This window comes from Marixanthomonas spongiae (assembly GCF_003095375.1).
Classification (GTDB): Bacteria; Bacteroidota; Bacteroidia; order Flavobacteriales; family Flavobacteriaceae; genus Marixanthomonas; species Marixanthomonas spongiae.
On the sequence record NZ_QEHR01000004.1, the window covers coordinates 1 to 57314 of the forward strand.

55 protein-coding genes, 1 tRNA gene and 1 pseudogene (1 of these 57 running past the window's edge) are annotated in these 57314 nt (G+C 42.2%); 21 read left to right on the top strand and 36 right to left on the bottom strand.

Annotated features, from left to right (window positions below; all coding sequences use genetic code 11):
• Window positions 1–184: 184 nt before the first annotated feature.
• Together DDV96_RS06395 and rseP are read right to left on the bottom strand one after the other, a co-directional pair.
• Window positions 185–258 (bottom strand) — tRNA-Asn (locus tag DDV96_RS06395).
• A 174-nt stretch (window positions 259–432) separates the two neighbouring features.
• Window positions 433–1758: an RIP metalloprotease RseP gene (gene rseP, locus DDV96_RS06400; protein ID WP_116693938.1), complete on the bottom strand. Its 1326-nt coding sequence runs from the start codon at window positions 1756–1758 to the stop codon at window positions 433–435.
• Window positions 1759–1911: 153 nt separating this feature from the next.
• Here rseP and DDV96_RS06405 point away from each other — a divergent pair, with 153 nt between their 5' ends.
• From DDV96_RS06405 to DDV96_RS15820, 4 genes are all read left to right on the top strand, one after another.
• Window positions 1912–2583 carry an SCO family protein gene (locus DDV96_RS06405; protein ID WP_116693939.1) on the top strand — a complete coding sequence of 224 codons (672 nt, stop codon included), beginning with the start codon at window positions 1912–1914 and terminating at the stop codon, window positions 2581–2583.
• A gap of 124 nt (window positions 2584–2707) precedes the next feature.
• A complete protein-coding gene (locus DDV96_RS06410; RefSeq protein ID WP_394340126.1) occupies window positions 2708–2932 on the top strand; it encodes a FeoA family protein in 225 nt (74 codons plus the stop codon).
• Window positions 2933–2935: 3 nt separating this feature from the next.
• Window positions 2936–5035 carry a ferrous iron transport protein B gene (gene feoB, locus DDV96_RS06415; protein WP_116693941.1) on the top strand — a complete coding sequence of 700 codons (2100 nt, stop codon included), beginning with the start codon at window positions 2936–2938 and terminating at the stop codon, window positions 5033–5035.
• A 71-nt stretch (window positions 5036–5106) separates the two neighbouring features.
• A complete protein-coding gene (locus DDV96_RS15820) occupies window positions 5107–5271 on the top strand; it encodes an ATP synthase F0 subunit B (RefSeq protein WP_165805976.1) in 165 nt (54 codons plus the stop codon).
• Here DDV96_RS15820 and DDV96_RS06420 read toward each other — a convergent pair whose 3' ends face one another.
• Window positions 5272–5694 (bottom strand): hypothetical protein, encoded by a 423-nt coding sequence (locus DDV96_RS06420; protein WP_116693942.1) that lies wholly within the window; start codon window positions 5692–5694, stop codon window positions 5272–5274.
• Window positions 5695–5797: 103 nt separating this feature from the next.
• On the bottom strand, window positions 5798–6457 hold the full coding sequence (locus tag DDV96_RS06425; RefSeq protein ID WP_116693943.1) for a metal-dependent transcriptional regulator: 660 nt from the start codon (window positions 6455–6457) through the stop codon (window positions 5798–5800).
• A 101-nt stretch (window positions 6458–6558) separates the two neighbouring features.
• Between DDV96_RS06425 and DDV96_RS15825 the strand changes: the two genes are divergently transcribed.
• Window positions 6559–6732 carry a hypothetical protein gene (locus tag DDV96_RS15825; protein ID WP_165805977.1) on the top strand — a complete coding sequence of 58 codons (174 nt, stop codon included), beginning with the start codon at window positions 6559–6561 and terminating at the stop codon, window positions 6730–6732.
• A 12-nt stretch (window positions 6733–6744) separates the two neighbouring features.
• Entirely contained in the window at window positions 6745–7059 is a 315-nt protein-coding gene (locus tag DDV96_RS06430; RefSeq protein ID WP_116693944.1) for a hypothetical protein, read from the top strand.
• 3 nt (window positions 7060–7062) lie between these two features.
• Here DDV96_RS06430 and DDV96_RS06435 read toward each other — a convergent pair whose 3' ends face one another.
• The 5 genes from DDV96_RS06435 to DDV96_RS06455 form a co-directional block, all read right to left on the bottom strand.
• Entirely contained in the window at window positions 7063–8223 is a 1161-nt protein-coding gene (locus tag DDV96_RS06435; RefSeq protein ID WP_116694256.1) for a metal ABC transporter permease, read from the bottom strand.
• Window positions 8216–9331, bottom strand: a complete 1116-nt coding sequence (locus tag DDV96_RS06440) for a metal ABC transporter permease (RefSeq protein ID WP_116693945.1) — start codon at window positions 9329–9331, stop codon at window positions 8216–8218. The genes DDV96_RS06435 and DDV96_RS06440 overlap by 8 nt, the downstream gene beginning before the upstream one ends.
• A gap of 35 nt (window positions 9332–9366) precedes the next feature.
• Window positions 9367–10107, bottom strand: coding sequence for a metal ABC transporter ATP-binding protein (locus tag DDV96_RS06445; protein ID WP_116694257.1), 741 nt, complete (start codon window positions 10105–10107; stop codon window positions 9367–9369).
• Between the two features lie 28 nt (window positions 10108–10135).
• Window positions 10136–11047, bottom strand: a complete 912-nt coding sequence (locus DDV96_RS06450) for a metal ABC transporter solute-binding protein, Zn/Mn family (protein WP_116693946.1) — start codon at window positions 11045–11047, stop codon at window positions 10136–10138.
• 68 nt (window positions 11048–11115) lie between these two features.
• Window positions 11116–11769: a metal-dependent transcriptional regulator gene (locus DDV96_RS06455; protein WP_116693947.1), complete on the bottom strand. Its 654-nt coding sequence runs from the start codon at window positions 11767–11769 to the stop codon at window positions 11116–11118.
• Between the two features lie 103 nt (window positions 11770–11872).
• On the opposite strand from DDV96_RS06455, the gene DDV96_RS06460 reads away from it, so the two are divergent.
• Entirely contained in the window at window positions 11873–14227 is a 2355-nt protein-coding gene (locus DDV96_RS06460) for a TonB-dependent receptor (protein ID WP_116693948.1), read from the top strand.
• A 12-nt stretch (window positions 14228–14239) separates the two neighbouring features.
• Window positions 14240–14710 carry a thioredoxin family protein gene (locus DDV96_RS06465; RefSeq protein WP_116693949.1) on the top strand — a complete coding sequence of 157 codons (471 nt, stop codon included), beginning with the start codon at window positions 14240–14242 and terminating at the stop codon, window positions 14708–14710.
• A 16-nt stretch (window positions 14711–14726) separates the two neighbouring features.
• On the opposite strand, the gene DDV96_RS06470 is transcribed toward DDV96_RS06465, so the two are convergent.
• Complete coding sequence (locus DDV96_RS06470) at window positions 14727–15473, bottom strand: TerB family tellurite resistance protein (RefSeq protein WP_116693950.1); 747 nt, start codon at window positions 15471–15473, stop codon at window positions 14727–14729.
• Between the two features lie 231 nt (window positions 15474–15704).
• Between DDV96_RS06470 and DDV96_RS06475 the strand changes: the two genes are divergently transcribed.
• The 3 genes from DDV96_RS06475 (at window position 15705) to DDV96_RS06485 (ending at window position 18000) form a co-directional block, all read left to right on the top strand.
• Window positions 15705–16115: a BrxA/BrxB family bacilliredoxin gene (locus DDV96_RS06475; protein WP_116693951.1), complete on the top strand. Its 411-nt coding sequence runs from the start codon at window positions 15705–15707 to the stop codon at window positions 16113–16115.
• A 257-nt stretch (window positions 16116–16372) separates the two neighbouring features.
• Window positions 16373–17125, top strand: coding sequence for a lysophospholipid acyltransferase family protein (locus DDV96_RS06480; protein WP_116693952.1), 753 nt, complete (start codon window positions 16373–16375; stop codon window positions 17123–17125).
• Between the two features lie 212 nt (window positions 17126–17337).
• Entirely contained in the window at window positions 17338–18000 is a 663-nt protein-coding gene (locus DDV96_RS06485; protein WP_116693953.1) for an HD domain-containing protein, read from the top strand.
• Window positions 18001–18112: 112 nt separating this feature from the next.
• On the opposite strand, the gene DDV96_RS06490 is transcribed toward DDV96_RS06485, so the two are convergent.
• From DDV96_RS06490 to DDV96_RS15830, 6 genes are all read right to left on the bottom strand, one after another.
• Window positions 18113–20410, bottom strand: coding sequence for an alpha/beta hydrolase family protein (locus DDV96_RS06490; protein ID WP_116693954.1), 2298 nt, complete (start codon window positions 20408–20410; stop codon window positions 18113–18115).
• Between the two features lie 125 nt (window positions 20411–20535).
• The gene (locus DDV96_RS06495; RefSeq protein WP_116693955.1) at window positions 20536–21612 is read right to left on the bottom strand and encodes a PA0069 family radical SAM protein; all 1077 of its coding nucleotides are present in this window, start codon (window positions 21610–21612) and stop codon (window positions 20536–20538) included.
• Between the two features lie 72 nt (window positions 21613–21684).
• Entirely contained in the window at window positions 21685–23514 is a 1830-nt protein-coding gene (locus DDV96_RS06500) for a Xaa-Pro dipeptidyl-peptidase (protein ID WP_116693956.1), read from the bottom strand.
• Between the two features lie 216 nt (window positions 23515–23730).
• Window positions 23731–24513 carry an enoyl-CoA hydratase/isomerase family protein gene (locus DDV96_RS06505; protein ID WP_116693957.1) on the bottom strand — a complete coding sequence of 261 codons (783 nt, stop codon included), beginning with the start codon at window positions 24511–24513 and terminating at the stop codon, window positions 23731–23733.
• Between the two features lie 52 nt (window positions 24514–24565).
• On the bottom strand, window positions 24566–26026 hold the full coding sequence (locus DDV96_RS06510) for a sensor histidine kinase (protein ID WP_116693958.1): 1461 nt from the start codon (window positions 26024–26026) through the stop codon (window positions 24566–24568).
• An 87-nt stretch (window positions 26027–26113) separates the two neighbouring features.
• Entirely contained in the window at window positions 26114–26281 is a 168-nt protein-coding gene (locus tag DDV96_RS15830) for a hypothetical protein (RefSeq protein WP_165805978.1), read from the bottom strand.
• Between the two features lie 112 nt (window positions 26282–26393).
• On the opposite strand from DDV96_RS15830, the gene DDV96_RS06515 reads away from it, so the two are divergent.
• Window positions 26394–28079, top strand: a complete 1686-nt coding sequence (locus tag DDV96_RS06515) for an ABC transporter ATP-binding protein (protein ID WP_116693959.1) — start codon at window positions 26394–26396, stop codon at window positions 28077–28079.
• Between the two features lie 615 nt (window positions 28080–28694).
• Here DDV96_RS06515 and DDV96_RS06520 read toward each other — a convergent pair.
• The 6 genes from DDV96_RS06520 to trhO form a co-directional block, all read right to left on the bottom strand.
• Entirely contained in the window at window positions 28695–29351 is a 657-nt protein-coding gene (locus DDV96_RS06520; RefSeq protein ID WP_116693960.1) for a CoA transferase subunit B, read from the bottom strand.
• A complete protein-coding gene (locus DDV96_RS06525) occupies window positions 29351–30052 on the bottom strand; it encodes a CoA transferase subunit A (RefSeq protein WP_116693961.1) in 702 nt (233 codons plus the stop codon). Before DDV96_RS06525 ends, DDV96_RS06520 begins: the two co-directional genes overlap by 1 nt.
• 117 nt (window positions 30053–30169) lie before the next feature.
• Window positions 30170–32503, bottom strand: coding sequence for a penicillin-binding protein 1A (locus DDV96_RS06530; protein ID WP_116693962.1), 2334 nt, complete (start codon window positions 32501–32503; stop codon window positions 30170–30172).
• A 1-nt stretch (window position 32504) separates the two neighbouring features.
• Entirely contained in the window at window positions 32505–32990 is a 486-nt protein-coding gene (locus DDV96_RS06535) for a gliding motility lipoprotein GldH (RefSeq protein WP_116693963.1), read from the bottom strand.
• Window positions 32983–34161 carry a PSP1 domain-containing protein gene (locus DDV96_RS06540; RefSeq protein ID WP_116693964.1) on the bottom strand — a complete coding sequence of 393 codons (1179 nt, stop codon included), beginning with the start codon at window positions 34159–34161 and terminating at the stop codon, window positions 32983–32985. Before DDV96_RS06540 ends, DDV96_RS06535 begins: the two co-directional genes overlap by 8 nt.
• 307 nt (window positions 34162–34468) lie before the next feature.
• The gene (trhO, locus tag DDV96_RS06545) at window positions 34469–35500 is read right to left on the bottom strand and encodes an oxygen-dependent tRNA uridine(34) hydroxylase TrhO (protein WP_116693965.1); all 1032 of its coding nucleotides are present in this window, start codon (window positions 35498–35500) and stop codon (window positions 34469–34471) included.
• 162 nt (window positions 35501–35662) lie between these two features.
• On the opposite strand from trhO, the gene recA reads away from it, so the two are divergent.
• The 3 genes from recA (at window position 35663) to DDV96_RS06560 (ending at window position 38911) form a co-directional block, all read left to right on the top strand.
• Window positions 35663–36676, top strand: coding sequence for a recombinase RecA (recA, locus tag DDV96_RS06550; protein WP_116693966.1), 1014 nt, complete (start codon window positions 35663–35665; stop codon window positions 36674–36676).
• Window positions 36677–36796: 120 nt separating this feature from the next.
• A complete protein-coding gene (locus DDV96_RS06555; RefSeq protein ID WP_116693967.1) occupies window positions 36797–37324 on the top strand; it encodes an RNA polymerase sigma factor in 528 nt (175 codons plus the stop codon).
• A gap of 27 nt (window positions 37325–37351) precedes the next feature.
• Window positions 37352–38911, top strand: a complete 1560-nt coding sequence (locus DDV96_RS06560) for an outer membrane beta-barrel protein (protein ID WP_116693968.1) — start codon at window positions 37352–37354, stop codon at window positions 38909–38911.
• A 106-nt stretch (window positions 38912–39017) separates the two neighbouring features.
• Here DDV96_RS06560 and DDV96_RS06565 read toward each other — a convergent pair whose 3' ends face one another.
• Window positions 39018–39758 (bottom strand): lysophospholipid acyltransferase family protein, encoded by a 741-nt coding sequence (locus DDV96_RS06565; RefSeq protein ID WP_116693969.1) that lies wholly within the window; start codon window positions 39756–39758, stop codon window positions 39018–39020.
• 110 nt (window positions 39759–39868) lie between these two features.
• On the opposite strand from DDV96_RS06565, the gene trpS reads away from it, so the two are divergent.
• On the top strand, window positions 39869–40837 hold the full coding sequence (trpS, locus tag DDV96_RS06570; RefSeq protein ID WP_116693970.1) for a tryptophan--tRNA ligase: 969 nt from the start codon (window positions 39869–39871) through the stop codon (window positions 40835–40837).
• On the opposite strand, the gene dprA is transcribed toward trpS, so the two are convergent.
• Complete coding sequence (gene dprA / locus DDV96_RS06575; RefSeq protein WP_116694258.1) at window positions 40834–41937, bottom strand: DNA-processing protein DprA; 1104 nt, start codon at window positions 41935–41937, stop codon at window positions 40834–40836. The two genes, trpS and dprA, sit on opposite strands and share 4 nt — an antisense overlap.
• 113 nt (window positions 41938–42050) lie before the next feature.
• On the opposite strand from dprA, the gene DDV96_RS06580 reads away from it, so the two are divergent.
• From DDV96_RS06580 to DDV96_RS06595, 4 genes and pseudogenes are all read left to right on the top strand, one after another.
• Entirely contained in the window at window positions 42051–42998 is a 948-nt protein-coding gene (locus tag DDV96_RS06580) for an HU domain-containing protein (protein WP_116694259.1), read from the top strand.
• A gap of 68 nt (window positions 42999–43066) precedes the next feature.
• Window positions 43067–43576, top strand: coding sequence for an acyl-CoA thioesterase (locus DDV96_RS06585; protein ID WP_116693971.1), 510 nt, complete (start codon window positions 43067–43069; stop codon window positions 43574–43576).
• 184 nt (window positions 43577–43760) lie between these two features.
• Window positions 43761–44120: pseudogene (locus DDV96_RS06590) on the top strand (sulfite exporter TauE/SafE family protein); the annotation flags it as partial.
• A gap of 19 nt (window positions 44121–44139) precedes the next feature.
• Window positions 44140–44718, top strand: a complete 579-nt coding sequence (locus DDV96_RS06595) for a methyltransferase domain-containing protein (protein ID WP_116693972.1) — start codon at window positions 44140–44142, stop codon at window positions 44716–44718.
• Between the two features lie 290 nt (window positions 44719–45008).
• On the opposite strand, the gene DDV96_RS06605 is transcribed toward DDV96_RS06595, so the two are convergent.
• The 12 genes from DDV96_RS06605 to hemA form a co-directional block, all read right to left on the bottom strand.
• Window positions 45009–46244, bottom strand: a complete 1236-nt coding sequence (locus DDV96_RS06605) for a murein hydrolase activator EnvC family protein (protein WP_116693974.1) — start codon at window positions 46242–46244, stop codon at window positions 45009–45011.
• Window positions 46244–47020 carry a DUF4292 domain-containing protein gene (locus DDV96_RS06610; protein WP_116693975.1) on the bottom strand — a complete coding sequence of 259 codons (777 nt, stop codon included), beginning with the start codon at window positions 47018–47020 and terminating at the stop codon, window positions 46244–46246. Before DDV96_RS06610 ends, DDV96_RS06605 begins: the two co-directional genes overlap by 1 nt.
• 3 nt (window positions 47021–47023) lie before the next feature.
• On the bottom strand, window positions 47024–48406 hold the full coding sequence (locus tag DDV96_RS06615) for a tetratricopeptide repeat protein (protein ID WP_116693976.1): 1383 nt from the start codon (window positions 48404–48406) through the stop codon (window positions 47024–47026).
• Window positions 48407–48495: 89 nt separating this feature from the next.
• Window positions 48496–49512, bottom strand: a complete 1017-nt coding sequence (locus DDV96_RS06620) for a sugar phosphate nucleotidyltransferase (RefSeq protein WP_116693977.1) — start codon at window positions 49510–49512, stop codon at window positions 48496–48498.
• 133 nt (window positions 49513–49645) lie between these two features.
• Window positions 49646–50080 (bottom strand): dUTP diphosphatase, encoded by a 435-nt coding sequence (gene dut, locus DDV96_RS06625; RefSeq protein ID WP_116693978.1) that lies wholly within the window; start codon window positions 50078–50080, stop codon window positions 49646–49648.
• Window positions 50081–50253: 173 nt separating this feature from the next.
• Entirely contained in the window at window positions 50254–51156 is a 903-nt protein-coding gene (hemF, locus tag DDV96_RS06630; RefSeq protein ID WP_116693979.1) for an oxygen-dependent coproporphyrinogen oxidase, read from the bottom strand.
• Window positions 51153–51914 carry an EI24 domain-containing protein gene (locus tag DDV96_RS06635; protein WP_116694260.1) on the bottom strand — a complete coding sequence of 254 codons (762 nt, stop codon included), beginning with the start codon at window positions 51912–51914 and terminating at the stop codon, window positions 51153–51155. The genes hemF and DDV96_RS06635 overlap by 4 nt, the downstream gene beginning before the upstream one ends.
• Window positions 51915–51921: 7 nt before the next feature.
• A complete protein-coding gene (locus DDV96_RS06640) occupies window positions 51922–52416 on the bottom strand; it encodes a DUF6973 domain-containing protein (protein WP_116693980.1) in 495 nt (164 codons plus the stop codon).
• A complete protein-coding gene (gene hemE, locus DDV96_RS06645; RefSeq protein ID WP_116693981.1) occupies window positions 52413–53486 on the bottom strand; it encodes a uroporphyrinogen decarboxylase in 1074 nt (357 codons plus the stop codon). Before hemE ends, DDV96_RS06640 begins: the two co-directional genes overlap by 4 nt.
• A gap of 55 nt (window positions 53487–53541) precedes the next feature.
• Window positions 53542–54198, bottom strand: a complete 657-nt coding sequence (locus tag DDV96_RS06650) for a uroporphyrinogen-III synthase (protein ID WP_116693982.1) — start codon at window positions 54196–54198, stop codon at window positions 53542–53544.
• Between the two features lie 7 nt (window positions 54199–54205).
• Complete coding sequence (gene hemC, locus DDV96_RS06655) at window positions 54206–55120, bottom strand: hydroxymethylbilane synthase (protein WP_116693983.1); 915 nt, start codon at window positions 55118–55120, stop codon at window positions 54206–54208.
• Window positions 55113–56384, bottom strand: a complete 1272-nt coding sequence (hemA, locus tag DDV96_RS06660; RefSeq protein ID WP_116693984.1) for a glutamyl-tRNA reductase — start codon at window positions 56382–56384, stop codon at window positions 55113–55115. Before hemA ends, hemC begins: the two co-directional genes overlap by 8 nt.
• A 189-nt stretch (window positions 56385–56573) precedes the next feature.
• Here hemA and DDV96_RS06665 point away from each other — a divergent pair, with 189 nt between their 5' ends.
• Window positions 56574–57314, top strand: the 5' portion of a protein-coding gene (locus DDV96_RS06665) for an AraC family transcriptional regulator (RefSeq protein WP_116693985.1). Its footprint extends 171 nt past the window's final position; 741 of the gene's 912 nt are visible here — the first part of the coding sequence; its start codon is at window positions 56574–56576; the stop codon falls past the right edge of the window.

Genomic DNA, 57314 nt, shown 5'->3' on the forward strand with positions numbered 1-57314 from the left:
CTTTTAATGCAAAAATTAAAGCATTTAGAGCACAATTAAGAGGCGTAAGAAGAACTGAATTCTTCCTGTACAGACTTGAAAAATTATTTGCTTAAAAACTCAAAAACCCAGAAAATGTTCTTGATCCTATAAAGGTAGTACCCCATATTAAAAAAGCCACCTTTTATATGGGTGGCTTCATTAGCTCCTCCAGCTGGACTCGAACCAGCGACACCCTGATTAACAGTCAGGTGCTCTAACCAACTGAGCTATGGAGGAATTTAATTTTTATATCTTTTTGAACGTTTCGCCTAACACATACTGTGATAAATATCGTTAGGCGGGTGCAAATATACCTAATTTTTATATTCATCAAAATAAAACTGAAAACTTTTTCGATGAAATTTCAACTTTAAAATTAAACAGGAATAAGCCCCAGGTTAATTTTGACTGTTATTCAAACAGCCAACGGTAAATATCGTTTCCGTTGGCGAACAGCACCAAGGCGATCAATAGGAAAAAACCGACCATTTGGGCGTACTCCATAAATTTGTCGCCCGGTTTGCGGCCGCTTACTATTTCATATAACAAAAACATCACGTGGCCACCGTCTAATGCTGGAATGGGAAGGATGTTCATAAATGCCAGAATAATAGAAATCAACGCTGTGGTTTCCCAAAAACTCAACCAGTTCCACGTATCGGGGAAGAGGCTGCCTATCGCTCCAAAACCACCTACTTGCGTGGCGCCTTTTGCGGTGAACACATATTTAAATTGGGTAACGTAATCTTTAAGCACATTGTACCCGTAGCCTATACCGCCCGTAATACTTTCAGCTAAGCCATATGTGATTTTGGTACCCTTGCCCAAATATTCTTTTCCGTAGTTGTTAACACCAATTTGACCTTTTTCATTTGGCGTGACGGTTAAGGTGTCATATTCGTTATTTCGGGAAACAACAATGGTATTTTCGTTGTCTTTGTTTGCCGTGACCAAGGCCGTAAATTCGTGCCAATGTGCCACATTTTGGCCATTTACCGAAACAATGCTATCGCCGTTTTTGAATCCCGCCGCCATGGCTGGATAGTCGGCTACCACGGTGTCAATCACCGCATTGCGCATCGGGCTGAAAGGACGCAATACATCTTTTTGAAACATTTTGGTGCCAATATCTTCAGGAAGTGCGATAGTTTCGGTTGTGCCGTCGCTGTGTTTAACAGTAATGCTTTGGACATCACGCAAAAACAGGTACTTGTTTATCAAGCCAACGTCTTCAAATTGCTCTCCGTTCACTTGTAAAATATGATCGCCGTCCTGAAAGCCCATTTCCTTGAAGGTTTCAGCTACGGCATAGCCTTTTGGCAAATCGTCGTTGGTGGTAATGGTGGTCCCGTTAAAATACAGAATACCCATATAAATAACGAATCCAACAATAATGTTAACCGTAACGCCGCCCAACATAATAATCAATCGCTGCCAAGCCGGTTTGCTCCTAAACTCCCAAGGCTCTGGCGGTTTGGCCATTTGTTCCTTGTCCATGCTTTCGTCGATCATTCCGGATATTTTTACATATCCTCCCAGTGGCAACCATCCTATGCCATAAACGGTTTCGCCTATTTTCTTTTTGAAAAGGGCAAATTTCACATCGAAAAAGAGGAAAAACTTCTCAACCCGGGTCTTAAACAACTTTGCTGGGATAAAGTGCCCCAGTTCGTGCAACACGATCAATAGAGATAAGCTTAATAAAAGCTGGATTGCTTTAACGGCAAATGGACTCATAAACTTTAAAAATTAGCGTACAAAAGTAATCTTTTATACTTGCTTATAAAAATTAATGCCGAACAACCGAAAAACATCTTGTAAAACATTTAACGCTTCCTGCTTTACCGTTTGTATTATAGGCAGTAATTTTGCGGAAATCAGTATAACAATATGCTCCGGTTTTTTGCAAAGTATAAGTTTTTTGGGATCGTTATGCTCGTTCTTTCTGCAATTATCATTACCATCATTTATAATGTGTACACCATAGACGACGAAAAAACCCTACCCATTTACCAACCCCACGATGTTACCGCCCAACTAGTTGATACTACCGTGCAGCACGTGAAAAAATACCATAAAATTGCCAATTTTTCATTGACAAACCAAAATGGCGAGACCATCACACAGGACGACTATAAAGATAAAATCTATGTGGCCGATTTCTTTTTTACCACCTGCCAGACCATCTGCCCAATTATGACGGACCATATGGTGAATATTCAGGAAAAAGTGAAAAACGACCCTGAAATCATGCTCCTCTCCCACACGGTCACCCCAGAAATAGACACCGTAGCCCAACTTAAAAAATATGCCCAAGAGAAAGGCGTGGACGACACCAAATGGAACCTGGTCACCGGCAATAAAAAACAAATTTACGACCTCGCCCGAAAATCGTACCTCGCAGCCAAAGACACCCCTTATACTGAGTATGATCTAATCCATACCGAAAATTTTGTGCTGGTCGATAAAAAGAAACGCATCCGTGGCTTTTATGACGGCACAGACCCCAAGGCGATAGAAGAACTAATGACCGATATCAAAGTCTTGAAAAAGGAGCGCTAACGAAGAACTGAAACGCCTGTAGCAGCCCAACCATTACAAAAATTACTTTATCATCTTAAAACCTTGCAAGGCAAACCTAATTCCCTTATTTTTGCGTTGTTTAAAATCAATCTAAATTAATATAATGATTACGATCGCCACACTTAAAAAGGGACAACGCGCCATTATCAAAGAGTTTTCGGTAGAGCACGTTCCTTTAAAATTATTGGAAATGGGCTGCCTCCCAGGCAACGAAGTGGCATTGGTACAACTGGCCCCTTTTCACGATCCACTTTACCTCAACATCAACGGCAGCCACTTGGCCATACGAAAAGAAACCGCCGAACGTATTGAAATTGAATTGGTTTAAGCTATGGCAAGGCAGATAAACGTTGCGCTTATTGGCAACCCAAATACCGGAAAAACCTCGGTGTTCAACCGCTTAACGGGCTTGAACCAAAAAGTGGGCAACTATCCCGGCATTACCGTTGAAAAAAAGCAAGGGGTTTGCAAATTAGACCGCGGATTAAAAGCCCACATAATCGATCTTCCCGGCACGTACAGCCTTAATGCCTCTTCAATAGATGAAAATGTAGTGATTGAGTTGTTGCTCAACAAAAACGACAAAGATTTCCCCGATGTTGCCGTGGTTGTGGCCGATGTGGAAAACCTAAAGCGCAACCTGTTGCTGTTCACACAAATAAAAGATTTGGGCATCCCCACCATTCTGGCAGTGAACATGGCAGACCGCATGAAACGCAAAGCCATTTCACTGGATATCGAAAAGCTGGAAGCACAACTGGAAACCAAAATAGCCTTGGTAAGCTCCCGTAAAAACGAAGGCTTTGACCATCTTAAAGAATTGATCAGCAACTACAGCTTGCTTTCCACAAAACCTTGCGTCAACGCTTCCCGAATGTCTCCAGATTATTTTGATAGACTTCGCAAAGCATTTCCCAATCAAGATCTCTACAAACTCTGGTTGGTCATTACACAAGACGTGAACTTCGGAAAACTGAACCGAAAAGAGCTAAAAGAAGTAAACGGGTTCCAGACCGAATCCAAAAGCAACCTGAAACGGCTTCAGCAAAAAGAAACCATTGCCCGGTATCAATTTATCAACAATGTTTTAAAAGACACCCTTACCATAGACACCGCTAATGCCAAAGACTTCAGGAGCCGGGTGGACCGGGTCTTGACGCATAAAGTGTGGGGATACGTTATTTTCTTTGCCATCCTATTGCTCATATTCCAAGCGATTTTCGACTGGAGCAGCTATCCCATGGATTTTATCGATACCACTTTCGCCTCCTTGAGCGAATGGGTTAACGAAACCTTGCCACCAGGGGATTTTACCAGTTTAATTGCCGAAGGGATCATCCCAGGTATTGGCGGTGTGGTCATTTTCATTCCGCAGATTGCTTTTCTGTTCCTTTTTATTTCCATTTTGGAAGAAACCGGCTATATGAGCCGCGTGGTCTTCTTGATGGACCGCGTTATGCGCCGGTTTGGCCTGAGCGGGAAAAGTGTGGTACCGTTGGTTTCGGGTACTGCCTGTGCCATCCCAGCGATTATGGCCACGCGAAACATTGAAAATTGGAAAGAACGATTAATCACCATCTTGGTGACACCCTTCACCACCTGTTCGGCACGGTTGCCGGTGTACCTCATCATCATTGCTTTGGTTATCCCCGATGAGCGTGTTTTGGGGATATTCAGCCTACAAGGGATTACATTAATGATTATGTATTTAATAGGTTTTGGTGCTGCCATAGGTTCGGCTTGGCTCTTGGATAAGTTTATGAACATTCCGGGACGTTCCTTTTTTGTCATCGAAATGCCCAATTATAAAATGCCGCTTCCCAAAAACGTGTTGATTACCGTAGTGGAAAAAACAAAAGCCTTTGTATTGGGCGCTGGTAAGATTATCTTGGCCATTTCCATCATTCTTTGGGTGCTGGCCTCGTACGGTCCAGGGAGATTTGATCAAGCCGAAGAAATAGTTGCTGCCGAAAACAGCGGTCAAAACCTCACCGAAGACGAATTGGACACCAAAATCGCTTCTTTTAAGCTGGAACACTCGTATATTGGCATTATGGGAAAAGCCATTGAGCCTGCGGTACGGCCCCTGGGCTACGATTGGAAAATCGGGATCGCCATTGTGAGCTCGTTCGCTGCCCGTGAAGTATTCGTGGGGACGCTTGCCACCATTTACAGCGTGGGGAGCGATGAAGAAAAAACCATTAAAAACCGAATGGCCGCCGAAACAAACCCCGTTTTGGGAACCCCATTGTTCAATTTCGCCAGCGGCGTGTCGTTATTGCTCTTTTATGCTTTTGCCATGCAATGTATGAGCACCTTGGCCATTGTGAAGAAAGAAACCAACAGTTGGAAATGGCCCCTGTACCAATTAGTTATTATGAGCGGAATTGCGTATATTTTAGCCTTGGCAGCTTATCAATTGCTTAAATAATCAAAATAAAAACCTTATGTTAGGTTGCAACAGTATATTCGACCTAAAAGAAAGAAAATAAAAAAAATTAGATGATGCAGACGATATTGGTAATCATAACATTTTTAATCGCAGCGGGTTACCTGCTAAAGAAATTTATATGGAACCCCTTGACCGAAAAAAGTAGGCAAACCCCTTCGGGCACACTTGACGGCGGCAACACCAAATGTGGCAAAAACAATTGCGGCTGTCATTGATTAGTTATAGGCACAAACCAAAAAGGTATAGCCGTTCTCTTTTATATCGTTTTCGGATTCTGGATAGGGCGTTACCTTCATTCCTTCTAATTTGATATCTTCGGAAATGTAAAATACGTGGTTTTTATCTTCCCCAGACCTTACCGCTCCAAAAATCAATTCTTCGGCAACGGTTGCTTTACCCTTTTTTTCAACTTTCACTTTTATCTTGACCCTTCCTTGCCACACACAGGTAACACTGGTGGGACAACGGGAATCTTCCACTACTTCTGAAAACGTTACGGAATGACCGTCTATTTCCACTGTTTCCCCCAAGGGAACTTTTATGGCTATTTTTGGCGTTTTCAAGGGTTCGTCTGGTTTATTTTGGGCAAAAGCAGTAGTTGAAACTGTTAGCAACAACAATATAAATACACGTTTCATGGAAATCTTTTTTTCGTTTTTTAAAGGTAAAAGAAAAAACAAAGCTTAACAAACCAATAAATCGAGCCCACGTCTGTAATTTTCACAGCATCATTCCCAAACCTTATAACGTTTGAACATACAGGTTCTCGGCTGTCTTTTTTGAAATGAACGATTGATCCTTTCCTACCAAAATAACCATGGAGCCATCGAAAAACTCCTTGCCCAGCACTTTAATTTTAGTGCCAATGGTGATGTTCTTCTTGTCTAAATACTGCAGGAATTCTGGGCTGGATTCTTTCACGCCAACGCAAACCCCGCCTTGGTTTTTCTTTAGTTCGGCCAATAGTTTTTTCGCTGTTTGCTTGATGGTTCCATCCTTACTGGGAATGGGTTCGCCGTGGGGATCAAAATCGGGCTCCCCTAAAAACCGTTCCAGCCGGGCAATAAGTTCTTCGGAATGCACATGCTCCAACTGTTCGGCTATTTCGGCAACTTGGTCCCAGTGAAAGTGCAGCTTTTCCACCAAAAAAACTTGCCACAAGCGATGTTTTCGTATAATTTGTAAGGCCGATTTGGTTCCTTCATTCGTAAGGGTAACGCCGCGGTACCTTACGTAATGCAGCAGCTCTTTTTCAGCCAAACGTTTTACCATGTCGGTGGCCGAAGAAGGTTTGGTCTCCATCCGTTGCGCCAAGGCATTAGTGGTAACGCCTGTATCGGAAGCTTGTTCTAAGTGATAGATTGCTTTTAAGTAATTTTCTTCGGAAGGGGACAATTTCATCTGCAACTATTTTACAACATCAATATTTAGGTTGTGCTAAATAATTTTTTTAATGATTATGAATTTTTTATCTTTGAAACTGTACCAATGCTTGACAAGATATGGATTTCGCAATCGGATTGCTTCAATTTTATAAAAAGAAAATAGACCGAACCATTAAAAGTACAAATTTAATGCAGAAAGATAGAACAAAAGCAGCCCGTGAACTGGAAAAAGTGAGCGAGCTTAAAAAAGCGATCCGGGTTTTAAAAACAAAAAACAGAAATTTATCTTAAAATCAATATGTTATGAATGACCAAAACCGATTAAAAGCGTTACTCTGGAGCCGCCAATTGGTTGACTTAGGTGGCTCTTCAGAACAAAAAAGCAGCAGTTACAAACAACTGAAAGCAGAATTGGCCGCGCATCTCGACCGGTTAGTAGCAACAGATTTTAACAAACTCGTCGCCATATTATACCGCATCGATATTTCTGAAGAGAAGGCAAAAACAGCCTTGGCGGCAAAGGACGCTCATGAAACTGCAGGCGAAATTTTGGCCCAGTTGATTGTGGAACGGCAAGTGCAAAAAATACAGTTTAGGCAATCTTACGGCCAACACTGACTTTCATCCCCTAAAAAGGAAAAACCGGTCTTTCAATTCTTCGATAGCCGTTTCTTTATTGGTGGTAATGTATTTTAAGGCTTCGTCTGTAAATTCCTGTCCTTTTTCGGTAAGGGAAACGATATTTTCTGAAATATGAATCAGGTTGTTTTTTGTAGCCAGTTCCAACACCGTTTTGGCCTTAACCTTTTCCCAGTTAATGTGTTCCTGTAAATGGTTCACGTGGCGTTCTTCTTTTTCTTGATGATTTTGCAAATGCAATAGAAACACCAATAAAGACACTTCTATACGTTGTTGCCTTTCTTTGTAAAATACTGAAAACACGCCTTGTTTAGGCGCAAAAAGGTACACCAAAAGAAATACAACCCCCAGCATCGTGGTCATAGAACCGGCAATGGAGGCATCAAGCGCATTCGCAACCCAATACCCTGAAATGGCAGCAAAAATCCCGAAGAAACAACTTAACAATAACATTTTCTTTAGGTCGTCGGTCAATAAATAGGCGGTTGCGGGCGGGGCAATGATAAGTGCAACCACCAAAACCGCCCCTACGGCATCGAAAGCGCCCACAATGGTAACCGAGGAGACCGTCATTAACCCGTAATGCAGCAACAAAGGCGAAAAACCAAGGGTAGCGGCAAGACCTTTATCGAAGGTGCTCAATTTAAGTTCTTTGAAAAACAAAATCAGCAGCGTGAGGTTGATCACCAAGATGGTACCTATCACCCAAAGTGATTTTGGGCCTATATCGGTATCGCCTACAATAAGGTGGTCAAAAGGGGCAAAAGCCAGTTCGCCCAGCAACACCGCGTCTATATCCAAATGAACGTCATTGGCGTGTTTTGCAATCAATATCACACCTATGCTAAAAAGAGCGGGGAATACCAAGCCTATCGCGGTATCTTCTTTTACCAAGCCGGTTTTTTGAATGAATTCGACCAAAATCACGGTGACCACACCAGTTACGGCAGCCAATAAAATTAAAAGGGGCGAATTGAGGTCTTGGGTGATAAAAAAGCCTACCACAATCCCCACCAAGATGGAGTGGCTAATGGCATCACTAATCATGGCCATTTTCCGAAGTACCAAAAACACGCCTGGAATGGCACAGGCAACGGCGACCAAAGCGGCGATAAGTTGTATTTCCAATTGTGCGTTAGTCATGATCGGTTCCCATTTTAACATACATAGATTCGGCTTCTTGAAAGCCTTTTTCGGTTAAAGCCCATTGATTGCCTTCCACACGGATTAAGTGTTGCTCTTCCAGTTTCGTCAACGTTTTTCGGGTAAACCCTTGAAAGTTGTTCAAAATACGGATAGCATGAGGGTGCGAAATGTTATCGTGCTCCTTGGCAATACGGTACATAAAGGTGAGCGTTTTCTTTAAATGAAGTTCCCTTCGGTTTTTACGGAAACGAAGCTCCCGGAACAACAGTCCACGCCTAGGCGAAAAAATAAAGGAAAGCAACACAAAAGCCGCGGCCACCAAAACAATAACCGGTCCTGTTGAAAGGTTGTCCTGGCTCGCACTGATGGCGGTTCCGAAAACCCCTGAAAAAGCCCCGAATATCGATGCCAAAACAATCATCACCCCCAAATTATTGGTCCATTGCCTGGCCGCAGCTGCTGGAGCCAACAACATAGCGCTCATAAGTACTACCCCAACGGTTTGCAGGCCAAGCACAATGGCGACTACAATAAAACTGGTAATCAAAATATCGAGAAAACGGGTGTTGAACCCCAAGGTTTTGGTGTAATCGGGATCAAAGAGCAATAGTTTCAGTTCTTTCCAGAAAAGAAGCAAAACGATAAGACTAACCCCAGTAACAGCGGCCATAACCCAAACATCCTCTTCTACCAGTGTGGCGGCTTGCCCAAACAAGTATTTGTCCAGCCCGGCTTGATTGGCATTCGGCATTTTCTGGATAAAGGTCAATAACAGCATCCCCAGACCAAAAAAGAGCGAAAGGATCAATCCCAAGGCCGTATCGTTTTTCAAGCGGGTGCGTTTTACGATGCTTTTAATCCAAAACGTACCGATCAAGCCACTTATTAAAGCCCCAACTAAAAACAAATGTTCGTTCTTTACACCAGTAATAATAAAGGCAATGGCAATCCCGGGCAGGGAAGCGTGCGAAATGGCATCGCCCAAGAGACTCTGTTTGCGCAATACCGCAAAACTGCCCAACATACCGCAAATAGCTCCAAGCACGGCAGTGCCCAAGGTTATCGTGCGCAAGGTATAATTGGTAAAAAAGTCTGTTAGTTCCATTTTTTTTATATCAGGCGTTGGGATAATAATTCAATTTATTTATTCACCGCCACCTTGTAATTAATACCATAGGTTTTGGTAAGGTTATCGTCGTTAAAAATATCCTTTACAGGGCCCGAGGCAATTCCTTTTACATTTAAAAAAGTTACCCAATCAAAATATTCCGGTACGGTTTGCAGGTCGTGATGCACGACAATCAAGGTTTTGCCGGCTTTACGCAGTTCTTTTAAGATATTGATGATTGCTTTTTCGGTAGTAGCATCGACTCCCTGAAAGGGTTCGTCCATCAAATAAATAGATGCGTTTTGCACCAACGCCCTTGCTAAAAAAATGCGTTGCTGCTGCCCACCGCTCAACTGGCTTATTTGCCTGTCCCTAAATTCCAGCATGCCTACTTTTTCCAAAGCCTCCAAGGCTTGTTTTTTTTCTTTTTGCCCGGGTCGTTTTATCCAACCCAAGCTTCCGTAGGTGCCCATCATCACCACATCGAGTGCGATGGTTGGGAAATCCCAGTCCACACTGCCTTTTTGTGGCACGTACGCCACCTTATCCACTTGCTTTTTATACGGTTTGCCAAAAACTTGTACGCTACCGGCAATGGGTTTTACAATTCCTAAAATTGATTTTATAAGAGTAGATTTACCAGCTCCGTTTGGCCCAACGATTGCCATGAGCACCCCTTCGGGGATGACGAGGTCTATATCCCACAAAACCGGTTTATAATTATAGGCTACGGTAAGGTCGTCAATTTTTATGGCGTAGGGTTCCTCTCTCATTATATGGTTTTTTTTTGTGTGCAACAACCTATTTCAATGCTTCCACGATTGTTTTTACGTTATAAGTGAACATTCCTATATAAGTCCCTTCTTTTGTGCCGGCATTGCCCAAGGCATCAGAATAAAGCGTACCGCCTATTTCCACTTGAAATCCTTCGGCCTTTACTGCTTGTTGTAAGGCTTCGATGGTTCGCCTTGGCACACTGGTTTCCACAAAAATCGCTTTTACCTTTTTCTCAATGATTAATTGGGCCAAATTTTGCACGTCTTGCACGCCCGCCTCGGTTGCTGTGGAAAGACCTTGCAGGCCAACGACTTCAAAACCATATTCCCTTCCGAAGTAATTAAAAGCATCGTGGGCAGTGACCAAAATGCGTTTTTCTTTGGGCAAAGTGGCAATGGTTTCGCGCACCTGTTTATCGAGGGCATCCAGTTTTTTAAGGTAGGCGGTTTTATTTTTTTCGAAATATGCGGCGTGAGCGGGATCCAGTTTGCTGAGTTCTTGGGTTAGGTAGGTGGTGATTTGTTTCCAGTACGCAATGTTGAACCAAATATGCGGGTCGTAACTGGAAGCAAAATATTCAGAACCTATCAGCCCTTTTTTGTCCAACACTTCGGCAAGTGCAATGGTGTTGCTGTTTCGGCCCATTTTTTCGAATACGTCGACTAATTTTCCTTCTAAGTGCAGACCGCTGTAAAACACTACATCGGCACGGGTCAATTTTGAAACGTCCCCTTCGCTGGCTTTATACAGGTGTGGGTCCACCCCGCTGCCCATCAAGCCTTGAACGCTAATGGAATCACCGCCAATATTTTTTACCAGATCGGTAATCATCGTAGTGGTGGTAACTACATTCAACTTCCCATTGGCACTGTTATTGCTGTTTTTGCAGCTTACCAACAATGTGAGGCACAATAAAAGCGGAAGTATTTTTTTCATAACTGAAATTTCAAGTTTTAGTTTAGTATACGTTGAATCAACAGGCGATGGGCAAATTATCACTAACTTCAATCTTCAACATAAATGTTATCGGTCGCGGTTTTTGATAGCAGCACCTGCCGTTTTCCAACTTGTACCGTCATACTTTCATCAAACGATTGTATTTGCATGACTTTCATCTCGGTATGCATCCCTATATCTTGATCGTCCAAAAATTTCAAGAAGGCAGAAGAAGCATCGTTAAACCCTTTGCACACGCCTTTTTGACCTTCTTTTAGCTGTGAAAGTCTTTTTTTAGGTGCCTTGGGCAGGTTTCCACTGGCGTCGGGGATAGGGTCGCCGTGGGGATCATAAGCAGGGCGGCCCAAAAAACGGTCCAGTTCTTCCACCAATTTTGGCGAACGGATATGCTCCAACTGCTCTGCCACTTCGTGCACCTCATCCCAGTTGAAGTTTAAGCGTTCCACTAAAAAAGATTCCCATAGCCGGTGCTTTCGTACCACGGTCAAAGCTTGTTTTCTTCCGGTTTGAGTCAATTGCACGCCATAGTATTTTTTATAGTCAACCAAGTTTTTATTGGCGAGCCTTTTTATCATTTCGGTCACCGATGCGGCTTTGGTTTCCAACAATTCGGCGAGCGCACTGGTGGACACCCCTTCTCCAGCTTCTTCCTGCAGATGGAAAATAGCTTTCAAGTAATTTTCTTCAGATTGGGTAAACATATTTTTCATATACAGCACAAAGATACATTTTATCTTTCAAGAATAAAATATTAGCTTTGCCTAAATTTTAATTCTAAATTAAAAAATAATATAGTTTAATATTATGAAATATATTTTACATATCATGCTCTTCATGCCTGTTTATCTTTTTTCCCAAAACGACAAAGCCACTATTTCGGGCACATTTACTTCAAATGGACGCCCAGTTCCTTTCAGTAGTATTTATATTAAAAACAGTGCTACAGGCACCGATGCCGATATAGACGGGAACTATTCACTTGCGGTTTCCGAAGGCACGTTCACTTTAGTTGTGCAATCGCAAGGTTATAAAACCCAAAGAAGAGAAGTAACCGTGGCAGCCGGCGAGCATATCACCTTGGATTTTTCGTTGACCGAAGACACCTTTGGCCTTGATGAAGTTGTGGTGAGCGCCACCCGAAACCGTATTATAAAACGGGATGCACCCGTGATTGTAAATGTGCTCAGTCCTAAACTGTTCAACGCTACGCAATCTATTTCCCTTGCCGATGGCCTAAATTACCAACCAGGCGTGCGGATTGAGACCAACTGCCAAAACTGTGGGTTTACACAAGTACGTCTTAATGGTTTGGAAGGACAATACACCCAAGTTTTGGTAAACAGCCGTCCGGTGTTCAGTGCGCTCAACGGGGTGTATGGCCTGGAACAGATTCCAGTAAGCATCATTGATCGGGTTGAGGTGGTAAGAAGTGGTGGTTCTGCGCTTTTTGGCTCCAATGCCATTGCCGGAACGGTTAATGTAATAACAAAAGAACCCGTTAACAACAGTTGGGAAATACGTTCCAATTTTGCCGCGATCGATGGTAAAACGGCAGACCGAACGGTAAATGTGAACGGATCGATAGTGAGCGAAGATTTAAGCAGTGGTGTTACTGTTTTTGGCATGTACCGAAACCGCAATCCCTATGATGCCAATGGCGACAGGTTTAGCGAAATCACCAAAATGACCAACAACTCGCTTGGCGCAAAAGTATTTTTAAAGCCTAATGACAATAGTAAGTTTGGAATCGATTTTACGGCAATACGTGAATTCAGACGAGGCGGGGACCGTTTGAATTTAGCTCCTCAGTTTACCGACATCACCGAGCAACTGGACCATAACACCGTATTCGGCGGCACCGATTACGAGTGGCATGACGATGCGCGCAAAAATTCGGTGAGCGCCTATGTTTCTGCCCAACATACGGACCGCGACAGTTATTACGGGGGCTTAGGCGGTGGGCGAACGGCTGCCGACTCTATTGCCGCAAACAACTCCTTTGGTATCACCACCGATTTAGCCGTCGTGGCAGGAACAAAGTATTCGCATCATTTTATCAACGATGATGTAATTACCACTGGTGCTGAATTTCAGCGTAATGACACCGAAGACGCTATTGCCGGCTACAACCGCTTGATCGATCAAAAAGTGAACAGCCTTGGCCTTTACGCACAATACCAATGGAAACCCATTGACGATTTCACTGCGCTTATTGGTGCACGGCTGGACCACATAAACGTCGATGGTTTTTATACCATTGAAGATATTGCACGATCATCGCAGGTGAACGAAACCGAAATAAGCCCCCGATTGACCGTGTTGTACAATATTTCCGAAGCACTGCAATTTAGGGGCGGTTATGCGCGGGGTTTTCGGGCACCGCAAGCTTTCAATGAAGATTTGCACGTATCATCGGTTGGGGGCGAACAGCGATTCGTTATCCTTTCCAATAATTTGGAAAGTGAGTTTTCCAACGCATATACCGCCTCGTTTAATTTTACGAAAAATTTCAACAAGGTACAGACCAATGTTTTGGTTGAAGGGTTTTACACCACCTTAAAGAACCCGTTTACCATTGTGAGCACAGGAACTTCCCTGCCCAACGGTTCCATATTGGAAGAATCCCGAAATGGTGCTGAGGCGCGTGTTGCAGGAGCTAATTTTGAGCTTTCGGTATCGCCAAGTTCCGATTTGTTTTTTCTGCTTGGGGGCACCATTCAAAAATCGAAATACAAGGAAGGTCAAGTACTTTTTGAAGCCGATGGCAGCGTGGCAGGAGAACAAGATGTGGTTTTAGATGAGTTTGTGCGCGCACCAAATTCCTACGGCTTTTTAAACGCCAACTGGCAACTAAACGAAGCTTTTAAAACAGACGTTACTGGAACGTTTACCAGTTCAATGATAGCGCCGCATGTAGTGAGCGACACAGGGTTTATGAATTTGATACGCACAAAGCCCTTTTACGATTTAACCGTAAAGGTAACCTACCATTTCGATTTAAAAGAAACATTTCATGTCGAGCTGAGTGGCGGGGTGCAAAACATTTTTGACAGCTATCAAGACGATTTTGACACCGGAGCCACACGGGATTCAGATTACATCTACGGCCCCAATATGCCCAGAACGGTCTTCGTAGGGTTACGATTTGGTGATTTTTAAAAATATGAAGTTATGAAAAATATATATTGTTTCGTATTCATTGCTTTAGCAGGGCTCTTTATTACAAAAGCCCAAAACCCCGATGAAATACAGTGGAAAACATGGCCCGAGCTGGAACAAGCCCTTAAAAAGGAACCCAAACCGGTGTTTATATTTTTCCATGCCGATTGGTGTGTCTATTGTAAGAAAATTGAGCGGGTTGTATTTAACAAATTGGCCGTAATTCAAAAGATAAACAAGAATTATTATGCCGTTGAAATGAATGTTGAAAGCACTGATACTATAACCTTCGATACTGTCGAATTTAAAAATACACAAGCCCGCACCCAGCGCAATAGCGTTCACGAAATCGCCTTATTGCTCGCCTCACGAAAAGGACAGCCTTTTTCGTTACCGGCAACTCTAATTTTAAATGAAGACTTCACAGTTAAGAAACGTATTTTTGAGTATTACACCGCTCAACAATTGCTGAAAGTGTTGTGAGGTACGATATAAGGTTTTAAAACCCACGTTCCTTTTGAAGCTGTTCATACGCATCCTGCACCTTCCTGAATTTTTCTTCCGCGCCTTTTCTATAGGCTTCATCCATATGCTGCAGTTTATCTGGATGGTATTTTTTGGCCATGGTGCGATACGCTTTTTTAATTTCGGCATCGGTGGCAGTACGGTCAATTTCCAAAATTTTATACGCACTGTCCGGATTTTTGAAGAACATGGCTTTGATGCTTTCAAAATCACGCGGACTCACCCCGAGGTATCCGGAAATTTCATTGATTTTCCGCACTTCAAGCTCGCTCACCCGTCCATCGGCATTGGCAATGCTGAATAAGAAGTGAAGCACTTGCAACCGCGATTCGTAGCGCATGCGTTGCCGAAACATGGTACCGATTTTCGCTGCCGAAATCTCCCGTTTTTTAATCACGTCGTTAAATACCCGAAACGTGGCATTGGCGCGATCCTTTCCGTAGGCTTGCACAAAATACTTGCGTACATAGTCCAACTCTTGCTGGCTCACCCGTCCGTCGGCCTTAATGACCAGGGATGCCAACGAAAGCAAATTGAGCTCAAAATCGGCCGGAGTTACGCGCTGGCTTCGTTGTTGTTGCTGAAAAGTGCCTTGAAACCCCCTTCCAGCACTGGAACCACCAAAGTAATTATCCAACAGGCTTCCTATTAAAAACCCAACGATGGCTCCAGGAAACCGGTACACCATATAACCAATAAAAGCTGCAAACCAACGAATCATAAACTAAACACTAGCAATTTGTAGAATGGTGCAAATATAAAGAAAGCTTAGTAAGCAATGTAGCGTTGGTAAATTTAAAAAAGCACAGATCTCAAATCACTAAACCATATCTTATCAATTTTGAAATTCGGAGTTTGCAGCTTGTTGTTATTTGTGTATGTTACCTCCTTGATACCGTGTCAAATTTCGTATCTTTGCACTAAAATTGTTACACTTTAAAAATAAAGATATATGTATCCACCGGAATTGGTAAAACCTATGCGGGAAGACCTGACCAACATTGGTTTTTCCGAACTGTTCACTGAAGAAGAAGTAACCCAAGCCCTTAACAAAGAAGGCACCACTTTGGTCGTGGTCAATTCGGTTTGTGGTTGTGCGGCAGCCAATGCGCGCCCTGGTGCCCGTATGTCGTTGCAAAATGCCAACACGCCAGACAACTTAGTAACCGTATTTGCAGGTGTGGACCGGGAAGCGGTCGATGCCGCCAGATCGCATATGGTCCCGTTCCCTCCAAGTTCGCCATCTATGGCCTTGTTTAAAGACGGGGAATTAGTGCATATGCTGGAACGCCACCACATTGAAGGTCGTCCGGCCGAAGCTATTGCCGAAAATTTAAAAGGAGCGTACGACGAGTATTGTTAGTCCCCTTTTTATTTAGAGGTTAAAATCTAAAAAATGCTTGTCCGTAAAAAAACCAAGCGCCAAATATGACATCAGAGAAGAACGTATGACGTAATACTTGTTTCATTTTTATGAAATGGAAATTAGTTTCATAATCATTTTGTTCTATGTTTTACGTCATTCAGTTCTAAGTCAAATTTAGGTTTCTATACGGATAATCATAAAATAATTCCGTTTCTGAAAATTTTTGGAAGCGGATTTTTTACTTTTGATACACTATGAAACTACTCTCCAAAATATTGAGCTACCCGCTTTCGGTTATTTTTTACCTTTTTTTTGGATTGAATTTAATTGTTTTCCACCCCATACAGTGGGTTTGTTTCAACGTTTTTGGTTACCAAGCCCATAAGAGAAGTGTAGATGTCTTCAATTGGTTTATATTAAGGTGTTTGAATATTTTGGGGACCTCTTTCAAAGTTACCATTAACAGCAGCATCCCAAACAACGTGCCCATCATCATCGTTTCAAACCACCAAAGCATGTGGGACATCCCGCCCTTGATCTGGTTTTTGCGCAAATACCACCCCAAATTCATCTCCAAGATCGAATTGGGCAAAGGCATCCCTTCGGTTTCCTATAATTTAAAACGTGGAGGCAGTGTTTTAATAGATCGTAAAAACCCAAGACAGGCCACTGGGGAAATTATAAAAATTGCCAAATACGTATCAAAATACAACCGCAGCGTGGTCATTTTCCCTGAAGGAACCCGAAGCAAAGACGGCAACCCGAAACCCTTTCGGAAAACTGGCTTGCTTACCCTATTTAGAAAAGCACCCGATGCCTATGTGCTTCCGGTGAGCATTAGCCATTCTTGGAAACTGCAAAAACACGGCATGTTCCCTATTCCATTGGGCGTACGTTTAGAATTAATAGTACATTCTTCTTTAAAAGTTTCAGAACATGAGCCAGATGCCTTAATCGATCTGGTGGAAACGCAGGTAAAATCGAGTATAACAGTGGATGAGACTTGAGATGTGAGATTTGAGAGGTTAGAGGTTTAGAAATAAATTTTGTATCAAAGGTGTTTGAGCCTGTCTGCTGGTTTTTTAGGCAGATGAATTCGAGAGATTTATAAGGATCACTAATTTACCCGCCTGCCAACATCTGTTAAAATTCGGGCAGGTCGTAAATACCTACGCTGGATGCTGTTAAGGTTGAAAAATGAAATATTTAAGGTAAAACTATGGCTGAAAGATCTTCGGAAATACTCATTAACAACACCATTGCCTTTGTAAAAAAAGAACTGAAAGATGCCGAAGGCGGTCACGATTGGTTTCATATTGAGCGGGTCTATAAAAATGCGCTGCTTATTTCAGAAACCGAACAAGCGAATGCTCTGGTGGTTGCCTTGGGAGCGTTGTTGCACGATATCGCCGACTCCAAATTTCACAATGGTGATGAGACAGTTGGACCCAAAAAAGCAGTGGATTTTTTAACTTCGGAAGGTGTTTCCGAAGAAATTATTGAGCACGTAGTGCAAATAATCAAAAATATTTCATTTAAAGGAGGAAATAAAGAACAAGCCTTTCATTCTAACGAATTAGCAGTTGTTCAAGATGCCGATCGTTTAGATGCCTTGGGTGCTATTGGCATAGCCCGCACCTTCAATTACGGCGGCTTTAAAAACAGGGCGCTATACGACCCTAAAATCAAGCCTAATTTAAATATGTCCCCTTCAGAATACAAGGCGTCAACCGCCCCGACCATCAATCACTTTTACGAAAAACTATTGCTTTTAAAAGACCGAATGAATACTGAAACTGGGCGGCGTATCGCCACAGATAGACATGAGTTTATGGAAACGTTCCTGAAACAGTTTTATGCGGAATGGGAAGGTGAAAAATAAAACTCTGTGTTCTCTGTGCCTTCGTGGTGAATAGTTACCACAGAGGCACAAAGGACACAGAGAAATAAAAACCTATCGAGTTTGATGCTTGATAGATTTGTAATTTAGTAGTTTATCCTTTTACAGGATTTGTCTTCTCGACTTTTAGGTGCTCTGCAAAAAAGCCCATCATGGCTTTGTAAAGGTCCAATCGATTTTCCTCTTTACCAAATCCGTGACCTTCGTCATACTTAACCATATAAGGTACTTCAACACCTTTTTCCCGTAGCGTTTCCACAATTTGGTCGGCTTCATTGATGTTTACGCGGGGGTCGTTGGCCCCTTGCACCACAAACAATGGGTTTTTAATCTTATCTACGTGCAAGGCCGGGGAAATTTCGTCCATAATGGCCTTCTCTTCCGGGATATTGGGGTTGTACCAGATTTTATACAACAGTTCTCGGTATTTTTCCCAATATGGTGGAATGGTTTCCATAAAAGTGCTCAAATTGCTTACTCCTACATAATCCACGCCACAGGCGTATTTATCAGGGGTTTTGGTCATTCCGCGCAACACGGCATATCCGCCGTGGCTACCGCCATAAATGGCAACCCGGTCTTTGTCCACCCAACCTTGTTCAATTACATAATCCACGCCATCTTCTACATCGTCCATCGCTTTACGGCCTATTTGCCCAAAACCGGCTTTTAAAAACTTTTTACCGTACCCTCCGGAAATCCTAAAATTAACGTGCAAGGTTGCGTATCCACGGCTGGCAAACAATTGTGCTTCTGGGTTAAAGCCCCAATTATCTCGAATACCTTGTGGTCCACCATGCGGATTTACAATTAAAGGCAGTTTTTGTCCCTTTTTATAATCACTCGGCAATGTAATATATCCGTGGATGGTAAGCCCATCACGGCTTTTAAAGGTTATGGGCTTCATATTGGCCATATCTTCGGCTTTAAGCTGTGGCAATAGCTTGTATAACAATGTCACGCTATCCTTTTCTACATCGTACAGGTAGTATTCCCCTACAATTTTATCACTGGTAACAGCTACCATATACTTGGACTCATCATCGGTTTTGCCAACCGTGAAAAACTGCTTGTCGCCAAATTCTTTTTGAAGTCGGTTATAGATTTTTTTATAGGTATCGCTTACTGGAACAACTACAGATTTTTCGCCAGTATAGCTGAAATAGTCTATTTCGTAATTGCGTTTTCTGGAAAGCGATATCCCAGAAACATCAAATGTATCATTGCTGAAAACCGTTTTTATTTTTTTGTCCTTCTTTAGGTCATACAATTGGATTTCGATTTTATCACCATCCAGATTGGAAACCACGTAAGCATCATCTGGGTTTTCGGTATTTGGATTGAACGAAGAAATGCCAAATGTATCGCCAAACTCGGTAAGCTTTACTTGTTTAAATTCGCCATCGATCTTGTAGAGCAACTCCGTTTTAACCCCGTCCACAATGCGGGTAATGGCGCGTAAATTGCCTTTACGGTCAAAATTATAACCAGCAACTGGCGGATCACCTTTTTTTACGGTGTACAACTTGGTCACCTCGCCTGTATTGATATTAAGGCGGTAAGGTTCTTCCTGTTGAGGGTTTTCCTTGTTCATCTGCACAATCACATAGTCTTCGTCTTCCTTTAACGGTTCGATGATGTTGACCCGGACGCCTTCGAAAGGGGTGAGTTCTTTGTCGTTTTCGCCGGTAACATCCACGCCATAGACATGGTAGTTTTCATTTCCGCCTTTGTCTTGCAGGTACAGAATACGATCGTTGTTGGCCCAGAAAAAACCTCGAATCAAATCTTCACCTTGTTTTTTCAACAAAGTTTCTTTTTGGGTTTCGGTTTCCTTTAAATACAGATCGCGTTCTCCAGATTGACGCCGTTTCATATACGCAATGTACTTTCCGTTAGGGGAAAGTTGAAACGAAAAGGCTTCGGGGGTTGTAAAATAATCTTCCACCGAATATTTGTAATCGCCGGTTTCCTGTGCCGCGAGTTTCTCCAGTTCGGCTTCGGTGGATGGCAATGCGGTGTTTCCCGGTTTTTTCTTTTCTGTTTTCGTAAATGTAAGTGGTAGTTCTTGTCCCATTTGTTGGTAGGTTCCTTTTATGCCATCACCAGTCAACGTGCCTGTGTAGGTCATTTGCAGTTTGGCCGATTTAATGGTTACTTTGTTATCCTGCAAAACTACCGAATCGAGTTCGATTCCCGAAGCGCCTTGGGCAGGAACATCCAAGGTTCCTTCGTAACCGTCTTCGGTTGGGGTGATGTTAACAATAAGCTCCAGTTGCATGCCTTGCACATCCAAAGTCCCGCTATAAGAGCCGTTTAATTTTTGCGCTTGTACCGATGTCCCTAAGCACAGTACCGCCAGTAGAATAATGTGGTTTAAAAATGTTTTCATGTGTCGTTAGTTTTAAAATAGTAAATTTACTGCTAAATAAAGTATCGTACTAATAAAGTTATGACAATCAAGTGTTTGAACTGAAGCAAGGGTTAATCTTAAAACCTCACCAAAAACAGTATTTTTTAAAACAAACGCATCTGGGGATTTTTAAGTTGAAGGTAATGTTTCCCGTCCAATGCAGGCATTTTGCTGTTTTTAAGGTATTTTTTTTTGGCGATTTCCATCGTATTTTTAATTTGTGTTGCGATGGTTCCTTCGCCTTTCATGCGCCGTCCCCATTGACTGTCATTTAACCTGCCGCCATGGCATTCGGCTATTTGATTGAGAATGCGATCGGCACGGTCTGGGATGGTTTTTCGTGCCCAATCTTCAAAAATAGTAGCTATTTGCCCGTTAAGCCGTACAATGGTGTACGAAACGTTTTTGGCGCCCAATTCTGAAACTTTTTTAACTAACGGAAGGATTTCATGACTGTTCAACGACGGGATAATCGGTGCCATCATCACCCGTACCGGAATTCCGTTTTCTGAAAGCACCTCAACTGCTTTTAAGCGTTGCTTGATACTGGCCGTTCGGGGCTCCAATAACCTTCGGGTGGCTTCGGAAAGGGATGTAATGGATATATTTACTGAAATAATATTCAGTTGTGCCATTTCCTTCAGAATATCCAAATCCCGCAACACCAAAGCGTTTTTCGTGATAATGCCCGTTGGATGTTTCCATTGTAACATGGTTTCCAAGCATTTCCGTGTTATTTCAAGTTTGCGTTCTATGGGTTGATAGCAATCGGTATTTCCGCTGAAAATGATAGGGTTGGGTTCCCAAGATTTACTTTTTAATTTTTTATTCAACAGTTCTGGGGCGTTCTTTTTAACCAGAATGGTACGTTCAAAATCGAGCCCGGCACCATAGCCCCAATATTCATGGCTGTTGCGTGCATAACAATAGACGCAACCGTGTTCACAACCTTGATACGGATTGGCCGAATATCCCATTCCCACATCGGGGCTATCTACTTTATTGACAAAAGTTTTAGGAAACACATCAATGTACTTGGTTTTATTGGCATCGGCTTCCTCGCCTTCGGCTTCGCAGTAGTTTAAAAAGTCGTCCCGAAGTTCGTGGCTTAACTCAAAAAACCGATTGTGAACACGCTTTTGTGCGCCACGACCTTTGATATGATTTTCAGCATTGGACATAAAAAAACTTTGAAGTGTTTGAATACTTCAAAGTTAATTTATTTAATGGAAATAATCCTTTTTAAATTGGATTTATTCCTTTTTTTCAATTGCTTTCTCAAAAACTTTCTTTCCACCCACCACTGGAATTTCAATACTGGTATTATCCAGATCGATAGTCAGTTCTGTACCTGGTTTTGGTAAAAGTGTGAACTTATTATCGCTTGAAAAAATCATCAACCCAATTTGCTGTCCGGCCGGAATTACTTGGTCGTCCGGGATAAGGTTGAAGGACATTTCATAAAACTTGCCCGGTTTTAAGGGCTCGCTTTCAGTAAGGGATTTATAGTTCTGCGGGTCGGCCCAACCTCTGGTGATGATATTGTCGGTCATTTTAGCGTTCTTTTCTTTATTCCATGGCAAGGAAACCATCCAAACCGAAAGATTTGCCGCCGGCTTGCTGCTCGCCAACTTTATATTTAGGGTTGATAGCCCCGAAAGATGGATATCTTCTTTTAAAACAGGCGTTACAAATAATAATCGATGGTTAGAACTTGGCAGTTGCGCCAATGAATCTCCAGAAAGTGTGTAATCATCTATCAAAGTTTGCTTGCCTTGGTTTTTTACTTTTTTGCTTGTTAAAGCTCCTGTTTTAAGACCGTCTTTTTGTAAAAACAAGGTAACATCTTTAGCTTCCGGATTTGGGTAATTAGCATAAGCTGTTGGGTCGTCGTTTTTATCATTTTCACGAACAATGTAGGCTTTCGGGCCTTTTTCGGCTCCATTGTCAATCCCGAAAAGGTATTTGGTAAACCAACGGTTCATCATCGATAATGGTGGCGGGCCACCATGACCGTATTGATGGTAATAGATTTTAACAGGCAGCCCCATTTCTTCCGCCTTTTTATAAATACGGTAACTGTGCTCGGGCATTACGTTCCAATCGTTAAAGCCGTGCGACATAAACAAGGCGGCTTTCATGGGTTTCATATCGTTTAGATAATCACGTCCAGCCCAGAATTCATTATAATCACCGGTTTTACGATCAATGCCGTTTCTTATTTCGGTATCACGATACACAGAATCGGCATACGCCCGCTTCGATTCGTCGCCGCTATGGATAAAGTTGTACAGCACATCCACATCTTCACCCAAATAACCACCGGGCGAACGCACCAGCCCATTCGACCTATAATAATGGTAATATGAGGTGTTTGGTGCAACAGGGATAATCGCTTCTAAGCCTTCAACGCCTGTGGTTGCAGCTGCAAGTGGCAATGTTCCATTGTATGAAGTTCCCGTCATACCTACTTTCCCTGTGGCCCAATAGGCTTTTACTTCTTCATCACCATAAGGCGTTGTGTATCCTTTTGCTCGGCCGTTAAGCCAATCGATCACCGCTTTTGGGGCTAATGATTCATTCTCGCCACCCACGGTTGGCGATCCTTGTGAAAGTCCCGTTCCCGGTGATGAGGAATGTACCACGATAAATCCTCTTGGCACCCACTTTTTTATCTTTGAATTCGAAATAATAGGTCGCTCGCCCCTTCTGGTAACCGAAGGATGTACGATTTCTTTTCCGGTAGCTCCCAATTCATGGTACACATCGTGAAAAGCACCCTCAACATTTGGGGCCACACCAGCAAAATACGGACTCGACTCATAGATAACAGGTAATTTCAACCCTTGGGTTTCGGTTTGTTGGGGCCGTGTTACCGCGACGTGCATGCGATCTGGTTTGTTATCGCCATCGGTATCGAAGGTGGTTTCGACCCAAAGGTCTTCCCGAATCCAGTCTTTTGGATCATTAAAAGCCGGAACCACCTGTGCTTCGCCGTCTTTAAATATGGGTTTTGCTTTTTCTTGGGCAGTCAAGGAAATCGTGACGGTCCAAATAATAAAAAAGAGGATGTGTTTTTTCATTGTATTACAATTTTAGCTTTGTAAAATATTTCAAAAAAATGCTTTTTAATAAAAGAGTGGGTAATCAGTACCGGAGTCTTCGATACACTTCGACACGCCTGTCTACGACAAGGCAAGCTCAGCACAACGCAATTTTCGTTTAATTTACAAAACTGCTTTTGTTTCTAACCCAATGAGAAACGGAACTCACTCAGATACCTTTATTTTCACTTTCCGTTATTGCCCCGGGAAATTCGGTTTGCGTTTTTCCAGAAAGGCGCTGGTTCCTTCTTTAAAATCGGCGGTGCCAAAGCATTTCCCGAATTCGGTTATTTCGGTTTCAAAACCATTTTCGCCTTCTTCAAATCCGGCGTTGATCGAGGCAATGGCCGAGGCTATCGCTACCGATGAGTTTTTCATGATTTTTCCAGCAATTTTTTCGGCTAACTCCATGAGCTCTTCTTGCGAGGTAACATGGTTCACCAATCCGTACTCCAATGCTTGTGCAGCGTCGATCATTCCAGCGGTCATAATCAGTTCCATCGCACGGCCTTTTCCTACCAATTGTGGTAAGCGCTGTGTACCACCGTAACCAGGAATTACACCTAATGAAACTTCCGGAAGGCCCATTTTAGCATTGTCGCTGGCTATCCTGAAATGTGCGGCCATCGCCAGTTCCAATCCACCGCCTAATGCAAAACCGTTTATCACGGCGATTACAGGAGTGGACAGATGTGCCACAAAATCGAACAGCTTCGCTTGTCCTTTTGCAGCCAGTTGTTGCCCTTGAGCCACCGAATAGTCGGCAAATTCGCTGATGTCGGCCCCAGCAACAAAAGCTTTTTCACCGCTTCCAGTAATAAAAATCACTTTGGTGTCAACATCATCTTCTGCTGTTTTAAAAGCTTGATGAAGTTCCTGAATGGTATCTTGGTTAAGTGCATTCAGTTTTTTGGGGCGATCAATGGTGATTGTTGTAATCCCGCTGTCGTGTTCGTAGGTAATGTTTTCAAAATTCATGGTAAAGTTTTCTTTTTCCGGTTTTTTTGTTAGCGCAAAAATACGAAAATGGCTATGAATGTCTTCTAAACCGAACAGTAAAAGTAGCGCCCTCTCCTTCTTCAGAGTTCAAGGTTATGGTGCCACCATACGTTTCCACGATGTTTTTTACCATTGCCAAGCCCAATCCCATCCCACTGTTTTTGGTGGTGAATTTAGGTTCAAACACTTTTTCTTTGTTTTTTTCTGAAATGCCCGGTCCGTTATCGCAAATGCGGATGCATACCTTTTGGCCTTCTGAAGCAACAACCACTTTAACGTGTGGACTTTCCGGCTTGTGTTGCTCTATTGCCTGAATGCTGTTTTTTACTAAATTGGTCACAATGCGTATGAGCTGTGTTCGGTCCCATTTAGCGATGATCTCTTCTTCTTCGGAATGAAACTCAATATAATCTTCGTTAAAGATATCGAGTGCCAATTTGGTTATTTTAACCACATTGAGTGTTTCATCTTGTTGAGCGGGCATTTTTGCATAGTTTGAAAACGCTTCGGCAATCGAGCTCATGGTATCGATTTGCTGAATGAGCGTCTTGCTGTATTCGTCCAACCGTGCTTCGATATCTGGGTCGTCTTGGTTAAATTTCCGCTGAAAGCTCTGTACCGTCAACCGCATGGGCGTCAAAGGGTTTTTAATCTCGTGCGCCACCTGTTTGGCCATTTCGCGCCAAGCTGCCTCGCGTTCGCTGGTGGCCAACTGGGCGGCACTGTTTTCCAGCTCCTCGATCATCCCGTTGTAGGCATTGACCAAGGTGGAAATTTCTTCGGTAGTAGAGTCGATCACTATTTTTTGGTTGCGTTTGTTCAAGCGGGTATCGGTTATTTTCTCACTAATGGTGTTCAATGATCTTGTAATGTATTTTGAAAGGAAATACGCCAAGGCAATGGCGATCAACAACATTAAAAAATAAGCCATCCCCAAACGGGTAAGGTTTTGTTTCAGTTCTTTTTTTATAAAACCGTCGTCTTCAATGTACGGCAGGTTCAAAATGGCCAGGGGCTTGAAATATTTATCGGTTATATAGGAATAAGACGATTGGAACTCCTGTCCATCCTCGGTAAAGTTTTTCACAAAATGTTTATCGGGCGAGTTGCGGAGGGCCCGTAAGGCAGAATCGGGCATTTTTTGATTGGCAGTATCCTTTAAAAAAGAGGCTTTGGAAGATTTTAAAAGGTTTCCGTCCAGATCGTACAGATAAATTTGAAGGTTATGTATCTCCTTGATTTCGTATATTTTATCTTTAAAAATAAGCGGGATTTTATCGGTTTCAACCGGGTAGGTGGTCTCCCTTAATACATAATTAATGTTTTCCCTGATGGCGGTTTCCTTGCGCTCCAGACGGTCCCGATGGTAATCTGCTGCCTCTTCGCGATACTGGTAAACGGTAACCAACGCTATTAAAATAGACGCGCCTATAACCAGCAAAAGCATGGAAAAGAAAATACGATTGCGCAACGAATGCCTGAAGATTTTCATGATTGTTTTTTACAATTGGGAATATAGCAATAATTAAACCAAATTGGGAAAACCAAAAGTATCAATCCACAAATTTGATTTTAACTCTCACAAAACTTCCAGAACAGTTTGTGCTTTCACTTGCTTGGCCGGCAGCCCGGTTTCAACTTGGTTAAAACCCATAGCTTTTAAAATTGACCTTTCAGGGCTTTCCCGTGCAAAACCAACAAATGAAGCTAACCACAACACTATTGCCACAGCACGAATTTTATCCATAATCTATTATGCCAATAGCGTTCATTTTTTAAAGGAGTAGGCAAACTCGAAACTAGGTATGTAGGGCAAAAACCCACCCCATTCTAATGTTAAAATTGATACCTTTGGAAATATGAAAAACGAATTGCTTTCGGTAACCAATCTGTCCATTTCATTTGGCACGAAAAAAGATCGGGTTGAAATTATCCACGGGGTTTCCTTTTCCATTGCCAAAAACGAAATCCTGGGCGTGGTCGGGGAGTCCGGCTCGGGAAAATCGGTCACCGCCATGGCTATCATGGGGTTGTTGCCCAAACAGAACGCCCATATTGAAGGTACTGTAAATTTTCAGGGCAACGATCTTCTGAAATTAGATTCAAAAAAAATGCGCAATCTCCGCGGAAAAGAGATCGCCATGATTTTTCAGGAACCGATGAGCGCCTTGAACCCGTCGTTAAGCTGCGGTTTTCAAGTTTCAGAAATATTACAGCATCACTTGGGCCACACGGCTTCCGAAGCAAAAAAAGAAACGCTTTCCCTTTTTAAAAAAGTAAGGCTTCCAAGACCCAAAGAACTGTACAACAGCTATCCGCACCAAATAAGCGGCGGGCAAATGCAGCGGGTCATGATCGCCATGGCCATTGCCTGCAAACCCAAACTGCTCATTGCCGATGAACCCACAACAGCATTGGATGTTACGGTTCAAAAAGAGATTTTGGAGCTATTGAAAGAACTGCAACAAGAAACCGGAATGAGCTTGCTGTTCATCTCCCACGATTTGGCTTTGGTTTCAGAAATTGCAGACCGGGTCCTGGTAATGTACCAAGGCGATATTGTTGAAACAAATACCGTAGCCCAGCTGTTTAAAAATCCAAAAAACGAATATACCAAGGCATTGCTGGCTTCACGCCCCACCTTGGAAAACCGCCTAGAAAAACTACCCACTATTGCTGCTATTGCCGATAACAGTTTTGTGCCGAAAATAGAAACCGCGCAAACCCGGGCGAAACGGCATAAAACAATTTATACCAAATCCCCTTTGCTGGAAGTAAAAAACCTGAAAAAAGAATATTACAGCCATGCCGGGCTTTTTAAACCAAAACAAACCGTAAAAGCCGTGAATGACGTCAGTTTTGCCGTTTTTGAAGGTGAAACCTTAGGACTGGTAGGCGAGTCTGGTTGCGGAAAGTCCACCTTGGGAAAAACAATTTTGCAATTGGAAAAAGCCACCCAAGGCCATATTTTGTACCGCGGTACCGATTTGACCAAACTAACTCCTCCTGAAATACGCAAACTGCGCAAAGAGATACAGCTAATTTTTCAAGATCCCTATTCGTCTTTAAATCCGCGTATTTTAATTGGTGAAGCTCTGGTTGAACCAATGAAGGTCCACGGCATCGGTACTTCAAAAGAAGAAAGACAGAAAAAAGCCAAAGCACTATTGGAACGGGTAGGGTTAAACGAATCGTATTTTTATCGTTATCCACACGAACTTTCGGGCGGACAGCGCCAACGGGTGGGTATTGCGCGCACCATTGCCTTGGAACCTAAACTGGTTATTTGCGACGAGTCGGTTTCTGCATTGGACATTTCGGTACAAGCCCAGGTATTGAATTTGCTGAATGAATTAAAAGACGATTTCGGTTTTACGTATATATTCATCTCGCACGACCTGGCCGTGGTAAAATACATGGCAGATCAATTGTTGGTCATGAACGATGGCAAAATAGAAGAACTTGGCGATGCCGACGAAATTTATGCCAACCCCCAAAAGGAGTACACCAAGAAACTTATCGATGCGATCCCGAAAGGGATTTAGGTTTCGGTGGTTTCGGTACATTTTTTATACCATTGCGCTGCAATGATCCAAAAAACACTCAACCACCTTATGTATTGCTTTTAAATCACCTAAAACATTGATTGGTTCGCTACTACTGTATTTTTATTCAAAAACCAACTTTAAGGTGATTGAGTGATTTTAATAACGATACGAAGTAGCAGTTTTAAAATTATACCGAAATCACCGAATTGAAGAAAGTAAAAACACAAAAAAACCCGTTCTAACCTCACAAAGAACGGGTTTAATATGTTGAATCATTGCAGATTCGGGGAATAATTAGCAACTTGATGGCTGCTAATGGTAATTAAGCCAGCAAAAAAACTTTCTTTGCTACGTACATTACATTTTTAACCAATTGAAAGGTATCTTTTAGTGTATTAACTGTGTTTTTCATAAGTTAGGTTTTAGTTGGTTAATCACGTTTGGGACAGCTAATATGAACATAAACTTTTAAATAAGTCGATTAAAAACATATTAATTCGATGAAATGCATAAATATTTAACATTTCATCCTTAGTTGAGTTATTTCTTATCATTAAGCCAAAAAAAACCGATGCTCAAGCACCGGTGATTTTTTTCAATAAGTTGGGTTTATTAAAGCTCTATTTCCGGGATATCGCCGTTCACCACGATATCACCTTCGGTCGCTTCTTTAATTTCGGCTATGCTCACGCCGGGAGCGCGTTCCAGCACATGAAAAGCATTGTCCTTAACTTCCAGTACGGCGAGATTGGTTACGATCTTCTTTACGCACGCCACGCCGGTTAACGGCAAGGTGCATTCTTTTAACAGTTTTGAATTCCCGGCTCTATTGGTGTGCATCATAGCGACGATAATGTTTTCGGCCGATGCTACCAAGTCCATCGCACCGCCCATTCCTTTTACCATTTTTCCGGGTATTTTCCAGTTGGCGATGTTCCCATTCTGGGCCACTTCCATAGAACCTAAAATGGTCAAATCTACGTGCTGCCCCCGGATCATGGAAAAACTCATGGCCGAATCGAAAAAGGAAGCGCCCGGCAAGGCAGTAATGGTTTGTTTGCCGGCGTTGATTAAATCTGGGTCTTCTTCCCCCTCAAAAGGGAACGGACCCATGCCCAAAATACCATTTTCACTTTGGAATTCCACCTGTATGTCGTCACGTACAAAATTGGCAACCAAGGTAGGAATGCCAATCCCCAGGTTTACGTAGTACCCGTCTTTAACTTCTTTTGCAATGCGCTGTGCTATTTGTTCTTTATTTAATGACATTATTTCTTAGGTCTAACGGTTCGTTGTTCAATTCTTTTTTCATAATCCTTTCCTTGGAAAATGCGCTGCACAAATATCCCCGGAATGTGAATTTGGTTAGGGTCCAATTCGCCAGCTGGCACCAATTCTTCCACTTCGGCAACGGTAATGTTGGCGGCACCACACATAATAGGGTTAAAATTTCGGGCTGTCCCTTTAAAGATCAAGTTTCCGGCCTCATCACCTTTCCAAGCTTTTACAAAGGCAAAGTCGGCTTTAAAAGCACGTTCCATGACGTACATTTTACCGTCAAATTCTCGGGTTTCTTTACCTTCGGCCACCTCCGTTCCATAGCCGGCGGGGGTAAAAAACGCCGGGATTCCGCTTTGTGCAGCTTGGCAACGTTGTGCTAAGGTTCCCTGCGGAATGAGCTCCACTTCCATCTCCCCGCTTAACATTTGCCGTTCAAATTCTTTATTTTCCCCTACATAAGAGGAAATCATTTTTTTTATTTGGTGCTTTTTTAAAAGCAGTCCCAACCCAAAATCGTCCACGCCTGCATTGTTGGATATGCACGTTACGTTTTGAACGTTTTTGCGCACTAATTCTTTAATAGCATTTTCAGGGATACCGCTTAAACCAAAGCCTCCGAGCATAAAAGTCATATTGTCTTCAATACCTTCGCACGCTTCTTCAACGCTTGAAACCGTTTTATTGATCATTGTTTTTTATTTTTCAGAAAATTACAAAATTTGCCGCAGAAAGCCTTCAGAAGACAGCGGCATTTTTGAAAAAGCATAAAAAAACCGACTCCTTATAGGAATCGGTTTTTCAATTTCTTAAAAATCGAGCTCATCGGGCACCTCATCGGTCTCTTGATTATTTTCTTTCCACTGCGAACAATCTGTTTGGATTGACAAGCGGGAAGGCCGCTTAAAGTTTTCATCGGAAACGTTCAACTCGTCATCGGCGAGGCATTTTTTCATATAAATGGCCCATATAGGTAGGGCCATGGTCGCTCCTTGCCCATAAGCCGTACTCCTGAAGTGCGTGGCCCGGTCTTCACCTCCAACCCAAACGCCGGTTACAAGGTTGGGCACCATACCCATAAACCAGCCGTCACTGTTGTTTTGAGAAGTTCCTGTTTTACCCGCAATGGGGTTTTTAAAATCGTACGGATAACCGGTAATGACATCTTTGTACAAATGTCCGCCACGCCAAGTGCCTCGCAGCCTGCTGCCCGAACCAGATTGCACCACTCCCTGCATAAGGCTCACGGTTACATAAGCTGTTTCATCGCTGATGACGTCTTTGGTTTCAGGTACATTTTGGAATAGAACAGTTCCGTTTTTATCTTCAATTCGCTGGATGAGCGTGGGTTTTACATATACCCCTTCGTTGGCAAACACACTGTAGGCGCCCACCATTTCGTAGAGGGAAACATCGGGGGTTCCCAAGGCGATGGATGGAGCGGGGGGCATATCTTCAGTTTCCACCCCCATTTTTGAAACCAGCTCGATTACCGGGCTTGGTCCTACCCGGTCTATCAAACGAGCAGTAACGGTGTTGATGGAACGTGCCAAAGCTTCCTTTAAGGTGACCATGCCGCCGTATTTTCCACCGGAATTCCTGGGCGTCCACGGTTCTAAAAGGCCGTATTTGCCCGCTTCAATGGTATATTGCGTATTGGGCAAAGTATCGCAGGGCGACATATGCATCTGGTCTATCGCGGTGGCATACACAAAAGGTTTGAAAGTCGAGCCTATCTGGCGTTGCCCGGTCTTGACCATATCGTACTTAAAATGTTTGTAATCAATACCGCCTACCCAAGCTTTCACTTCGCCCGTTTGCGGGGTCATGGACATCAGCGAGGCCCGCAGGAATTTTTTGTAATACCGAATGGAATCCAAAGGCGTCATAATGGTATCGATGGCGTTGTTCTCGGCTGTCCAAGAAAAAACGCGCATAGGAACCTTTTTCTTGAAACTGGCAATAATTTCTTCTTTGTCCTTGCCTTGTCTTTCCATTTCGCGCCAGCGGTCGCTTCGGCGCATGGCCGAATTCATAATCTGTTCGGTTTCTTTTTTGGTAATATCACGGAATGGAGCCGTTTTGTTTTTTTTGTTCTGGCTGTTAAATTCTTTTTGAAGGTTTTTCATGTGCATATCCACCGCTTCTTCAGCATATTGCTGCATTTTGGAATCTATGGTGGTATATACCTTTAGGCCGTCGCTATAGATATTGTAAAGCGAACCATCGGTTTTTGGGTTTTCCTTGATCCAGTCTGCCATAAAAGCACGGGCGTATTCCCTGAAATAGGTAGCAATCCCTTCGTCATGGCCTTGTGGCGTATATTGTATGTTTAGTGGCAAAGCTTGAAGGGAGTCTTTTACGCTTTCGGTAATGTAATCGTACTTTTCCATTTGTGAAAGCACCACGTTCCGGCGTTCTTTTACCAATTGAGGTCTTCGCAGAGGGTTGTAGAGCGAGGAGTTTTTAAACATCCCGACCAGCATAGCCGACTCTGCCGTAGTGAGTTCGGACGGGTTTTTATCGAAATAGATACTGGCAGCCGACTCAATGCCCACAGCTTGGTTGAGGAAATCGTACTCGTTAAAGTACATGGTAACTATTTCTTCTTTGGTATAACGGCGCTCCAAACGGGTGGCGATCACCCATTCTTTTATTTTCTGTATGGCGCGTTCCAGTTTATTATCTGAAACTTGCTCGGTAAAAAACAGCTTGGCCAACTGTTGGGTAATGGTACTGGCCCCACCTCTGCTACCCAAAAAAACAGCAGCCCTTACCGTTCCTTTGGCATCGATACCGGAATGTTGATAATAGCGGGCATCTTCGGTTGCAATCAAGGCGTTTACCAAATGATCCGGCAACTCTTCATATTTAACAGGCGTTCGGTTTTCCTTGTAGAATTTCCCCAATGTTTTGCCATCAGTGGATATAATTTCGGTAGCGAGGTTTTTTTCGGGGTTTTCAAGGCTGGTTTCATCTGGCAAACTTCCGAAGAACCCCCAAGAAGCGAAGAGAAAAATTAAAATCACCAATAATATGCCCACACCGAATAGTTTCCAAAAGGTTTTAATGTGCCTTCTGGTATCGTCTTGTTGTTTTTTCGGCTTTTTTGTAGCCGGTTTCTTAGCTTTCTGTTTTGCCATGTTATTGTTGTTGCGATGCTTCTTCTATGCTGTAGCCCACATCTGTAATGCCTTTCAATTTGGTAACGCCTTCCACCTCACCGTTATTGCGTACGGCTTGCATAATGCGAAGTGTGTAGGTTCCTTCCTCAGGAAAACGCACACCTTCCCGGAACCAAAATTTGTTTTCTTTCAAGTTCCCAATGCCTTCGCCCAACCACTCGCCGCTTGGTTTTGCCATGCGGTACTCCAACGTGTCTTGTATGGTCTTGCCATGCGGAAACTCCATGGAAACAATTAAAAATAGGTTGTTAAAGCGATAGTCGTTTGTATTGCGAAGGTGTAAAAACACATTGTACTGCTTTAACGAATCCAACTGTGGAATGGTAAACGAAATGGTATCGTTTTTATCCCAATAATTGGGCAACGATTGGGTGTCGCTCATAACGGCATCGGTATTGCACGAGGCCAATGCCACTGCCATTGCAATAAAAAACAGCTTACGCATTATTTTTTTGGTTACGGTTTTTACTTCGTTTTTTCCTTTTGTTACGGCTTTTACGGCGTTTGTTTCTCTTTTTTCCTCTTGGTTTATCGAATCGTGTTAAACTATCTTGACCTACGACATTGCTGAACAGTTCTTTTTTCGATTCCTGAACCTCGACCACATACTCCTCAAGGCTTGCAACTTTAGTGCCTTTTTTGTTCAGTGCAATAATTTTATTTACATTTTCTACGGAAAGTTCCAGCCAGTTCATCCCTTCTTTTACATAAGAAAACCACATCAGTCCTTTAAAAATGTCTATTTTCTGGCATACAGCCGGTCCTTTTTCGGTTTGTAGCTTGACGTCGGTTTTGGGAAATTCCTTTAAGGCTTCCAAGTAGGTATCCAATTCGTAATTAAGGCAGCATTTCAACTTGCCACATTGTCCGGCGAGTTTTAATGGGTTTAACGACAATTGTTGATAGCGAGCCGCCGAGGTGGTTACCGACCTGAAATCGGTCAACCAAGTGGAGCAGCACAACTCTCGGCCACAAGAGCCAATTCCGCCCAAACGAGCAGCTTCTTGCCGAAACCCCACCTGTTTCATCTCGATGCGGGTGTTGAAAGTACGGGCAAATTCTTTGATCAATTGTCTGAAATCCACCCGTTCTTCGGCGGTGTAATAGAAAATAGCTTTAGAGCCATCGCCTTGGTATTCAATATCGCTGATTTTCATTTTCAGCCCCAACCGAATGGCAATCTCACGGGATTGCTTTTGAATGCTGGGTTCTTTGTCTCGGCAACTTTGCCATTTATCGATGTCTTTTTGGGAGGCTTTTCGATATATTTTTGGAAGCGCATCAACGCTTAGGCGTTCGTTTTTCTTCTTCATTTGCACCCGCACCAATTCGCCGGTAAGGGTTACGATACCTATATCGTGACCGGGGGAAGCCTCGGTGGCAACCACATCGCCCATGCTCAAGGAAAGGTTTTCGCTATTTTGGTAAAAGTGTTTCCGTCCATTTTTAAATCGCACTTCCACCCCTTTAAAGGGTTCCATATTATCAGGAAGTGACATGTTGGAAAGCCAATCGAACACCGTTAATTTATTACAGCCATCGGTACCGCAAGTTCCGTTGTTTTTGCATCCCTTTGGCTGTCCGTTGGCGCCCGTGGCACAGCTTGTACAGCCCATATTTATATATATTGTGCCCTTTTTCCGAAGAAAGAGGGTCGAAAATTAAACAAATGATTCAATAGGTAAAGATACCAATAATAAATTATGAATGCAGAATTCAGAAATATGAATTAAAAAGTTTCTGACCAAATAGGTGCCTGAGTGTTTTAAAAAAACAGCCGACGTTTAAAATTCAGTTGGATTTTTTACTTTTAAAATGTATAGAATGAATGTTTTAGATTTTAGAAATCCCCTCCCTAACCCTCCCCAAGAGGGAGGAAACTATTGCGTTGTTCCTCCCTTCCTTTGGAGGGGCTGGGGAGGATTATTTCTTAAACTTTAGTTTCTCCGACCGCCCTTTTTTAAAGATTTTGTTGCTGTTGGGAATGCCTCTTCTAAGTTTTTTCTGCTCTTCATACGGAAGCTGAATGACCTCTTTACACTGGGTACTGCAACAGGTTTCCATCGCTTTTGAACATGCCTCACATTGGATGAAAAGCAAGTGGCAAGCTTCGTTGGCACAGTTAACATGGGTGTCACAGGGGTTGCCGCATTGATGGCAGTTGGCAATGACGTCTTCGGTAATGCGTTCGCCGCGGCGGTGATCGAACACAAAGTTTTTGCCAATGAATTTATTGTCCAACCCTTTGTTTTCCACTTGGCGGGCATATTCAATAATGCCGCCTTCCAATTGGTACACATTTTTAAACCCTTTGTGTTTGTAATAGGCACTGGCCTTTTCGCAACGGATACCGCCAGTGCAATACATCACCAGGTTTTTGTCTTCTTTGTGGTCTTTTAAGTCTTCTTCAATAATGTCCAGTGAATCGCGAAAAGTATCCACATCGGGCGTTATGGCCCCTTGAAAATGCCCGATTTCACTTTCGTAGTGGTTTCGCATATCGACCAAAACGGTGTTGGGGTCTTCTATAAGTTTGTTGAAATGTTCGGCATCGACGTGTACGCCTTTGTTGGTAACATCGAAGGTGTCATCGTTCAAACCATCGGCCACGATTTTTGGGCGTACTTTTACTTTCAGTTTCAGGAACGATTTCAGGTCGTGCTCTATGGCGATATTGAGCCTGACGCCCTTTAAAAAATAGATGCCATCGATAAATTCCTTAAATTTTCCGAAGTTCTTGGCCGGCACTGAAAGCTGGGCGTTGATGCCTTCGTGGGCTACGTAAATACGGCCTAAGACGTTTAGCTCGTCCCAAGCGACAAACAAATGGTTTCTGAAAAGTTCTGGATTGCCAATTTTGGCATATTGATAAAAAGAGAGGGTCAAGCGGTCTTCTCCGGCTTGTTCCAATAAATCGGCCCGCTCTTTTGCACTTAAGGTATTGTACAGTTGCATGCTATACTTTTTTAGTGAAAAGAATTATAATATAATGATGTGCAAAAATACACTTTCTAACCGTGTTAACAAAAATCAAATTTTCAGGGTTTTTCCCTTTGTGGCAAAAGCAAAGAAATAGTACCTTAGCCTACTGACTTATTTACAGCTAAAACACACACCATGAGCAAAGACAAAGACAAAGACGCAAAACTGAAAGCATTAAAGCTTACCCTCGATAAAATGGACAAAACCTACGGAAAAGGCACCGTGATGAAAATGGGCGATGCGGCCGTACAGGAGGTCGATGTCATCCCTACGGGATCGTTAGGGCTAGATGTGGCTTTGGGTGTTGGCGGATATCCGCGCGGACGGGTCATTGAAATATACGGACCAGAATCTTCGGGTAAAACCACCTTGACGTTACATGCTATTGCCGAAGCCCAAAAAAAAGGTGGAATTGCGGCTTTTATCGATGCAGAACACGCTTTTGACCGCACCTACGCCGAAAAACTGGGCATCGATATTGAAAACCTCATCATTTCGCAACCCGATAACGGAGAGCAAGCTTTGGAAATCGCCGATAACCTTATTAGAAGTGGCGCCATCGATATTATTGTGGTCGATTCGGTCGCGGCCTTGACTCCCAAAAGCGAAATTGAAGGCGAAATGGGCGATAGTAAAATGGGACTCCACGCCCGGTTGATGTCGCAGGCCTTACGTAAACTTACCGGTTCTATTAGCAAAACCCAGTGTACGGTCATTTTTATCAACCAGCTTCGCGAAAAAATTGGGGTGATGTTCGGCAATCCAGAAACCACTACGGGTGGTAACGCACTTAAATTCTATTGCTCGGTACGGTTGGACATTCGCCGCTCCACACAAATAAAAGACTCCAACAGCGATGTGCAAGGGAACAAAACTCGGGTAAAAGTGGTAAAAAACAAAGTAGCGCCCCCATTTAAAACGGCCGAATTCGACATTATGTACGGCAAAGGGATATCGAAAGTAGGCGAGATTATCGATCTGGGCGTCGATTTTGAGATCATCAAAAAAAGCGGTTCGTGGTACAGTTACGACGACACCAAATTGGGCCAAGGCCGTGATGCCGTAAAAACACTTCTTTTGGACAATCCAGAACTTATGGAAGAGCTGGAAACCAAAATAAAAGATGCCATAAACACCCTTAAGGAGTAAAAAGCACCCGCTACACGCAACCTTTTTAACATCAGGGCATCTACAAGGTGTAGGGCCTTGATTATTAATGCCGTTTGCTTTGTTGAAAACAGTAACCATCGATAACCACGGTACCGCAATTTGACTTTAAACGAGCTCATATTAAAATGCAAGGAACAGGACAGTAAGGCACAGGAAGCATTGTACAAGCGCTATTCCGGGGTCTTGTTTTCCATATGTTTGCGGTATTCGCCCAATAAGGCTGAAGCGCAAGACAATTTACAGGATGCTTTCTTGACCATTTTCAAGAAAATCGGGCAATTTAAAGGCAAAGGTTCTTTTGAAGGTTGGATAAAGCGCATAACGGTCAATACCGTGCTTCAAAAATACCGGAAGCAAAAAGTTTACCGTATTGAAGATGAAGAACGGATAGAACAGGAAGAAGAGCTTACAGTAGAAACGGAAACCGTACCCTTGGATTTTTTATTGAAAATCATTCAAGAGCTGCCAGACCGCTATCGGTTGGTGTTTACCTTATATGTGCTGGACGATTATTCGCATAAAGAAATAGCCGAAATGTTAGGAATAAGCGATGGTACGTCTAAATCTAACCTAGCAAGGGCAAGAGGCATCTTAAAAACCAAAATAGACAACTATAACCCACAATAATACGTAGATACAATAGATTCCCCCTCTATGAAAAACAAAAAGCACATAGACGAGCTTTTTAAAGAGCGTTTCAAAAACCACGAAACCGCTCCACCTCCACATGTTTGGGACAACATTCAAGCCAAACTGCAAGAGAAGAAAAAAGACCGTAAGGTTATTCCGCTATGGTGGAAACTTGGCGGGGTGGCCGCACTATTGGCTTTGTTGCTCACCGTGGGCCAAGCTATTTTCAATACGGATAAATCCCAAGATAAATTGGTCATTGAGGATACCACTACACGTTCCATAGAACATACTGAAACCGAAAAAGACGGCAAGACAGAAGAAAGCATCGTTAACGATTCGCAAGTGGCTTCAGAAACCGAAGAAAAACCAACAGGAGAATCTGGCCAGGATACGTTCAATAACAATCAGACTTTAAAGGTGAATGAGGCTTCAAACCAAAAGTTTAATACGGAACAAAACAATAAAGCTGCTGTTGCTGTAGCGCACAATAAACAAAGTACCCAGACAACACCTTCTGAAAAAGACGACCAAAAAACCAATTCAGAAACCATTGCAATTGCTTCTGAAACCGATAACAACACGTTAAAAAACACTTCAAAAGACGAGGGCAGCACCGCTATCGCTTCAGAACAAACCAATTCAAAATCAACCGATCAAGTTAAAGGAGAAAACGATGACCTTATCAATAAAGACTCAGCTATTTCAAACAAGGTAGGAAAAAACAACACCGAAATAGCTACTGCCAAGACAAAAGAAGAAACCGATAGGCATAAGGACCATAAAGAAACCGGTAAAAAATCCATTTTTGAGGAAATTGAAGCCGCCAAAAAAACAGCAGAAGCCGTTGCCACGACCAACAAACCCGAAAACAGATGGGATGTAGCGCCCAATGTTGCGCCGGTCTATTACAGCTCCATTAGTGGCGGTTCGTCCATAGACCCCACGTTTGCCGATAATTCGCAAAGCAGCGACATCAACATAAGTTATGGGGTGCAAGTGGCCTACAACATTACCGATAGGTTGAGCGTCCGTTCTGGCATAAACAACGTGAACTTAGGCTATGCAACCGGCGGCGTGGATATTGGCACTGGGCCCGTTTCTTATGGCCTCAGGACGGTAGATTACAACGAAAGCGGCACCGTTATCGTTGCGGTGGACAAAGGCGCCTTCAACAATCCCATGGACGGTTTTGGTTCCGTTACCCCAAAGTCCACTGGTGGCAATGCACAGATTATACAGGACATCAGCTATTACGAAGTGCCGTTGGAGCTGAAATATGCGGTGCTCGACACCCGGTTTGGCATTAATATGATTGGTGGGTTGAGCACGCTCTTTTTGGGCAACAATGAGATTTCAGTAGAAGATGGCGGGTTTAGGAGCGTACTGGGAGAAGCCAACAACCTCAATCAAGTGAGTTTTACCACGAACGTGGGTGTTGGTTTCGATTACAAAATAAGCAAACGATTAAAGTTTAATGTTGAACCTATGTTTAAGTATCAGCTCAATCCATATACAGACTCATCGGTAGGGTTTAAACCTTATTATATTGGCCTGTACAGCGGGTTGAGTTTTAAATTTTAGGTTAGTGTCAAGGTTTAAAGTTTAATTTGACACGTTTTTAGTTGGTTAGGTTTGGGTAATGCCAAACATGATTAAGGAAACCGCCCTTCGCCATAGGGCGGTTTTTTTACACCGTAGGCTCAAGCAACTCGTCTTTAATAATATTATATGTTGCGTGGTTCAACATGCGCCTATCTTCCATGCTCAAGATCTTGGTGGGGAGAATATCGTGCACTTTAACCCGCATTTTACCGGGACTGGCCGAGAAAAACGAATACGAAAACCGTTTTTTAGTGTCGTGAAAGGTCATGGGCGCTACGGGTATTTGGTGTGCAATGGCCAATCTAAAGGCACCATCTTTAAAGGGGTCCAGAACCACTGTAAGATCGTCTGGCACGTGGCCTTCAGGAAAGATACAGACGCTCAAACCCTGGTTGAGTTTGTGTTGTGCCCGTTTAAAGACCGCCATCCGGCTTTTAGGGTTATCGCGGTCCACCAAAATACAGGTACGCTTGTAGAAAAAGCCGAACACAGGTATTTTCACCAATTCCTTTTTGCCCACAAACACAAAGGGATTACGGGTTACGTACAGCATCAACATAATATCGGCCATCGAGGTATGGTTGGCCACAAACAGATAACTTTGCCCTTTCTTATAACGGGTTTCGCGTGTTACCTTAGGAATAAACCCCATCCCAAACAATATGATGGTCGCCCACATACGGGCCAACCTAAAAAAGAACGGATACCATTTTTCGCGCAAGATGCTAATTAACAATATGGGAAACAATAAAATAATAGGCACCGTAACCAGCACATAAAACCAGATACGATACAAAAAAATGAGAATAGCCTTCAGTAGTTTCATTCAAAAACCAAAAGTAATGATTTGAAGCGTACAGAAAAGGGAAAAAAAGTACCTTTGCAGAAAATAGAATTGTTAACTTAATAAGATTCCCGCCTTCGCGGGAACTAGATATGGCCAGAATACTCACAGGAATACAAAGCACCGGAACCCCGCACTTAGGCAATATTTTAGGCGCCATCAAGCCCGCGATTGAGATGGCGAACGACCCCAAGAACGAGTCGTTTTTATTTATTGCCGACATGCACTCCTTAACCCAGATTAAAGATGCCGAAACCCTACGAAACAATACCTACAGCGTTGCGGCAACTTGGTTGGCCTTTGGGCTGGACATAAACCGGGTGGTTTTTTACCGCCAAAGCGATGTACCGCAAACAGCAGAACTCACTTGGTATTTAAGCTGCTTTTTTCCCTATCAACGATTGACCTTGGCACATTCGTTTAAAGATAAAGCTGAACGTTTAGAAGATGTAAACGCTGGGCTGTTTACCTATCCGATGCTTATGGCGGCCGATATTTTGCTGTACGATGCCGAAATCGTGCCCGTAGGGAAAGACCAATTGCAACATATTGAAATGACGCGCGACGTTGCTTCCCGTTTCCATACCAAAATGGGCGAAACCTTTGTGTTGCCAGAAGGGAAAATTCAAGAGAATACCAAACTCATTCCCGGTACCGACGGCGCAAAAATGAGTAAATCGAAAAACAATATCATCAATATCTTTTTGCCTGACAAAAAACTGCGGAAGCAAATTATGGGCATTGAAACCGACAGCACCCCGCTGGAAGCACCCAAAAACCCAGATACCTGCAATGTATTTGCGCTCTATAAATTAATGGCTTCGGAAGAGCAAATTACTGAAATGCGCGCTAATTATGAAAATGGCGGCTATGGCTATGGCCACGCCAAACAAGCATTATTTGAATTAATAACCGAAACATTTAAAGAAGAACGTAACAAATACAATCACTATATCGACAACTTAAATGAAATTGATGAAGCCCTAAAAATAGGTGCTAAAAAAGCCGGTATAATAGCAGATGATGTATTGAAACGCGTTCGAACAAAAGTAGGGTATTAAACTATTTGAAACAATTTTCCCGGTAAGGGCTGCACCACGCCTTTTAATTCCATATTCAATAAAATAGTGGCGGCTTTAAAGGTGGGGATTTGGCATTCCAGCGCAATGATATCCAGCAACTCCTTTTCTTTTTCCTTTAAAAAACGGTATACTTTTTTTTCTTCATCGGTCAGTTCTACAAAGAGTTGGGTTTGTTTGGGTTTTTCGTCTTTTTTTTCGAGTTCCCAGCCCAAATGATAAATTAGGTCTGCAGCACTGTTGAGCAAATGCGCCTGTTGTGTTTTTATCAAGTTATTGCACCCTTGGCTTTGTTTGTCGGTACTTCGGCCGGGAACGGCAAAAACCTCCCGATTGTACGAATTTGCGATGTCTGCCGTAACCAAACTCCCTCCTTTTTCGGCAGATTCTATGACAATAGTGGCTTCGGACAATCCGGCGATAATGCGGTTCCGTTTTAAAAAATTATTACGGTCAAAAGGGTCATCGCTCCAAAATTCGGTAATGAAGCCGCCGTTTTCTTCAACTTTTACAACATATTTTTTATGTACTTTGGGATAAATCTGGTTCAGCCCGTGGGCTAAGCACGCCACCGTTTGCAAACCGTTGTCCATAGCCGCTTTGTGAGCGGTAATATCCACGCCGTAAGCAAACCCTGACACGATCACGGGATTGAGCGGGGCCAATTCTTCAATTAAATCTTTACAGAACGTAGTCCCATACGTGGTTACTTTTCGGGTTCCTACGATGCTGATGATTTTCTTGTGCTTTAAATCGATATTCCCGCTATGAAAAAACAGAATGGGGCCGTCCAAACAATGTTTCAGGCGTTCGGGATAGGTTTTGTCGAGGAAATAACTGTGCTGAATTTTTTCTGTTTCAATAAAACGGAGCTCAGCTTCAGCTTCGGCAAGTTGCTGGTTTTCGTTAAGGTCTTTCAGCTTAAAGCTTCCTATTCCATCTACTTTTAGCAAATTGTGTTTTTTCTCCTTGAATATCGCTTCGGCAGAACCTACGGCACGCAATAATTTTTTAGCAGAAGTATCGCCCAAATTCGGGGTACGCTGCAAAGCAAGGGTATAGAGCAATTCTTTTTGTGACAACATAACGGTATTCTTGCAATCGGGGAGTTGTTAAAAATACACTTTTTTAAGTTGTTGATAAATTTTGAGCCTAAGAATTGAAATGTGTTGAAAAAAAATCTATGTTTGTTGGTATGCAACTGGCCACCTACATAAAAGACTTGCTCTATCGATATGAGTGTGTTATCGTTCCTGGATTTGGCGCTTTTTTAACGCAGTACCGATCGGCCAGGATCGATGAAGAAACCAATACCTTTTACCCACCCGGGAAATCACTTTCGTTCAACCGGCAGTTGCAGACCAACGATGGATTGTTGGCCAATTACGTGGCTTCTGTAGAACAGTGCAGTTATGAAACAGCGGTTCAAAAAATCAGGAATTTCACGGCTAAAATGTCCCTTCAACTTACGGAAGGCGAAACTGTTTTGCTTAAAAATTTAGGCGAATTTGCCCTGAACACTGAAAATGCGTTGCAGTTTATCCCTTCGGAAACGGAAAATTTCAGCACGGCTTCTTTTGGCTTAAGTGCTTATATTTCAACAGAAATAAACCGTAAAACCGACAAAGAAACGGTTTCAGCTCTTAAAAAGGAAGAAAAAACGCCTATCCATTCCATACCGGAGCGTCACACGGCGAGACCGTATTTAAAGTACGCCGCAATTGGTTTAATTGCGCTAACCGTAGCAGGTTTTGGCGGCATGAAACTGTATGAAAACCAAGTTCAACAACACAATTTTGCTGCAAAGCAAGAAGCAGACAACCGCATTGAAAACCAAATACAAGAAGCTACCTTTGTTATTGAAAATCCGTTGCCCGCTATAAAAGTTACCGTTCCAAAACAAACTGGAAAGTACCATATTGTAGCCGGGGCTTTTCGATTGGAAGAAAACGCAAAGAAAAAAATAAAACAGCTTTCAGAAAAAGGCTACACGGCAAAACTCATCGGCGCCAACAGATACGGGCTGCACCAAGTGGTGTACAACAGTTTTGAAGATAGGCGGGAAGCCCTTCGCGAGTTGCGCACAATAAAACGCACCGAAAACAAAGCCGCTTGGTTGTTGGTAAAAGACCTTGCCAAATAGCGATTAACTTCCCTACTTAGTTCCATTTCATTAAAAACCAACGTACCTTTGCAAAAATCAACATTGCAATGGAACCAAGAACCCCGATGGAATCGAGAACCATCATCACAGATTTTGTACTGCCCAGTGAAACCAACCCCATAGGCAACATGTTTGGGGGCGAACTGTTGGCCCGTATGGACCGCGCCGCCGGAATTGCCGCACGAAGGCACAGCCGCCGCATCGTGGTAACGGCATCGGTAAATCATGTGGCATTTAATAAAATGATCCCGTTAGGAAGCGTGGTAACCGTTGAGGCCAAAGTGTCGCGCGCCTTTAAAAGTTCCATGGAAATTTATATGGACGTATGGATAGAAGACCGTGAAAGCGGCATGCGCAGCAAGGCAAATGAAGCGATTTACACCTTTGTAGCCGTAGATGAAATGGGAAGCCCGGTACCTGTACCGCCCGTAAAACCAGAATCTGAACTGGAACAAGAACGCTATGACGCTGCCCTGCGCAGAAGGCAGTTGAGTTTGGTCCTTGCCAAAAAAATGAACCCGAAAGATGCCACCGAACTTAAGGCCCTTTTCACCTAACACTGTTCCCAAAATTACCACTGTAGCACTGGGAACTGATTGTATTTTAATTGTATTTTGATTAAGCCAACCTTCGTCTTTTCGCTTTAGAAAAAATACAACTAAAGTAAATCCAGCTCAGTTTTATACTGTTTATGATCGGGAGTTGCAATTTAATGCACGATAACATGGCTATAAGTACCAAAATTATCCGGTACTTATTATTGAAGGTATTTTAATAGGCCTTTTAACCGGAATGGTAGGTGCCGGCGGCGGATTTCTTATTATTCCAGCCTTGGTTTTATAAGCAAAACTACCTATGAAAAAAGCAGTTGCCACCTCGCTGTTTATTATTTCCGTAAATTCGTTGATTGGTTTTATCGGCGATGTGGAAAACATCGATATCGACTGGACGTTTCTACTATCTTTTAGCGCCATTGCAGTCGTTGGTATTTTTATTGGGGTTTGGCTCAATAAATTCGTCAACGAAAAGAAACTGAAAACAGGCTTTGGATGGTTTGTCTTGGTAATGGCATTGTATATTTTGTTTAAGGAGTATTCATAGCTTTAAAAATTTGCAACAAATGTTAAACGAGCACTATTGGGACAATCGCTATAAAAACAACGACATTAAATGGGACATAGGCTATGTTTCTACGCCCTTGAAAACCTATTTTGACCAATTGACCGATAAAAACCTTAAAATCCTGATTCCCGGCGGCGGTAATTCGTACGAAGCAGAATACCTTCACAACATTGGGTTTACCGAGGTTTATGTAGTTGATGTTTCAGAAACCGCTTTACAGAATATTAGAAAACGGGTGCCAACCTTTCCTTCGGAAAAATTAATTCATCAAGATTTTTTTAAGTTAGAAGAAACATTCGATCTTATTATAGAGCAAACCTTCTTTTGTGCGCTCGATCCTTCATTACGGGATGATTATGTTTTAAAAATGCATCAGTTACTGAAACCAAAAGGAAAATTAGTAGGATTGCTTTTCAACTTTCCCTTAACCAAAGACGGTCCTCCTTTTGGAGGAAGCGAAACAGAATATAAAAAACGGTTTTCACCACTTTTTGATATTAAAATTATGGAAACCTCCTATAACTCTATCCCTCAGCGGCAGGGAAATGAACTGTTTTTTATTCTTCAGAAAAAATAGTCTGTTGCCCCATAACATAGGTAACCATTACTACTTGTTTGTGTGCATATGCCTGCAAGAAACTTCAAAATAGGTGTTAGAAACATTCAGCCATTTGAATATAAACCGCTTCACAATATTCTTACGCCATTGGCAGCAGTATTTTGACGTGGGTAACATTGGCCAAAGCGTGGCCAGACTCAATGTATGTTTTGGTTGGTTTGGGCTACCTTTCTATTTGACAGTGATTTTTAGCGCTTTGCTAAGCACATTTTTATACGGAATTTTAAAAGATAAACCGCCACATTGATTTACATCCTATAAATCCAATCTGCCGGGTTCATGCGATTGGTATTTTGGTAAATAAGGAATTTTATAGTGGTTTTTCCGGTAGCCGGATTACTGAAAACAGTTCCCAAAGGTTGTTTGGTAGCTACTTTGTCCCCTTTTTTTACAGTGACGGTCGCCAAATTGTTATAAACCGTAATATAATTTCCGTGCTGCACATAAACCGCCTTATTGGAACCTTTTAACTGCTGTATTTCGAGTACTACCCCTTTAAAGACGGCACGGGCTTGGGCGCCTTTTTCGGTGGCGATTTCCACTCCGCTGTTAAAAGTGGTCACATTGGGCAATTGTGGATGACGGTGCTTCCCGTATGTTTTTACCACGACGCCCCCTTTGGTAATGGGCCAGGGTAGTTTTCCTTTGTTGTTCGTGAAATTAGCGGCCAGTTCTTTAGCTTCGGCATTCATGGCAAAAGTGGACTCCCGGGTGTTATCTACTTTGTTGCCCGAAGCTTTATTGGACTTTGCAATGGCCTCTCGGATCAATTTTTCTATTTGGCGGTCAATTTCATCGGCTTTGCGTTGTTTTTCCCTTATTTGTGCGGCAAATTTACCTTCGTCTTTCTTCAACGACGCTACGAGTGCTTGCTGCTGTTTTTTCTCTTTGGCCAGTTCGTTTTTGGTTTTTCGGTTTTGGGCGATGAGCGCTTCCTTTTTCTTCTTCTGAACAATTAGGTCTTTATTGAGTTGTTGCAATTGGGCCGTTTTTTCTTTAATGCTTTCGCCCTGTTCTTTACGATGCTTGGCATATTGTTTCATATACTGCAACCGTTTGTAGGCCTGCAAAAAACTTTCCGAAGACAATAAAAACATCACCCTGCTTTGCTGCGATTTGCTTTTGTACGATTTGCGTATCATCGCTGCATAATCTTCTTTAAGTTCTTCCAGCTCTGTGCGCAGGTTATCGATTTTGGTAAGGTTGTCGTTAATTTCGCGCGTTAATAGATTGGCTTGACGGTTAGTGATGCGTATCAAATTTTCAGTAGCGCTTATACGTTGGTCCAAATCTTCCACTTGCGTCAACACCGATTTTTCTTCTTTTCGGGTTTTGAACAGCAGCGAGTTGATTTGTTTTATTTCCTGCAAAATGGCTTGCCGTTGCGCTTCCAGTTCTTTTTGTTTTTCAGATTGGGCTGAAACGGAAGCCGCTAAAAACAAAAAGCACCCCATTAAAAGGTATGTTGCAAAGTTACTGCGCATTATAACTGTATTTTTTCATATCCATCTGGAATGTTGAACGGGAAGCCAATATTTACATCCAAATCTATCTTTTTATAAGTAACGTCAATATTTGTTTTACTGTCTTTTTCAGTAGTATTTATTTTTATTTCCGAAGGATAAAATCCAGTGCCTATTTTTTGATACCCATTGTACCGAACGCTCAACAACCTTTCATTGTTAGGTTGCGAAAGGCTTTCTGAAGCTATTTTGAAATTTTCAGGATTTAAAAACAACGAATGAATAAAATTTTGAGGTTGTACCTTGGGTTGCAATTTGTATTTATTTTGAACTACCGTTGACTTATAATCTGCCTTGTTAATATTAAAAATAGATTGACCTAATAAGATTGCCTGGGCTTTTTCAAAATTGATTTCAGTGCCCAGCCAATCGCTTAGCAGTGCATAATCCCCGTCAAAATAGGTGCCGCCAATGGTTTCGTAATATTGAACGCGATCTGGGGTTATATTGGCTTTTACCAACGTAATTCCCAAGAACGAAGCTTTTACCCAAATGGTTTTGTTTTTTTCCATTCGCAAGCTCACGGTAACACTCTGTTGGGTGTCTTCGTCTTCATACACCACTTGAATACGGGCAGCCATGGTTTTAAAATCTGGCGATGCTGCTTCATGGGAAGCAATGATGTTTTTAACAGAAAGGTTTTCGTTGGCTGTTTTTGAGCCTTTTATTTCCTTGGCCGCACCACAAGAGGAAAGCGCAATGGCCAAGGCGATAAAAATAAATTTAGTGTACTTCATGTATTAGTTTGTCAACTTTATTTGCGCGGCTTTTTTAGCATACTCAGCGGCTTTTTTTGAATCTCCTTTTAATGTGTATGCTTGCTGTAATTGTTTATAAAAATCCTGTTCCATCGTTGGGTTGTCAAATAGATAATCCAATCCGCTGTTAAGACTTTCAATAGCTTCGTCAGCATTTTTAAGGTTGTTTTGGGTCACACCATTGATTAAATACAGTAAGGGTTGCGCTGGGAATATTGCCAATGCCTCACTGCTTAATTGTTGGGCAGCTTTGTATTTTTTTAAATCAATTTGAAGCAACAAGGTGTTTTTTAATAGACTGAAATTATCCGTGTCGCCTTCAATTCCTTTCTCATAAAATTTTAAAGCGGTTTCCTTTTCCCCTTTTGAGTTATAGTACCCCCCTAATTGTTCGTAGATTTTTCCTGAATTTTCAATGCTGAAATTTTCAACCACCGTATCCAGATCGGCTTCGTATTGCGGGTTTTTCTCCACGAACCCTACAAAATCGCTCAAAACATTGTACTTGCTTTCTTTTTCTATTTCTGAAGCCGAAAACACGATGTTCATCGATTTAAAGGCTTCTTCGGTATTGTTTTCATCTAAATAAAACTTGTACAACGCCAAATGAACTTGTTTAGAATCAGGTTGATTTTTCAATAATTCTTTAGCAGTTGCAAAGGCTTTTTCGGTATTGCCTTCTTCGCTGTACAAATAAATTAAGCTTAGATAATCCTGCTCTTTCTTTGGTTTTTTGTCAATGCGGGTTTCCAGGTTTTCAATCTGTCCTTCACTATCACCTGTTTGACGGTAAATTTGAGAACGGAGGGCATTTCGATAATCACTTTCACCCCAGATTTCGTCAAGATCGTCCAATACTTCAATGGCTTTGTCAAATTGACGCGTTCGTGAATATAGATTGGCTAAATCCTCTTTGTAATCTTCGTCAAATTGAATCAGTTTTTTGACCAACGGAATGGCCGCATCGTAATCCCTTTTTTGATAATAAAGATCGTACAATGACTCTAACACATCCAACCGCTTGGGTTCGGTTTTCAACACTTTATTGAAACTTATCTCAGCTTCTTCAAACTGCTTGAGTTCGGTGAGGTTTTTGGCTTTTTCAAACGCAACGACAGCTTCTAATTCTGAGTCACCTTTAGCGGCTTTTTCAGCTTTCCGAAGGGCATCGAGGGCCAATTCGAAATTTTCAATCCCTTTTTGTTTTAAGGCTTCAAAAAAGTTTTCCTGAAAGGCGTCTGTCACATTTCCTAAATCATCCGTGGGTTGCTCTGCAGCGGTTTCGGTTTCTTGCGCAAAAGCTTGCTTCGGAATGAAAATGATTCCGAAGAGGAGGAGAAAAAGAATGTGGCTTTTGTTTTTCATTTTGATATAGGGTTTTCCCCCTCTGCCCTGCGGGCATCTCCCCCGAAGGGGGAGAAAATGGTTACCTGAATTATTAAAACTTTTGCTTGCTATTCCAATGCTGAATAATCACCTATGCTCACGTTGGTAAACTTGCCGTTGAACGTGGCGTGATTACCAATCATCGCATTATCTAAAATAGCATTTTTAACCACTGTATGCGTTTGAATTATACTATTTTTAACGGTACTGTCCTCAATTATTGTGCCTTTGCCAATTGACGCGTATGGACCAACCGTACTGTTTTTAATTACAACATCTTCACCGATGAAACAAGGCTCGATAATTTCAGAATTGGTATTGGTGTGTTTTTCTGAAATAAGCCGTTCATTGGTTTCAGCAATAAAACCGAGCATTTTTTTGTTGGTGGCGACGGTTACTTCTTTGTTGCCACAATCCATCCACTCGTCAACCGTCCCGGTTTTAAAGACTTTTCCTTCGGCCATCATACGCTTTATGCCATCGTTGATTTGGTATTCACCGCCGTGTATAATATTGTTATCCAGCACATATTGAAGCTCTTGTTTTAAAACAGCAACATCTTTAAAATAGTAAATCCCGATTACGGCTTGATCGCTTACAAACTCGGTTGGTTTTTCTACCAGTTCGGTGATTTCTTCTTTGTCATTCAAGTTCACCACGCCATACGCTTCGGGGTTTTCCACTTTTTTGGTCCAAATAACGCTATCGGCTTCTTTGTCTAAGTTAAAATCGGCTTTAATTAAGGTATCGGCATACGCAATTACTGCTGGACCTTCTAGTGACTCTTCAGCACACATAATGGCGTGGCCAGTTCCTTTTGGATCTAACTGACGGTAAATAGTAGGTTTTGCCCCTAAACTATTTGCCAATTCTTCTAAACTTTCAACGACATCATCCCCAAAAAAAGCGGGATCGCCTAGTATAAAGGCGATTTCATCTACTTTTTCGTCTAAAATTTCGGTAATTTCGGTTACTAACCGGTGTACGATAGGTTTTCCTGCCACCGGAATCAATGGTTTAGGGATGGTCAATGTATGTGGACGAAGGCGCGAACCACGTCCGGCCATTGGTACAATTATTTTCATCTTAGTGCCCGCGAAAGCGGGTATCTTTTAAAGGTTTGTTATTCTTTTTTTGTCTTTCCAATGGGTACTTATAAACAAAACCCAAGGGTATCTTTTTTAATTCAACTTATATTTTACTCTTTTATAAAAGCATTTATTTAGTCCCAGTACTTCCAAAGCCACCGCTTCCGCGGGATGTTTCTTCTAGCGTTTCCACTTCTTCCCAAACGGCGCGTTCATGTTTTGCAATAACCAATTGCGCAATCCGCTCGCCGTTTTCAATGGTGAAATCTTCATTGGAAAGATTCACAAGGATAACGCCAATTTCGCCTCGATAGTCTGCATCGATGGTTCCGGGACTGTTTAAAACGGTAATTCCTTTTTTTGCGGCCAACCCACTTCGGGGTCGCACTTGGGCTTCAAAACCAATGGGAAGTTCAATAAACAAGCCTGTTTTAACGATAGCACGTTGCAACGGTTTTAGGGTTGAAGGTTCTGAAACATTAGCCCGAAGGTCCATGCCAGCCGAGGCGATGGTTTCATAAGAAGGAATGGGGTGCTCCGATTTGTTGATTATTTTTACGTTCATGTATGGTAGCTTATTGATTATACTGTTGAAATATAAAATCGATTTATCCCTTAAAAGGAATCGAAGGGTTAAAATACAAAATACCCAGCAAAAGTACTAAGCTGAACTGGAAAACGAACAAAGTAAGGTGTTTATTCAGAAAAGAATAACAGTTAAAGTGTTTAGGCTCATTTTCACACCCAATCTTTAGAGTTTTTTAACCGTTCAACCAATTTTTCTTCTTCGCTACCGGGTTCTGGTTGATAATCGTATCGCCATTGCACATGAGGCGGTAAGCTCATTAAGATGCTCTCAATCCGGCCATTGGTTTTTAAACCGAACAACGTTCCCTTATCGTGTACCAAATTGAACTCAACATAACGACCGCGTCTTATTTCTTGCCAATCTCTGTTTTCTTGTGTGTAATCTATATTTTTTCTTTTTTCAACAATGGGTACATAAGCTTCTAAAAAACTGTCGCCAACTTCGGTGACAAAGTTGTACCAGTCTTGCATGCTCATGGTTTCGGTTTTCTTTAAATAATCGAAAAATAAACCGCCAATTCCTCTGCCTTCACCACGATGTGCGTTGTAGAAATATTCATCACAACGGGCTTTGTATTTTGGGTAAAAGTCGGCATTGTGTTTATCGCAAGCTGTTTTGCACACTTGGTGAAAGTGTTCGGCATCTTCTTCAAATAAATAATACGGGGTAAGGTCTTGTCCGCCACCAAACCACTGATCAACGATATTGCCTTCTTGGTCGTACATTTCAAAGTACCGCCAATTGGCGTGAACGGTCGGCACAAAAGGATTTTTTGGATGTAACACTAAACTCAAACCGCACGCAAAAAAGTTTGCATCTTGTACACCAAAGTAATTTTGCATGCTTTCAGGCAACTCGCCGTGGACTTCACTGATATTCACGCCTCCTTTTTCAAAAACGGCTCCGTTTTCAATGACTCGGGTACGGCCGCCGCCACCTTCTTTTCGAACCCAAGGATCTTCTTTAAAGGTGGCTTTGCCATCGATTTCCTCCAATTTTGAAGTGATGGTGTCTTGTAATGTTTTTATGTAGGTTACAAATTGGTCTTTCATGTTATTTTTGTTTTTTCCGTAAGGTTATTTTCTTTTAAAAGCCTCACCGTTTCAGTGCTTGCCGCTGTTACCGATAATGGTAAAACCAAAATAATCCCTATAACTGGTATTAAAAGCATGGCCATAAAAACAATGCCGTTTCCTATGGCAATGCCCCTATTTTTCTTTACAAAAGAAATGCTTTCCCGATAGCTAAAGTGCCTTTCCAGCGTATAATCCATATTTCCGAAGCCAGCGTAATACGATTGTACCAAAAACAGTAAAACCGAAGTAAAAATATTGACAATGGGGATTAAGCTTAACAACAAAATAGGAATGGTAAACAGCAGCTCTAATAATAAATTTCGGACGTTAATCCTTATGCCTCGCCATAACTGAGCAGTATTCGATGTGTTTCTATGGGTATGCGACTCTCCTATTAAATGATGTTCAATTTTTTCGGAAACAGGGCTCATAAAAGGCGCGCTCAACGCCATAATAATGTGTTTATAGAGAATAAGGCCGATGGCAATTATAATGAGAGCCCCCAATACATCGCTAATCGTCCGGAACGTTTCGGCACCCCATTCCCAAAACCAGATTTTTGAAATGAACGCGCCAATATTATCGCTTAAGCCCCAGGCCAAAAAACCAATGACTGTCGCTGTTAGCAGGCTTATTAAAATAGGAACGCCAAAATATTTCCATAGCTTCAGCTTTGAGATCAACTGAAACGTTTTAAAATAGGCTTGTATGGCGCTTAGTATATTTTTAAGCATACTTAATTTATGAAGTTTTTTCAATAAAGACCAACTCTTTTTCAAACACTTCAATTTCGCTTGTTTTTGTCACTTTTTGGGCATTTTTTGCTTTTTTCTGAAGGAAACTGATCGTTTTTTCTTCTGATAAGTCAGCGATTTCTTTAAAATAGTAGCGACCCATTTCATTGTTGTGCAAATCCATGGCCGTTTCCAAAGGACTGTTTGGTGCTAATTTTTCATGCAGATCGGTTACTTTTTCTGCCCAATCGACGCTCTTTTCAATATTCTGAAATTTTCTGAACGCCGCTTTTGCTATCAAAACATTCCACAGCGCATGCCGAAACGCATTCGCCGGGCCGTTTTTATGATGCGCTTTCCCATATAAATCACCACTGATTTGCATGGTTCTTTTCGTCGCATTTAGCGTTGGAAAAACCAAAAAAGGCTGTTTGATAAACACACCCGACAAATGCCACAATTGCTTGACACTTAATTGACGGATGCGTTTTATAACATTCATGACTCGGCTTTGTATTCTTTAACCGCTTCAATAAAAGCCCCAGCGTTTTCAATTGGAATATTAGGTAAAATACCGTGGCCTAGATTGACAATGTACTTATCTTTTCCGAAGGCATTGATCATCTGGGTTACCATCTTTTTAATTTCAGCTGGCGGACTAAACAACCGCGTAGGATCGAAGTTCCCTTGTAACGTAATATTCCCTCCGCTCAGTTTTCTAGCTGTTTGCGGATCACATGTCCAATCGACACCCAAAGCGGAAGCACCACTTTTAGCCATCGTATCCAAAGCAAACCAGCAGCCTTTTCCGAAGGCAATAACAGGTGCTTCGTCTTTTAGGGCATCGATAATTTGCTGTATATACTTCCAACTAAATTCTTGATAATCGGAAGGCGATAACATCCCGCCCCAGCTATCGAAAACCTGAACGGCATTTACGCCTGCTCTTACCTTTTCTTTTAAATACGCAATGGTCGTATCGGTAATTTTTTGAAGTAGGGCGTGCGCGGCAACAGGTTGCGTAAAACAAAATTGTTTTGCTTTGTCAAAGTTTTTTGAGCCTTGACCTTGCACGCAATAACATAAAATCGTCCAAGGACTTCCGGCAAAACCAATCAATGGGATTTCGTCGTCTAACTTTTCCTTCGTCATTTTAATGGCGTTCATTACGTAGCCTAGCGTGTCGTGAATATCAGGTACAATCACGCTATCCAAGTCTTTTTCACTACGAATAGGGTTTGGAAGCCACGGCCCCACGCCTGGTTTCATCTCCACTTCAATATTCATCGCTTGCGGGATAACCAAAATATCGCTGAACAGAATAGCCGCATCCATGCCATAACGACGAATGGGCTGCACGGTGATTTCACTGGCAAGCTCGGGCGTACGGCAACGGGTAAAGAAATCGTATTTTTTCTTTATCTCCATAAATTCGGGAAGGTAGCGGCCTGCTTGGCGCATCATCCAAACTGGGGGGCGTTCTACGGTTTCGCCTTTTAAAGCACGAAGAAATAAATCGTTCTTTATTCCTGCGAAGGCAGGAATCTCTTCGTTTTTATTACTATTTTTCATATAACTCTATTATTCAGACCTCAAAGGTTTTTAAAACCTTTGAGGTCTTTTTTATCTATTTTTTTAATGTTTTAACCGCTTTAGCAATCACGCTTTCAACCGAAGTTGAATTAGCAATCACTACATTTTCGGTATGTTTTTCTGCTTCTGCTGCCGTTGTGGTGCCAATGCAGAAAGCAATTGAGTTTTTTAGTTTGTTTCCTGAAATAAAACTTTGCACCCCACTTGGACTGAAAAACAAAATACCATCAAATTGACGGTCAAACTTTATGGGGTTAAGCTCCGTTTTGTACGTTTCTATTTCAGAAAGAGCAATATTTGCTTCTTTTAATGCTTCTGGAATAGTGTCCAGGCGTTTATTGCCACAAAAAAAATAAAAAGTGTGATTTTTATGGTTTTTAGTTAAATATTCAGCCAATTCTACTCCATAATCGGTGGTTTTAATCACTTTTTGACCATTATCCTCTAAAAGTGCCTTTGTTTTTTCGCCTACACAAAAACAATTCTGAGTTTCAGGCATTTCCTCGGAAGTATTAAAAACAGCCCTCACTCCATTTTTACTGGTGAAAATAGCGTTTTCAATGACCTTTGGAGCTTCAAAAGTCATAAATTCAATAGAAATGGCATTGTATTCTACAAACGTTAAACCGGAGTTTAAAAGCAGTTCTTTTTGAGCAAGGGTAAGTTTTTTGGTGGAAAGGATGGATTTCATAAAGCATCTATTTTTCTATTTCAGACTTAATAACTTCCATCAATTCTTTTCCGCCGTTGTCTAAAACTTCTTTGGCACAGCTCGCTCCTAAATCTTTGTAATCATTTTTAGGACATTGTTTTGCAATCTCTAATTTTGTTTGTCCATCCAATGAAAACAACACGCCTTTAAATTGAATTTCACCGTCAATACATTCAGCCAGGGCACCAATAGGCGCGGTACACCCTCCTTCTAATTTTTGAAGAAAGGCACGTTCAATATACGTGCAAATATCGGCTTCGGTGTTATTTAATTTTGAAGTGGCCTCTTTACTGAAACCATCCTTTTCCAAAGCCACTATCACCATCGCGCCTTGAGCCGGAGCAGGTATCATCCAGTCCAAGTTTTCAAAATTATCGGGTAATACGTTTATCCGTTCTAATCCTGCTTTTGCAAAAATGGCACCTTGCCAATCGTTGTTTTGAAGCTTTTGTAAACGGGTGTTGACATTTCCGCGCAAATCTACAACCTCATGATTGGGGTACCGGTTGAGCCATTGTGCTTTCCGGCGCAAACTTCCCGTAGCAATGGTACATGGTTTTTCGGGTGTAAAGCTGCCTTTTGTGGCCAAAATATCAGTTGAAGTTGCCCTAGCTAAAACGGCGGTTTGTACAATTCCTTTTGGTAAATGGGTGGGGACATCTTTCATGCTATGCACGGCAATATCCACCGTTCCGTTGAGCATGGCGACGTCTAAGGTTTTGGTAAAAATACCGGTAATGCCCATTTCGTACAAAGGTTGGTCCAATACCAAATCGCCCGTGGATTTCACGGGGACCAATTCGGTTTTATAGCCTAAGTTTTCAAGTTTTCTCTGTACGGTCGTGGCTTGCCATAACGCTAATTCGCTATCGCGTGTGCCAATACGGATTGTTTTATTCACGTTCGCTTTCTTCTAACTGAAACATAGATTCGAGCATGTGCAGGTGTTGCTCGGTCGAGCCATTGGCTTGTTTCAGGTGGTTTACAACTTGGGTGGTTATTTTATGAATGATGCGGTCGCTGATAATCTGTGCCTGTTCTTCGTTAAAATCTTCCAATTTTTTACGGTGGTAATCAATTTCCCCGGCCTTGATTTCGGTAAGTTTCGTTTTTAACGCCTTTACCGTAGGAATAAAATGACGGTCGCGTACCCAGCCAATAAATTCAGATTCGATTTCTTCGATTATTTTTTTGGCGATCGGCACTTGTTCGGCCCGGTGTTGTAAGGTCTGGTTGGTAACGGAAGACAATTCGTCTAAGTGGACCAAGGTAACCAGCTCGTTCTCTTTCACATCTTCGGAAACATTCCGTGGGATGGAAAGGTCTAAAATTAGCAACGGTTTTTTAAGGTACAGCAACTCTTTTGAAATGGTAGGCTGTTGTGCACCGGTAGCGACCACGAGCACATCGGTCTGTGCCAATTCGCTTTGAATGTCGGCATAATCTTTAACCACGAGGTTGAATTTACCGGCAATTTTCTCGGCCCGTTCTTTGGTTCGGTTAATGAGCGTAATGTGCTCATTTTTAGTGTGCTTAATTAAATTTTCGCAGGTGTTCCTACCTATTTTACCCGTTCCGAAGAGTAAAATGTTCTTATCTGAAACGTGCGGCACGTGCGCCATAATATAGTGTACGGCCGCAAAACTAACCGAAGTAGCACCTGTTGAAATTTCGGTTTCATTTTTAATCCGCTTGCTGGCTTGGATCACGGCATTGATTAACCGTTCCATATACGCGTTGAGCAGTCCGTGTTTTTTAGAACGGCGGAACCCGTTGCGCAACTGACTAATAATTTCAAAATCACCTAAAATCTGGCTGTCCAATCCGGTCCCCACTTTAAATAAATGGGAAACTGCTTGATCGTTTTTGTAGACATAAGCTACTTTTTCAAAATCATCGATGGTGCCTTCGGTATGTTCGCACAACAATTTAATAAGTTGAAAAGGATGCTGTGCAAAGCCATACAGTTCGGTACGGTTGCAGGTAGAAATGACCGTTAATGAAGGAACACCGTCTTTTTTTGCCTGCGTCAGGATATTAGTTTGCGCCGTATCTCCAATACTGAAACGGCCACGCATGGCAGCATCGGCCTTTTTGTAATTAAGACCAATGGCATAGAAATTCCCTTCAAAAGTGGATAGTGATTTATTACTGGTTGTTTTCATACCTAACGGCGCAAATGTAAGGGCAATACCAATGAAAAAATAACGCTTGCGGTATCAATTGTATCGAAAGGTGTTAATTTCTGTCAAAATATGACAAATGTCATATAAATGCCCTAATTTCGCATCGTTCGGGCAATAAATTTGCCTAGTTGTTTAGAACAATTCTAAATAAAGTTTAAAAATAGCGTTATGATTTCTGAAAAAAATGTCGCTGAAAGTTCAGCAGTTGACCATTCCGGTTTTTATGAGGAGACCTCCATTTCGGAAGGGTTTTTTATTCTGAAATTCAACAATGAAACCAATGACAACCAGTCTTTTAAACGCGAGATTGGGACTAATTTCATTCAGTTTCATTTTTGCATAAAAGGCACTGCCAGCTTTCTTTTCAATGAAGGGAATTACTCCTTGCCCATAAGCGAAGAAAACTCCCTATTACTCTATAATCCGCAACGGGAATTGCCATTGCACATACATGTAGCACCGCATTCTTGGGTGCTTTCGGTGTTGTTGCCCATTGAAAAATTCCACGCCTTGTTTTCGAGCGAGGCCAATTACATTACTTTTTTGAGCGAGGAGAACAAAAACCGAAAGTACTACAAAGATGCCCCTATTTCGCCATCGATGGCCATCGTGCTCAATCAATTGATGAATTACAATTTGCATCCTTCGGTAAAACCCTTGTATTTTAAAGGAAAAGCGTATGAACTGTTGAGCCTTTATTTTAACCGACCGGCCGACCTTGATGTGGAACAGTGTCCGTTTTTGGCCGATGAAGACAACGTGACCAAAATAAAAAAAGCCAAGCAAATTGTTATCGCCAATATGGCAGAACCCCCAACCTTGCAGGAATTAGCCAACGAAATCAATTTGCCCCTCAACAAACTGAAAGAAGGTTTTAAGCAGGTGTATGGCGATTCTGTGTTCAGTTTT

Excerpts from the sequence above, each read along its gene's own strand:
- rseP (WP_116693938.1), bottom strand. The coding sequence starts at position 1,758 with ATGAGTCCATTTGCCGTTAAAGCAATCCAGCTTTTATTAAGCTTATCT.
- DDV96_RS06405 (WP_116693939.1), top strand. The coding sequence starts at position 1,912 with ATGCTCCGGTTTTTTGCAAAGTATAAGTTTTTTGGGATCGTTATGCTC.
- DDV96_RS06410 (WP_394340126.1), top strand. The coding sequence starts at position 2,708 with ATGATTACGATCGCCACACTTAAAAAGGGACAACGCGCCATTATCAAA.
- feoB (WP_116693941.1), top strand. The coding sequence starts at position 2,936 with ATGGCAAGGCAGATAAACGTTGCGCTTATTGGCAACCCAAATACCGGA.
- DDV96_RS15820 (WP_165805976.1), top strand. The coding sequence starts at position 5,107 with ATGATGCAGACGATATTGGTAATCATAACATTTTTAATCGCAGCGGGT.
- DDV96_RS06420 (WP_116693942.1), bottom strand. The coding sequence starts at position 5,694 with ATGAAACGTGTATTTATATTGTTGTTGCTAACAGTTTCAACTACTGCT.
- DDV96_RS06425 (WP_116693943.1), bottom strand. The coding sequence starts at position 6,457 with ATGAAATTGTCCCCTTCCGAAGAAAATTACTTAAAAGCAATCTATCAC.
- DDV96_RS15825 (WP_165805977.1), top strand. The coding sequence starts at position 6,559 with ATGGATTTCGCAATCGGATTGCTTCAATTTTATAAAAAGAAAATAGAC.
- DDV96_RS06430 (WP_116693944.1), top strand. The coding sequence starts at position 6,745 with ATGAATGACCAAAACCGATTAAAAGCGTTACTCTGGAGCCGCCAATTG.
- DDV96_RS06435 (WP_116694256.1), bottom strand. The coding sequence starts at position 8,223 with ATGACTAACGCACAATTGGAAATACAACTTATCGCCGCTTTGGTCGCC.
- DDV96_RS06440 (WP_116693945.1), bottom strand. The coding sequence starts at position 9,331 with ATGGAACTAACAGACTTTTTTACCAATTATACCTTGCGCACGATAACC.
- DDV96_RS06445 (WP_116694257.1), bottom strand. The coding sequence starts at position 10,107 with ATGAGAGAGGAACCCTACGCCATAAAAATTGACGACCTTACCGTAGCC.
- DDV96_RS06450 (WP_116693946.1), bottom strand. The coding sequence starts at position 11,047 with ATGAAAAAAATACTTCCGCTTTTATTGTGCCTCACATTGTTGGTAAGC.
- DDV96_RS06455 (WP_116693947.1), bottom strand. The coding sequence starts at position 11,769 with ATGTTTACCCAATCTGAAGAAAATTACTTGAAAGCTATTTTCCATCTG.
- DDV96_RS06460 (WP_116693948.1), top strand. The coding sequence starts at position 11,873 with ATGAAATATATTTTACATATCATGCTCTTCATGCCTGTTTATCTTTTT.
- DDV96_RS06465 (WP_116693949.1), top strand. The coding sequence starts at position 14,240 with ATGAAAAATATATATTGTTTCGTATTCATTGCTTTAGCAGGGCTCTTT.
- DDV96_RS06470 (WP_116693950.1), bottom strand. The coding sequence starts at position 15,473 with ATGATTCGTTGGTTTGCAGCTTTTATTGGTTATATGGTGTACCGGTTT.
- DDV96_RS06475 (WP_116693951.1), top strand. The coding sequence starts at position 15,705 with ATGTATCCACCGGAATTGGTAAAACCTATGCGGGAAGACCTGACCAAC.
- DDV96_RS06480 (WP_116693952.1), top strand. The coding sequence starts at position 16,373 with ATGAAACTACTCTCCAAAATATTGAGCTACCCGCTTTCGGTTATTTTT.
- DDV96_RS06485 (WP_116693953.1), top strand. The coding sequence starts at position 17,338 with ATGGCTGAAAGATCTTCGGAAATACTCATTAACAACACCATTGCCTTT.
- DDV96_RS06490 (WP_116693954.1), bottom strand. The coding sequence starts at position 20,410 with ATGAAAACATTTTTAAACCACATTATTCTACTGGCGGTACTGTGCTTA.
- DDV96_RS06495 (WP_116693955.1), bottom strand. The coding sequence starts at position 21,612 with ATGTCCAATGCTGAAAATCATATCAAAGGTCGTGGCGCACAAAAGCGT.
- DDV96_RS06500 (WP_116693956.1), bottom strand. The coding sequence starts at position 23,514 with ATGAAAAAACACATCCTCTTTTTTATTATTTGGACCGTCACGATTTCC.
- DDV96_RS06505 (WP_116693957.1), bottom strand. The coding sequence starts at position 24,513 with ATGAATTTTGAAAACATTACCTACGAACACGACAGCGGGATTACAACA.
- DDV96_RS06510 (WP_116693958.1), bottom strand. The coding sequence starts at position 26,026 with ATGAAAATCTTCAGGCATTCGTTGCGCAATCGTATTTTCTTTTCCATG.
- DDV96_RS15830 (WP_165805978.1), bottom strand. The coding sequence starts at position 26,281 with ATGGATAAAATTCGTGCTGTGGCAATAGTGTTGTGGTTAGCTTCATTT.
- DDV96_RS06515 (WP_116693959.1), top strand. The coding sequence starts at position 26,394 with ATGAAAAACGAATTGCTTTCGGTAACCAATCTGTCCATTTCATTTGGC.
- DDV96_RS06520 (WP_116693960.1), bottom strand. The coding sequence starts at position 29,351 with ATGTCATTAAATAAAGAACAAATAGCACAGCGCATTGCAAAAGAAGTT.
- DDV96_RS06525 (WP_116693961.1), bottom strand. The coding sequence starts at position 30,052 with ATGATCAATAAAACGGTTTCAAGCGTTGAAGAAGCGTGCGAAGGTATT.
- DDV96_RS06530 (WP_116693962.1), bottom strand. The coding sequence starts at position 32,503 with ATGGCAAAACAGAAAGCTAAGAAACCGGCTACAAAAAAGCCGAAAAAA.
- DDV96_RS06535 (WP_116693963.1), bottom strand. The coding sequence starts at position 32,990 with ATGCGTAAGCTGTTTTTTATTGCAATGGCAGTGGCATTGGCCTCGTGC.
- DDV96_RS06540 (WP_116693964.1), bottom strand. The coding sequence starts at position 34,161 with ATGGGCTGTACAAGCTGTGCCACGGGCGCCAACGGACAGCCAAAGGGA.
- trhO (WP_116693965.1), bottom strand. The coding sequence starts at position 35,500 with ATGCAACTGTACAATACCTTAAGTGCAAAAGAGCGGGCCGATTTATTG.
- recA (WP_116693966.1), top strand. The coding sequence starts at position 35,663 with ATGAGCAAAGACAAAGACAAAGACGCAAAACTGAAAGCATTAAAGCTT.
- DDV96_RS06560 (WP_116693968.1), top strand. The coding sequence starts at position 37,352 with ATGAAAAACAAAAAGCACATAGACGAGCTTTTTAAAGAGCGTTTCAAA.
- DDV96_RS06565 (WP_116693969.1), bottom strand. The coding sequence starts at position 39,758 with ATGAAACTACTGAAGGCTATTCTCATTTTTTTGTATCGTATCTGGTTT.
- trpS (WP_116693970.1), top strand. The coding sequence starts at position 39,869 with ATGGCCAGAATACTCACAGGAATACAAAGCACCGGAACCCCGCACTTA.
- DDV96_RS06580 (WP_116694259.1), top strand. The coding sequence starts at position 42,051 with ATGCAACTGGCCACCTACATAAAAGACTTGCTCTATCGATATGAGTGT.
- DDV96_RS06585 (WP_116693971.1), top strand. The coding sequence starts at position 43,067 with ATGGAACCAAGAACCCCGATGGAATCGAGAACCATCATCACAGATTTT.
- DDV96_RS06595 (WP_116693972.1), top strand. The coding sequence starts at position 44,140 with ATGTTAAACGAGCACTATTGGGACAATCGCTATAAAAACAACGACATT.
- DDV96_RS06605 (WP_116693974.1), bottom strand. The coding sequence starts at position 46,244 with ATGCGCAGTAACTTTGCAACATACCTTTTAATGGGGTGCTTTTTGTTT.
- DDV96_RS06610 (WP_116693975.1), bottom strand. The coding sequence starts at position 47,020 with ATGAAGTACACTAAATTTATTTTTATCGCCTTGGCCATTGCGCTTTCC.
- DDV96_RS06615 (WP_116693976.1), bottom strand. The coding sequence starts at position 48,406 with ATGAAAAACAAAAGCCACATTCTTTTTCTCCTCCTCTTCGGAATCATT.
- DDV96_RS06620 (WP_116693977.1), bottom strand. The coding sequence starts at position 49,512 with ATGAAAATAATTGTACCAATGGCCGGACGTGGTTCGCGCCTTCGTCCA.
- dut (WP_116693978.1), bottom strand. The coding sequence starts at position 50,080 with ATGAACGTAAAAATAATCAACAAATCGGAGCACCCCATTCCTTCTTAT.
- hemF (WP_116693979.1), bottom strand. The coding sequence starts at position 51,156 with ATGAAAGACCAATTTGTAACCTACATAAAAACATTACAAGACACCATC.
- DDV96_RS06635 (WP_116694260.1), bottom strand. The coding sequence starts at position 51,914 with ATGCTTAAAAATATACTAAGCGCCATACAAGCCTATTTTAAAACGTTT.
- DDV96_RS06640 (WP_116693980.1), bottom strand. The coding sequence starts at position 52,416 with ATGAATGTTATAAAACGCATCCGTCAATTAAGTGTCAAGCAATTGTGG.
- hemE (WP_116693981.1), bottom strand. The coding sequence starts at position 53,486 with ATGAAAAATAGTAATAAAAACGAAGAGATTCCTGCCTTCGCAGGAATA.
- DDV96_RS06650 (WP_116693982.1), bottom strand. The coding sequence starts at position 54,198 with ATGAAATCCATCCTTTCCACCAAAAAACTTACCCTTGCTCAAAAAGAA.
- hemA (WP_116693984.1), bottom strand. The coding sequence starts at position 56,384 with ATGAAAACAACCAGTAATAAATCACTATCCACTTTTGAAGGGAATTTC.